Origin of the sequence: Anaeromassilibacillus sp. SJQ-1 (genome assembly GCF_046693725.1) — a bacterium.
Lineage (GTDB): Bacteria > Bacillota > Clostridia > Oscillospirales > Acutalibacteraceae > Anaeromassilibacillus.
In genome coordinates, this window is the sequence record NZ_JBKEIV010000045.1 from 57,672 (window position 1) to 109,897 (window position 52,226).

43 protein-coding genes and 1 pseudogene are annotated in these 52,226 nt (G+C 49.9%); 20 read left to right on the forward strand and 24 right to left on the reverse strand.

Annotated features, from left to right (window positions below; genetic code table 11):
• Positions 1 to 688 precede the first annotated feature (688 nt).
• Positions 689 to 1,696 carry a tryptophan--tRNA ligase gene (trpS, locus tag ACGCCZ_RS13165; RefSeq protein ID WP_085531564.1) on the reverse strand — a complete coding sequence of 336 codons (1,008 nt, stop codon included), beginning with the start codon at positions 1,694 to 1,696 and terminating at the stop codon, positions 689 to 691.
• Between the two features lie 12 nt (positions 1,697 to 1,708).
• Entirely contained in the window at positions 1,709 to 2,899 is a 1,191-nt protein-coding gene (locus tag ACGCCZ_RS13170; RefSeq protein ID WP_054323584.1) for a PLP-dependent aminotransferase family protein, read from the reverse strand.
• A gap of 882 nt (positions 2,900 to 3,781) precedes the next feature.
• On the opposite strand from ACGCCZ_RS13170, the gene ACGCCZ_RS13175 reads away from it, so the two are divergent.
• On the forward strand, positions 3,782 to 6,196 hold the full coding sequence (locus ACGCCZ_RS13175) for a SpoIIE family protein phosphatase (RefSeq protein ID WP_411656263.1): 2,415 nt from the start codon (positions 3,782 to 3,784) through the stop codon (positions 6,194 to 6,196).
• Between the two features lie 99 nt (positions 6,197 to 6,295).
• On the opposite strand, the gene ACGCCZ_RS13180 is transcribed toward ACGCCZ_RS13175, so the two are convergent.
• The 4 genes from ACGCCZ_RS13180 to ACGCCZ_RS13195 form a co-directional block, all read right to left on the reverse strand.
• Positions 6,296 to 6,955: a TatD family nuclease-associated radical SAM protein gene (locus tag ACGCCZ_RS13180; RefSeq protein ID WP_054323496.1), complete on the reverse strand. Its 660-nt coding sequence runs from the start codon at positions 6,953 to 6,955 to the stop codon at positions 6,296 to 6,298.
• Positions 6,952 to 7,740: a TatD family hydrolase gene (locus tag ACGCCZ_RS13185; protein ID WP_085531572.1), complete on the reverse strand. Its 789-nt coding sequence runs from the start codon at positions 7,738 to 7,740 to the stop codon at positions 6,952 to 6,954. Before ACGCCZ_RS13185 ends, ACGCCZ_RS13180 begins: the two co-directional genes overlap by 4 nt.
• Before the next feature lie 9 nt (positions 7,741 to 7,749).
• Positions 7,750 to 9,681, reverse strand: coding sequence for a methionine--tRNA ligase (metG, locus tag ACGCCZ_RS13190; protein WP_411656264.1), 1,932 nt, complete (start codon positions 9,679 to 9,681; stop codon positions 7,750 to 7,752).
• Between the two features lie 268 nt (positions 9,682 to 9,949).
• Complete coding sequence (locus tag ACGCCZ_RS13195) at positions 9,950 to 11,077, reverse strand: LCP family protein (RefSeq protein WP_082402111.1); 1,128 nt, start codon at positions 11,075 to 11,077, stop codon at positions 9,950 to 9,952.
• A 417-nt stretch (positions 11,078 to 11,494) separates the two neighbouring features.
• Between ACGCCZ_RS13195 and ACGCCZ_RS13200 the strand changes: the two genes are divergently transcribed.
• The gene (locus ACGCCZ_RS13200) at positions 11,495 to 11,719 is read left to right on the forward strand and encodes a heavy-metal-associated domain-containing protein (protein WP_054323498.1); all 225 of its coding nucleotides are present in this window, start codon (positions 11,495 to 11,497) and stop codon (positions 11,717 to 11,719) included.
• A 77-nt stretch (positions 11,720 to 11,796) separates the two neighbouring features.
• On the opposite strand, the gene eutH is transcribed toward ACGCCZ_RS13200, so the two are convergent.
• The 3 genes from eutH to ACGCCZ_RS13215 all read right to left on the reverse strand — a co-directional run bounded on the left by eutH (position 11,797) and on the right by ACGCCZ_RS13215 (position 15,201).
• Positions 11,797 to 12,882, reverse strand: a complete 1,086-nt coding sequence (gene eutH / locus ACGCCZ_RS13205; RefSeq protein ID WP_411656267.1) for an ethanolamine utilization protein EutH — start codon at positions 12,880 to 12,882, stop codon at positions 11,797 to 11,799.
• A gap of 4 nt (positions 12,883 to 12,886) precedes the next feature.
• Positions 12,887 to 14,677 (reverse strand): M24 family metallopeptidase, encoded by a 1,791-nt coding sequence (locus tag ACGCCZ_RS13210; RefSeq protein WP_411656269.1) that lies wholly within the window; start codon positions 14,675 to 14,677, stop codon positions 12,887 to 12,889.
• Between the two features lie 185 nt (positions 14,678 to 14,862).
• The gene (locus ACGCCZ_RS13215; RefSeq protein WP_411656270.1) at positions 14,863 to 15,201 is read right to left on the reverse strand and encodes a helix-turn-helix domain-containing protein; all 339 of its coding nucleotides are present in this window, start codon (positions 15,199 to 15,201) and stop codon (positions 14,863 to 14,865) included.
• A gap of 157 nt (positions 15,202 to 15,358) precedes the next feature.
• Between ACGCCZ_RS13215 and ACGCCZ_RS13220 the strand changes: the two genes are divergently transcribed.
• The 3 genes from ACGCCZ_RS13220 (at position 15,359) to ACGCCZ_RS13230 (ending at position 16,991) form a co-directional block, all read left to right on the forward strand.
• Entirely contained in the window at positions 15,359 to 15,562 is a 204-nt protein-coding gene (locus ACGCCZ_RS13220; RefSeq protein WP_054323502.1) for a YlcI/YnfO family protein, read from the forward strand.
• A gap of 89 nt (positions 15,563 to 15,651) precedes the next feature.
• Positions 15,652 to 15,840, forward strand: a complete 189-nt coding sequence (locus ACGCCZ_RS13225) for a YlcI/YnfO family protein (RefSeq protein WP_054323503.1) — start codon at positions 15,652 to 15,654, stop codon at positions 15,838 to 15,840.
• 188 nt (positions 15,841 to 16,028) lie between these two features.
• On the forward strand, positions 16,029 to 16,991 hold the full coding sequence (locus ACGCCZ_RS13230; protein WP_411656272.1) for a hypothetical protein: 963 nt from the start codon (positions 16,029 to 16,031) through the stop codon (positions 16,989 to 16,991).
• A gap of 230 nt (positions 16,992 to 17,221) precedes the next feature.
• Here the strand turns inward: ACGCCZ_RS13230 and ACGCCZ_RS13235 are convergent, their stop codons facing one another.
• Positions 17,222 to 17,455: a hypothetical protein gene (locus tag ACGCCZ_RS13235; protein WP_411656274.1), complete on the reverse strand. Its 234-nt coding sequence runs from the start codon at positions 17,453 to 17,455 to the stop codon at positions 17,222 to 17,224.
• Positions 17,456 to 17,689: 234 nt separating this feature from the next.
• A complete protein-coding gene (locus ACGCCZ_RS13240; protein WP_411656286.1) occupies positions 17,690 to 17,902 on the reverse strand; it encodes an amidase domain-containing protein in 213 nt (70 codons plus the stop codon).
• 486 nt (positions 17,903 to 18,388) lie between these two features.
• Between ACGCCZ_RS13240 and secA the strand changes: the two genes are divergently transcribed.
• The 8 genes from secA to ACGCCZ_RS13280 all read left to right on the forward strand — a co-directional run bounded on the left by secA (position 18,389) and on the right by ACGCCZ_RS13280 (position 28,782).
• Positions 18,389 to 21,142, forward strand: a complete 2,754-nt coding sequence (gene secA / locus ACGCCZ_RS13245) for a preprotein translocase subunit SecA (protein WP_054323506.1) — start codon at positions 18,389 to 18,391, stop codon at positions 21,140 to 21,142.
• A 323-nt stretch (positions 21,143 to 21,465) separates the two neighbouring features.
• A complete protein-coding gene (locus ACGCCZ_RS13250) occupies positions 21,466 to 22,365 on the forward strand; it encodes a phosphate ABC transporter substrate-binding protein (RefSeq protein ID WP_054323507.1) in 900 nt (299 codons plus the stop codon).
• Positions 22,366 to 22,489: 124 nt separating this feature from the next.
• Positions 22,490 to 23,848 (forward strand): phosphate ABC transporter permease subunit PstC, encoded by a 1,359-nt coding sequence (gene pstC / locus ACGCCZ_RS13255; RefSeq protein WP_085531591.1) that lies wholly within the window; start codon positions 22,490 to 22,492, stop codon positions 23,846 to 23,848.
• Positions 23,838 to 24,710, forward strand: a complete 873-nt coding sequence (pstA, locus tag ACGCCZ_RS13260; protein WP_054323508.1) for a phosphate ABC transporter permease PstA — start codon at positions 23,838 to 23,840, stop codon at positions 24,708 to 24,710. The genes pstC and pstA overlap by 11 nt, the downstream gene beginning before the upstream one ends.
• 14 nt (positions 24,711 to 24,724) lie before the next feature.
• A complete protein-coding gene (gene pstB / locus ACGCCZ_RS13265) occupies positions 24,725 to 25,483 on the forward strand; it encodes a phosphate ABC transporter ATP-binding protein PstB (protein ID WP_242967338.1) in 759 nt (252 codons plus the stop codon).
• A 59-nt stretch (positions 25,484 to 25,542) separates the two neighbouring features.
• A complete protein-coding gene (gene phoU, locus ACGCCZ_RS13270; protein WP_054323510.1) occupies positions 25,543 to 26,208 on the forward strand; it encodes a phosphate signaling complex protein PhoU in 666 nt (221 codons plus the stop codon).
• Positions 26,209 to 26,290: 82 nt separating this feature from the next.
• Positions 26,291 to 26,977 carry a winged helix-turn-helix domain-containing protein gene (locus ACGCCZ_RS13275; protein ID WP_054323511.1) on the forward strand — a complete coding sequence of 229 codons (687 nt, stop codon included), beginning with the start codon at positions 26,291 to 26,293 and terminating at the stop codon, positions 26,975 to 26,977.
• A 77-nt stretch (positions 26,978 to 27,054) separates the two neighbouring features.
• Positions 27,055 to 28,782, forward strand: coding sequence for a sensor histidine kinase (locus tag ACGCCZ_RS13280; protein WP_054323512.1), 1,728 nt, complete (start codon positions 27,055 to 27,057; stop codon positions 28,780 to 28,782).
• Positions 28,783 to 28,915: 133 nt separating this feature from the next.
• Here ACGCCZ_RS13280 and ACGCCZ_RS13285 read toward each other — a convergent pair whose 3' ends face one another.
• A complete protein-coding gene (locus tag ACGCCZ_RS13285) occupies positions 28,916 to 29,053 on the reverse strand; it encodes a hypothetical protein (RefSeq protein ID WP_411656275.1) in 138 nt (45 codons plus the stop codon).
• On the opposite strand from ACGCCZ_RS13285, the gene ACGCCZ_RS13290 reads away from it, so the two are divergent.
• From ACGCCZ_RS13290 to ACGCCZ_RS13315, 6 genes are all read left to right on the forward strand, one after another.
• Positions 29,052 to 30,359: a phenylacetate--CoA ligase family protein gene (locus tag ACGCCZ_RS13290; protein WP_411656276.1), complete on the forward strand. Its 1,308-nt coding sequence runs from the start codon at positions 29,052 to 29,054 to the stop codon at positions 30,357 to 30,359. The genes ACGCCZ_RS13285 and ACGCCZ_RS13290 overlap by 2 nt on opposite strands.
• A gap of 63 nt (positions 30,360 to 30,422) precedes the next feature.
• The gene (gene iorA / locus ACGCCZ_RS13295; RefSeq protein WP_054323513.1) at positions 30,423 to 32,165 is read left to right on the forward strand and encodes an indolepyruvate ferredoxin oxidoreductase subunit alpha; all 1,743 of its coding nucleotides are present in this window, start codon (positions 30,423 to 30,425) and stop codon (positions 32,163 to 32,165) included.
• Entirely contained in the window at positions 32,162 to 32,743 is a 582-nt protein-coding gene (locus ACGCCZ_RS13300; protein ID WP_054323514.1) for an indolepyruvate oxidoreductase subunit beta, read from the forward strand. The genes iorA and ACGCCZ_RS13300 overlap by 4 nt, the downstream gene beginning before the upstream one ends.
• Positions 32,744 to 32,885: 142 nt before the next feature.
• Positions 32,886 to 34,193, forward strand: a complete 1,308-nt coding sequence (locus ACGCCZ_RS13305) for a phenylacetate--CoA ligase family protein (RefSeq protein WP_085531602.1) — start codon at positions 32,886 to 32,888, stop codon at positions 34,191 to 34,193.
• 13 nt (positions 34,194 to 34,206) lie between these two features.
• On the forward strand, positions 34,207 to 34,638 hold the full coding sequence (locus tag ACGCCZ_RS13310) for an ACT domain-containing protein (RefSeq protein ID WP_054323515.1): 432 nt from the start codon (positions 34,207 to 34,209) through the stop codon (positions 34,636 to 34,638).
• A gap of 154 nt (positions 34,639 to 34,792) precedes the next feature.
• Positions 34,793 to 35,584 carry a methyltransferase domain-containing protein gene (locus ACGCCZ_RS13315; protein ID WP_411656277.1) on the forward strand — a complete coding sequence of 264 codons (792 nt, stop codon included), beginning with the start codon at positions 34,793 to 34,795 and terminating at the stop codon, positions 35,582 to 35,584.
• 561 nt (positions 35,585 to 36,145) lie between these two features.
• On the opposite strand, the gene ACGCCZ_RS13320 is transcribed toward ACGCCZ_RS13315, so the two are convergent.
• The 4 genes from ACGCCZ_RS13320 to ACGCCZ_RS13335 all read right to left on the reverse strand — a co-directional run bounded on the left by ACGCCZ_RS13320 (position 36,146) and on the right by ACGCCZ_RS13335 (position 41,964).
• Entirely contained in the window at positions 36,146 to 37,681 is a 1,536-nt protein-coding gene (locus ACGCCZ_RS13320; protein WP_411656278.1) for an ABC-F family ATP-binding cassette domain-containing protein, read from the reverse strand.
• A gap of 705 nt (positions 37,682 to 38,386) precedes the next feature.
• A complete protein-coding gene (locus tag ACGCCZ_RS13325) occupies positions 38,387 to 38,941 on the reverse strand; it encodes a flavodoxin domain-containing protein (protein WP_085531606.1) in 555 nt (184 codons plus the stop codon).
• Positions 38,942 to 39,188: 247 nt separating this feature from the next.
• Positions 39,189 to 39,560: a VOC family protein gene (locus tag ACGCCZ_RS13330; protein WP_054323519.1), complete on the reverse strand. Its 372-nt coding sequence runs from the start codon at positions 39,558 to 39,560 to the stop codon at positions 39,189 to 39,191.
• A 784-nt stretch (positions 39,561 to 40,344) separates the two neighbouring features.
• Positions 40,345 to 41,964 carry a peptide ABC transporter substrate-binding protein gene (locus ACGCCZ_RS13335; protein ID WP_411656279.1) on the reverse strand — a complete coding sequence of 540 codons (1,620 nt, stop codon included), beginning with the start codon at positions 41,962 to 41,964 and terminating at the stop codon, positions 40,345 to 40,347.
• 331 nt (positions 41,965 to 42,295) lie between these two features.
• Between ACGCCZ_RS13335 and ACGCCZ_RS13340 the strand changes: the two genes are divergently transcribed.
• The gene (locus ACGCCZ_RS13340; protein ID WP_054323521.1) at positions 42,296 to 42,682 is read left to right on the forward strand and encodes a desulfoferrodoxin family protein; all 387 of its coding nucleotides are present in this window, start codon (positions 42,296 to 42,298) and stop codon (positions 42,680 to 42,682) included.
• A 200-nt stretch (positions 42,683 to 42,882) separates the two neighbouring features.
• Here ACGCCZ_RS13340 and gpmI read toward each other — a convergent pair whose 3' ends face one another.
• From gpmI to ACGCCZ_RS13380, 8 genes and pseudogenes are all read right to left on the reverse strand, one after another.
• Complete coding sequence (gene gpmI / locus ACGCCZ_RS13345; protein WP_085531608.1) at positions 42,883 to 44,403, reverse strand: 2,3-bisphosphoglycerate-independent phosphoglycerate mutase; 1,521 nt, start codon at positions 44,401 to 44,403, stop codon at positions 42,883 to 42,885.
• Positions 44,404 to 44,444: 41 nt separating this feature from the next.
• Positions 44,445 to 45,215: a triose-phosphate isomerase gene (tpiA, locus tag ACGCCZ_RS13350; RefSeq protein WP_054323523.1), complete on the reverse strand. Its 771-nt coding sequence runs from the start codon at positions 45,213 to 45,215 to the stop codon at positions 44,445 to 44,447.
• Positions 45,216 to 45,332: 117 nt separating this feature from the next.
• Positions 45,333 to 46,124, reverse strand: a pseudogene (locus tag ACGCCZ_RS13355) (phosphoglycerate kinase); the annotation flags it as partial.
• Complete coding sequence (locus ACGCCZ_RS13360; RefSeq protein WP_411656280.1) at positions 46,007 to 47,482, reverse strand: hypothetical protein; 1,476 nt, start codon at positions 47,480 to 47,482, stop codon at positions 46,007 to 46,009. The pseudogene ACGCCZ_RS13355 and the gene ACGCCZ_RS13360, both read right to left, overlap by 118 nt.
• Positions 47,479 to 47,856, reverse strand: coding sequence for a hypothetical protein (locus tag ACGCCZ_RS13365; RefSeq protein WP_411656281.1), 378 nt, complete (start codon positions 47,854 to 47,856; stop codon positions 47,479 to 47,481). The genes ACGCCZ_RS13360 and ACGCCZ_RS13365 overlap by 4 nt, the downstream gene beginning before the upstream one ends.
• Complete coding sequence (locus tag ACGCCZ_RS13370; RefSeq protein ID WP_411656282.1) at positions 47,853 to 48,818, reverse strand: hypothetical protein; 966 nt, start codon at positions 48,816 to 48,818, stop codon at positions 47,853 to 47,855. The genes ACGCCZ_RS13365 and ACGCCZ_RS13370 overlap by 4 nt, the downstream gene beginning before the upstream one ends.
• Positions 48,815 to 51,535: a phage tail tape measure protein gene (locus ACGCCZ_RS13375; RefSeq protein ID WP_411656283.1), complete on the reverse strand. Its 2,721-nt coding sequence runs from the start codon at positions 51,533 to 51,535 to the stop codon at positions 48,815 to 48,817. Before ACGCCZ_RS13375 ends, ACGCCZ_RS13370 begins: the two co-directional genes overlap by 4 nt.
• 170 nt (positions 51,536 to 51,705) lie before the next feature.
• A partial coding sequence (locus ACGCCZ_RS13380; RefSeq protein ID WP_411656284.1) for a Gp15 family bacteriophage protein occupies positions 51,706 to 52,226 on the reverse strand: 521 nt, incomplete at its 5' end.

The following is a 52,226-nucleotide window of genomic DNA, read 5'->3' on the forward strand; positions in this document are numbered from 1 at the left end:
GGCTATTACCGGCAAGCGTCCCAGGGAATGCACGGAACTTTATTCCGCTTACGTCACTTGCCTACAGCCCGTAAACGGGCAATCACCGTTCTAACAGCAATTTTCTATCATCGAAAGATTTTTGTTAGCAGCTTGCTTTGCTCGATGCTTGAAGCGAAAGCTTTTACGGGGCGCCTCCACCGCCTCTGCTGAGGCCCTAACCAATCAAAGAGGGTGTCCCAAAACTACGGATCTTTCGATTCATAGGAAAGGGTATCCTCTTTCTGTTTGAAAAAATATCTGCGTTTCTAAAAAAACGAGGGTATCCAAAAGTCATGAAATGACTTTTGGATACCCTCGTTTTCTATTGTGCATCTGAGCAAAGTGCAAACTTGCAGCTCTATTGGGTAAAGTGGGATCGCTTTCGCTTATAAGTAAAGCGGGAAATAAACAGCAACCTATCCACAACACCATCGGCACATAAGGCGCCCGTTTATAGGCTGTGAGACAGCAAATGTAAATCGAAGAAAACCGTACCTCTTGAGAAGGTTTGCCGGTATGAATCTCTTATCAGAATTTATCAAATCCGTGGCTTTGCCGGGAATGCCCCCTAGGAATCCAAAACTCCCGGACATTTCAGAGAGGATTCCCCCTCCCCAATGGAGGAATAGGCAAAAACCGCCTTAAAAAGCCGTATCCGTCCTGGAGATCATAGAATGTAACCGATTTTTTTCATCACCTTACGCAACGTGCGCTGAGAAATGGCCAATGCCTTTTCTGCACTCGCGCGGTAACACTGCTCCAGATAATCCTTGTTTTTGCTGTAGTCAGCATACCGTTCTTGGATGGGGCGCAAATGCTCTACTACGGCTTCTCCAACAGCCGCCTTGAAATCGCCATAACCCTTGCCCTCGAATTCATGCTCAATCTCTTCGAAGGTCCGGCCAGTCACAGCAGAATAAATACCCATCAGATTGTTTACGCCGTCCTTACCTTCTGCGTAACGCACACAGGCGTCGCTGTCTGTAACTGCACGTTTAAATTTGCGCATGATGTCCTCCGGCTTATCCAACAGTGCAATACAACCATTGGCATTCTCGTCAGACTTACTCATCTTCTTGGTTGGGTCCTGTAAGGACATGACCCGTGCACCATTTTTGGGGATGTATGGGTCCGGAACAACAAAGGTAGGGCTGTACAAACCATTAAAGCGTTCTGCAATGTTGCGGGTCAGCTCCAAATGCTGTTTCTGATCGGCCCCAACCGGGACAAGGTCGGCTTGATAAAGAAGAATGTCTGCCGCCATCAGAGCGGGATAGGTGAACAAGCCCGCATTGATGTTGTCCGCATGCTTGGCGGATTTATCCTTGAACTGTGTCATACGCGAGAGTTCGCCGAACTGTGTATAGCAGTTTAGAATCCATGCCAACTCCGCGTGGGTGTGGACATGGCTCTGCATGAAGAACAGACTTTTGCCCACATCAATTCCACAGGCCAGCAGTAGGGCATAGGCCTCCATAATGTTGCGGCGAAACTTTGCAGGCTCCTGCCGTACGGTGATGGTATGCAGGTCGGCTAGGGCAAAGATACAATCAAATTCATCCTGAAGGGCAACCCAATTTTTCAATGCACCCAGATAATTGCCCAATGTGATGGTGCCGCTGGGCTGAATGGCACTGAATATGACTTTTTTGCGCTCAATCGGTTGATTATCCATGGGAATCCCTCCTTACAGGATGTCCTTGGCGAGCTGGCCAAGAATCTCAATCCCCTTGACCAACTGCTCGTTGGTCGGGGTGGAATAATTAATGCGGAAGCTTTGACAAGGTTCGCTCTCATCGGTCAGAAAAGCGTTGCCTGGAACCACACAGACTTTGCGCAACACCGCTTCCTTACAGAACGCAGGCATATCAACCCCGGCCGGCAGGGTGCACCACAGGAACAGGCCGCCTTCGAACGGGTTGTAAGTGATTTTATTCGGAACCAGACATTCGTCCATCTTACGCAGGGCTAATGCAGATTTCACGTCGTAAAGCTCGCGCAGGCGGGCGAGATGTGCCTCATAATCGTACTTGGTCATGAACTCGTGGCAGACGATTTGGCCCCACATAGAGGTATGAACATCTGCACCCTGCTTGCATACCACCAGTTTTTGCAGAAGGGCCTTCGGCGCAATGGCATATCCAACGCGCATACCGGGAGAAATCACCTTGCTGAAGGTACCCGCATAGATCACGATTCCATCCTCATCCATAGATTTGATACATGGAATGGACTCTCCTTTGATGCGGATGTCGCCATAGGGATTGTCCTCCAAAATCAACACCCCGTATTGTTTCGCCAAGGCATAGAGCTGCTTGCGTTTTTCAAAACTCATGGTGATTCCCGAGGGATTCTGGAAATTTGGAATCGTATAGATAAATTTTGCACGAGGTTCTTCTTTGAGGGCGCGTTCCAGCTCGTTCATATCCATGCCGTCGGACTCCATGGGAATACCGCGCAGCCGGGCGTTATAGGAACGGAAGGTATTCAGGGAGCCGATAAAGCTCGGCGCCTCACAGATCACCACATCGCCTTCGTTGCAAAGAGATTTTGTGGTCAGGTCCATCACCTGTTGCGCGCCGGAGGTGATGAGAATATCGTCAAAGTCACGTCCGACTTGATGTTTCTCCTTCATATAAGCGGCCAGATGTTGGCGTAGCGGTAGATACCCTTCGGTCAATCCGTACTGCAAGGCATCCACAGGGTGTTCTGCCATCATGCGGGAAGAAATTTCGGCGATTTCCTTGGCCGGGAAGGCTTCGGGGGCAGGATTGCCAGCGGAGAGGGAAACCACAGTCGGGTCCGCCGCATACTTGAAGATTTCGCGGATCGCAGACGGCTTGAGAGTCTGCACGCGGTCGGAAATTTTGTATTCCATGAAGCAAGTTCCTTTCATTTGATGAATTCCTGTTCAGTTTACCACATTTTACGCATAATGTCCAGCGCAAGCCAAGGCGTTTTCCTCCAAGACCAGTATGTGGGAAAGTATCCGCCGGCTTGACGGAAGGTGACCGACAGGGTATCTGCCTAACGGGAAGGGAAGAACGGAACATGGCAGAAAAATTGACGGATGGGGAGAAGGCGGTTTTGCGGAATACGGAAGGGAGCGAAGCAAGACATGATTCCCACACGATATATTTCTGAATTGAAAAGCATTATCACTGTGAGAAAGGGCTTCTCTAATTTTCATAAAGTCTTTTGCAGGGATGTTTACACATGATTCCGTAAAGGTGACCGACAGGGTAGCCGCCTAACAGGAAGGGAAGAACGGAACATGGTAGAAAAATTGACGGATAGGGGAAGATGGGGATGGTTTTGCAGAATAGGAAAGGAAGCGAAGCAAGACATGATTCCCACACGATATATTTCTGAATCGAAAAGCATTCTCATGGTGAGAAAGGGCTTCTCTAATTTTCATAAGGTCTTTTGCAGGTATGTTTACACACGACTCTGTATAGGGTAGAAAATGAATGCGATCCTACATCAAAAGGCTAGGGACAAAACTCTGGAATCGAGGATTATGCGTCGAAAAACAGAGAAAGCAAAACAAGACGCCGCGCAAAATAACAGATCGTCCGTTTAAAAACTACCTTGGAAGGAAGATACTGCGACGAGAGCTTCCAAAATATTACACTACGTTATGACAAAAGTTTCCATATACTTATTGTATAATGTTCCCGTAAACCCTTTTCGATGGCCTTGATGGATGCCCTCCCCAAAGGGTGGACATGCACAAAATCATAGAAGGAGAGCGATGGGAATGGCAAAGGAAAAAGTGGCAGTACAGGTCCCGGAGGGACAAGCGCCGCCGGTATCCAGTCGGCGTGCAGATCTGGAAAACTGGTTGGCGGCTCTGTTACCAGGTTTCCGAGCTGTTGCGCGGCAGGCGGTGTTCTTTTTGGTTGGGCTGCTCTGTGCGCGCGGTGTTGTATTTGGAAAATATGCGCCCTTTGGAGTGGCCGCCGTGGCGGCCATGCCTTATCACTCTATGTGGAGTACGGTTTTGGGATGCGCAATCGGTTACCTTTTGCCGTCGCAAGTATCGGTGCCTGTCCATTATATCGCTGCGATTCTTGCTGCTGCGGCCATTCGTTGGACGATGAATGATTTAGTTCGTGTGCGGCAGCATCCCGTATTCGCTCCTATGACGGCCTTTTTGCCCATGCTGTGTACAGGGCTGGCGTTGGCATTTGTCAATGGGTCCACCGCCTCTGGCACTGCAATGTATGTGGCGGAATCTTTATTGGCGGGAGGAGCCGCCTATTTTTTAGCACATGCGGGCGCTGCGCTTGGTTCCCGGCGCGGCGTTTCCAGATTAAGCGGACAGGAGATCGCCTGCGTGCTCCTGTCCTTGGGAATTCTCCTGCTGGCTTTTGCCGATCTGACCGTCGGAAGCATATCCATCGGCCACATTGTAGCGGTATTGGGAATCCTCTTTGCAGCACGTTATGGAGGTGTGGCTGGTGGTGGAATCTCTGGAATAGCAGTAGGAACCCTGTTCAGCCTGGCGACGACAGGGCTGAATTATGTATCAGGCGCTTACGCTCTCGGCGGTCTGATGGCAGGAGTCTTTTCTCCAGTCGGACGTTTGGCCTCAGCCGCAGCGTTTGTAGTGGCAAACGGCGTAGCATCCTTACAGGTGGGAAACCAAGCCGCAGTGGTCAGCGGCCTGTATGAAGTGATGGCGGCGTCCATTCTTTATATTGCACTTCCCAAAGAAATCGGCGGCAAATTGGTTGGTTTATTTTCCAGTGGGGACGATCATTCCCGCTCGGATGGTTTACGCCGTTCTGTGATTATGAAGTTAGATTATGCAGCAAAGGCCCTGGGGGGCGTATCCGAATCCGTGGAAGAAGTCAGCCGGAAGCTGGGCGCGGCCTGCGCACCGGACATCAATGGCGTATACAAAAAAGCAATCGACGAAATATGTATGGGTTGTGGTCTGAAGGTCTATTGTTGGGAACGCAACTATGGCGACAGTATGAATGCGTTTAATGATTTGACCTCGCGCCTACGGACACGGGGACGAATCGACCGGTCTGATTTTAGCCCACATTTTGCGACGCACTGTAGCCGCCTGAATGATATGGTGGAATGTGTCAACCGGAACTACGAACAATTTACAGTGCGCCAAGCGGCAGAGGGCCGCGTGGCACAAGTACGGAACATGGTTGCAAATCAATTTACAACGACCAGCCGGATGTTGGAGGATATGGCTAGCGAAATGGAACTTTTTGAACGGTTTGATTTTGCTGCAGCGCAAGGAGTATCCGAGGTTCTGCGCTCCGCTGGCGTTACGCCCATCGAGGTAAGTTGCCGGGTAGATCAGTTCAACCGGATGTCTATTGAGATCGAGGCCATGCAGGTGGAGCGGATGCGCATGAATCGCGGTGCAGTGGTAAAGGAAATTTCCCGCGCATGTGGCCGGTTGTTTGAGACTCCATGTATCAGTACCGCCCAGGGGAAATGCAGAATGCAGATGAGCGAGCGGCCTGTATTCCGCGTACAGACCGGATGCTATCAACATGTATGCGGGGGAGGCCAGTTGTGCGGAGATAGTTATGCATGTTTTAATGACGGAAGCGGACGTCAGGTGGCGTTGATTAGCGACGGCATGGGTTCGGGCGGACGGGCTGCAGTGGATGGCGCGATGGCGAGCGGCATCTTCTCGCAGCTCGTAAAGGCCGGAATCGGGTTCGATACCGCCTTAAAAATTGTCAACTCCGCATTGGTGGTGAAGAGCGGGGACGAATCCCTCGCGACCATTGATGTGGCAGTGTTGGATCTGTTCAGCGGTTGTGTAGAATTGCGCAAAGCAGGGGCGCCGATTACGATTTTACGACAGGGGGGACAAGCCAAACGGATCGACGCGCCCTCGCTTCCCATAGGAATTCTAAACGATGCCCGCTTTGCTAAGATGGATGCCGTACTTGGGGACGGGGACCTGGTGGTTCTGATGAGCGATGGCGCGCTCGCTGCTGGGGATGATTGGCTCTGTGAAGCGGTGGAACAGTGGCAGGGCCTTTCGCCACAGGATTTGGCGGAGGAACTGGTGGCAGAAGCGGTGGCGAGGCGATCCGATGGGCATGACGATGATGTAACCGTTTTGGTACTGCGCATGACCATGCCTCAGCCACTCCCAAAGGAGGAGAAGGAAGAGGAGAAGGCCGGATAAAGGCCCAACAAAAAATGCTGTAGGAGAGTCATACTCCTACAGCATTTTCATGTTTCCAATGAGAAAGGGTCAACCTATGAACCCGACCGATGGTATCTTCTATGAGATTTGTGGGTCTGGTTTTTTGGCCTCTTCTTCATAAGTTGTGATATATCGCCGCACCCGGAAATGAGCGCCGGTCTGTCTACAGAGCGCCTCACAGGCGGAGAGCTCTTCTTTTGGTGTTCCGTTATCCACTACCGTCATATCGACCTCCGGAACGTACTGGACCACTTCCTTTGTGAATTTTAAGATCGCAGGAAGTGCCTCCAGGCCATATTTAGGATGGCAAAGCGCCACATACCCCTCCGGCGTGGACGCGTTTAGGCTGACAGAGATCGTATCCACCAGCCCCTGGAAAGAACTTGCCGTATTCCGGCCGTTGATGAGATCGGACAATCCATTGGTGTTGACCCGGATGGGTATATCCCGCAGGGCACGAACCTTTTTGCAAACCCATAACAGATCGTCCAGGCGGCAAGTGGGTTCGCCATACCCGCAAAAGACCAACTCTCGATATTGGCTCAAGTCATAGTGGGATAACGCAACCATGATTTCCGTCTGCGTAGGCTCCCGGTCCAGCCAAAGATTATCCCCGGAACCGACGCTTTTGCTGTGCGTTCGGATGCAGAAATCACAGGCGCATGGGCAACGATTTGTGATATTCAAATATAGGGTGTGTCCAAGCACATATGCGACATTACGGTCCAGATCGCTCATGTGGATGCCTCCTCCAACGGGATTCCAAATAGCTTTGCGGCGTTGCGCTGGGTTGCCTTTAGAAGTACTTCCACGGGGATTCCACGGATTTCCGCAATGCGTTCTGCAGTTTTTGCAATCATAGAAGAATCACAACGCTTTCCGCGAAAAGGAACGGGCGCCATGTAAGGGGCGTCGGTCTCCAGCAAAAGATGCTCCAACGGAACATCCGCTGCCACCTCCACAGGTACACGTGCGTTTTTAAAGGTAACCGCCCCTCCAAGGCCGATATACATGCCGAGCCGGACAACCTCCCGCGCCATTTCTACACTGCCAGAAAAGCAGTGCACGACCCCTTTCGGGCGGTACTTTTGCAGGAGCTCCATGGTGTCCCCATGCGCATCACGGTCGTGTACAATCACTGGGAGGCCTCTCCGGTTTGCAAGGTCGAGCTGCCGGGCGAACCATTCGCGCTGAATCTCCCGTGGTGCGTTATCTGCAAAGTGGTAATCCAAACCGATCTCTCCTACGGCAACTACTTTTGGGGCATCCAACAGCGCTTCCACTTCGTTAAGTGCCTCCGGAGAGGTATCGTTGATGCATTCGGGATGAATACCCGCAGCTGCATAAATATGGGGATACTGTGCGGCTAACGCGACAGCATCACGGCATCCCTGTAAATCTGCGCCTACGTTGACAATCCGGCAGATACCCTGCGCGGGGAGATTCCGAAGAATCTCCCCGCGGTCTGGATCAAATGCCTCATCATCATAATGCGCGTGCGAATCAAAAATCAAACGGTCCATCGTTCTAAATCAGTGAATCCGGGAACCGGCTGGAATACCATCCACAAAGATTACCCGTACACTGTCCTCCCCATCGTCTGCGGCAAGAATCATGCCTTGGCTTTCTACTCCACAAAGAGTGGCCGGCTTGAGGTTTGCCACCAAAATAACACTGCGGCCGATCAGGTCTTCCGGCTTATACCATGCAGCAATCCCAGAAGCAACCACACGCTCCCCTTCGCCGTCGTCCAGTGTAAGTTTTAAGAGTTTCTTTGCGCGCTTGATCGGCTTACAGGCTTTTACCTTTGCTACACGCAATTCCACCTTATCGAATACATCGATCCCGATCTGCGCGAGACCTTCGATATGCTTCTTTTCCGGTTCGCAGGGATTCGGAAGAAGCTTGTTCAACTCTTCGATCTCCTTGTCCACATCGATGCGCGGGAACAGAGTCTCCCCCTTGGTGACGACCGCGGTCGGAGACAACAGGCCCCACTTGGAAGAAGACTCATAAGTGAGGACCTCTGGAATAGCGCCGATCTGCTGTTGAATCTTCGGGGCAGTCTCCGGCATAAAGGGCGCGATCAAAATGGAGATGATGCGCAACGTTTCACAGAGGTTATACAGAACGCTTGCAAGACGCGCACGCTTTGTGGCATCCTTGCCCAACGCCCACGGCATGGTTTCGTCGATATACTTGTTGGCGCGGGCGACCAGCTTCCAGATCTCCGCCAAAGCGTTGGAGAATTGATACCCATCGATCGCGGCGTCGCATTTGCCGCGCAACATGGAGGCCATGGTAATCAGTTCGCCGTCCGGCGCAGAAGCGCAGCGCTCCGGCGGGATCGCACCGCCGAAATATTTTTCCACCATTGCAGTGGTGCGGGACAGAAGATTTCCAAGATCATTGGCCAGATCGGAATTGATGCGGTTGATGAGCGCCTCATTTGTAAAAACTCCGTCCGCGCCAAAGGGAATTTCCCGCAGAAGGAAGTAACGAATCGCATCCACACCGTACCGGTCACAAAGAATGAGCGGGTCTACGACATTTCCCTTGGACTTGCTCATTTTGGTGCCATCGCCAAAAAGCAACCAGCCGTGTCCGTAAACCTGTTTTGGAAGAGGGAGGTCCAGCGCCATCAACATGGCAGGCCAAATAATGGTGTGGAAACGCACGATTTCCTTCCCCACAAAATGGACGTCAGCCGGCCAAAATTTGCGGTACATCAGATCGTTTCCAGAACCATAGCCAAGTGCTGTGATATAGTTGGTCAACGCATCCAGCCATACATAGACCACATGATCGGGGTCGAAATCCACTGGGATTCCCCAAGAGAAGCTGGTGCGCGTCACACAGAGGTCATCCAGACCCTGCTTAATGAAATTAATCATCTCATTTTTACGGCTCTCCGGCTGGATAAACTCTGGACGTTCTTCATACAGTTTGAGCAGACGGTCGCCATACTCGGAAAGACGGAAGAAATAGGCCTCCTCTTCCGCCCATTTGACCTCGCGCCCGCAGTCCGGGCATTTGCCGTCCTTGAGCTGCGTTTCCGTCCAGAAGGACTCGCAGGGCGTACAATACCATCCTTCATATTTGCCTTTATAGATGGCGCCTTTCTCATACAAAGCGCGGAATATTTTTTGTACAGCGCGCATATGATACGTATCTGTCGTACGGATAAAGCGGTCGTTGCTGATGTTCAAAAGCTTCCAAAGGCTCTGGAACCCTGCAACAATTTTGTCGACATATTCCTTCGGGGTTACCCCCGCTTCCGCCGCTTTGAGTTCGATCTTCTGGCCGTGCTCATCCGTGCCCGTCAGAAACATCACGTCATATCCTTGTAGACGTTTATAGCGTGCAATCGCATCGCTCGCCACGGTGCAATAGCTGTGGCCGATATGCGCCTTGCCGGAGGGATAGTAGATTGGCGTGGTGATATAAAACGTTTTTCTTTCCATGTCATTCGCTCCTACTGTTCAGTCTACACATTTCCCGTGCTATGCCCGGTAACTGTTGAAAAATTGCGCAAAATCGTTTTCCAATTGGTAAACGATTTACACATATAACAATCCTATTATACCATTTTCAATCGGGTTTTCAGTCGCATAAAGAAAAACAGAAAGAATGTGTGCGTTTTTTAACAACAAATATCAATAATAAAAACGCATTGTGAGGAAAAAGAGGTCCCCACAATGCGCATCACGCTTTAAAAGAATTTTTATTGTTCTAAAGATCCAGACTCTCTTGGCCATACAAAAATTCACGCAAAAGCCGGCAATTTTCCGGCAGATCGGGAACCAGCACCATCCCGCTGCCCTGGATTGTCTGATCCTCATAGGTGTCTATATTCGGGACAGCCATGGTTTCCATCTCATAGTTCATGATAGCAGGGGCCATCGCCGCCAAAGCCAACAAATCACCGTCGCTGAGATTGGTTTCTACAAAGGGGAGATAATCGTACATCAATTTGCTGAACTCTACAGGATTGAGTTCCTTCATACGGGAAATCATCGCTTCGACCACCTGTCTCTGGCGGCCGGTACGGCCGAAGTCGCTGTCGGTTGCCCGAATCCGCGCATAATATAGCGCCAAACGACCATCTAAATGATTGACGCCTTCATGCAGATTGCTGCCCATGTTTCGGTTTTCTTCTTCCGCCACTTCTGCGGACATATCGATGTCGATTCCACCCATTTTGTCGATAATGGCTTCAAAATTGTCAAAGTTGACCGAAACATATTTATCGATGTTGACGCGGAAATTGTTTTCGATGGTCTGCATGGTCAATGCAGGCCCTCCGTGCGCATAGGCAGCATTTAACTTGGTTTTTCCCACTGTGGGGATTTCGAGGTAAAGGTCCCGCAAAAACGAAACCAATCGAAGTTTCTTTGTCTCATTGTCGATGGAAACCAACATGGTCGTGTCAGACCGGTGGCTATTTCCATCGTCCCCGTTGTCCGCGCCGATCAGCAGGATATTGGTTACCCCATCCTTGGAGATCACATCCCAAGCAGGAGCAGCTGCGGGCTGCTCAACATATTGGGAGGTATCGACCCCCGGCCGGTTTAAACGATTCATCATTACACCGGCGTATGCAGCGACTCCCAACACCAGTACGAGCATAACGCAAAAGATTGTCGCCAGAATCCGATGTCCACCGCGCTTCTTTTTCCGCCGGCGGCCGGCCTTACGGCTACGTGCGCTTTGTACCGCCGCACGTTTATTGCTGCTGCTGTAAATGTCGCGGTCGACATAATTGTACCGGTCGATTTCTCCTTTATACGTTCGGGGCCCTTTGCTGCTGGAATAAATATCGCGTGAACCGGACCGTGTATTGGTTCTTCGTTTATCCATTTTGTCACTCCTCATCCAATTGAATCTGCTTGTCCCTATTTACAATACAAGGGAAAAGAGCCCTTTCTGACATCCTCGCTTTATTCTATTGCATACAGGGGGGCATGTCAATCATTTATGGACGAGAGGAAGTTCTTTCCTGCGACGGAAATCTGCCTTTTTTGCGCGAATTTTCGCTTAGAATTCAGAATATCGTAACAAATTCAGATGAGTCAATGGGTATAATAGAGAGCCAAGACATTTATTTTTAATAGAGCAGGAGGAAAACGCCATGCGGACAATGGGAAAAAGGGACGTCGTGCCGATATGCGCAAGCTGTTGATCCGGGTTTTGGCCCTGGGGTGTGCGTTATTGATTGCAGGTTCCGCCTTATTGATGGCGTTCCTGTGAGATTGGGGATTGAAAGGAAGGATTGTAATGTCTGGAAAAGGAACAAAGGAAGTCACACTGTCCATTTTGGGAATGCAGTGTGAGCATTGTGCAGCCAATTTGGAGAAGGCGCTTTTGGGGACCGATGGGGTAGAAAAGGCGACTGTGCGTTTTGCAACAAAGTCTGCTCATGTTGCTTATGACGAGTCCAAGATCGATTTATCCGGAATCTCCAACGTGGTGAGCGATGCCGGTTATCAGATAGGCGATTGAGACATGACACACAATAGGATTAGAAAAGTCCCGCCGGGGTTACTCCCGGCGGGACTTTTCTAATCCTATGAGAGGGGCTAAGCAGCGCCATCTGGCGTACATTCTTTCGTGAAACGCATCGCCAACAGGATTGCCAGAACCCCTCCTACAAGCTTACAGATCACATAAGCAGCTACAACTTTTCCCACAGAGACGCTGGATACAAAGGCCAGCTGTCCTCCAAAAACAAAAGCCCCCGTAGCGGCGAAGGCCGCATTCGCAACTTTCCCGCGCGGGTCCATCCGGCTGTATAGTGGGAGCATCGAAAGGCTGGTTGCAAAACTGACCAAAAAACCAGCGACTGCATAGCGGTTCATACCGAAACGGCCAGCAAGGGCATCAACTGCCCGGCCGCAGTGCGCCAGCAACAAACCACAAGCGACGGTGGAACCACATACTACGGCGGTACATTTAAAAACAATGGTCATTGCCTCAAAAAAGAGCTTTTCTGGTACAATGGACCATTCAGGAAGAAATACGCCGGCGGTTACGACACAGAATAGGAGAATCCCCGCTGCCCGTACAAACAACCCCAACCCTGATAAAATCCGGATACAAACGCGCGGAGCGAACCGGAGAGCCAAACACAACAGTAAGCACAGAAAAAGAACTGGCCACAGGTTGGCGAACAACGAAGCAGGGGGTAATCCGAGGAAGAAGCCTCCGGCTGCCAGCGCTGCAGGCATAGCGACAATCCCCCACAGAATCCCCTGCATAAACCCTTCCAGCTCAAAACTTTGCAAGCTTCCCAACGAGGTGGGAAGTACAAAACTGATTAGGCAACCGAGAAGGGAAGACAACAACAGGCCGGAATAGGCAGCCAAATCGGAAGAAGACGCGAGCTGGCTGGCGATGGGGTATCCCCCGAGATCCGGCGCCAGCAGTGCCCCGGCTAAGACGGACGGATCGAAGGGGAGGACCTCCCCCCAAGCAGCAATTCGCTCGGGATGGGAACTCAATGCAGCGACGGCCACACAGTACACTCCGGACATGGAAAGGCAGAGCGGCCCCATTGCCGCAAGGCCGCGGTCGAATTCTCCGGCAATTCCCAGTTTGCCACCGATTATCTTGTCCAGCGCCCCCAGGAACGCAAAGCATAGGAGAATAGCGATCAGGATATTCATACGATTACCGGGAGAGTGGCGCGCAGGCAGCCTTTAGCCATTCCCGTTCATGGTCGTTCAGATGGCTTTCCAGGGATTGATAGACAACCTGATGGAAATTGTTCAACCAGGTGAGTTCGGCGTCGTCCAATAAATCTACTTTCACCGCACGGGTGTCAATGGGGCAATATGTAATCGGTTCAAAGCAGAGGAACCGGCCGTATTCGGTGGTATCCCATACCTTGCAGACCAACTCATTTTCAATGCGAATACCAATTTTGCCTTCTTCGTACACGCCAGGTTCATCCGTGATGGTCATTCCTGGCTGAAAGACGACTTGGTTGGTCGTGCGCAGGTTCTGGGGCCCTTCATGGACGCCGCCGACAAAGCCCACCCCGTGGCCGGTGCCACAGCGATAGTCGATTCCATGTTGCCAAAGAGGGCTGCGCGCAATAATGTCCAGGTTGCCGCCCGTGCACCCCTCCAGAAAAATGACCTTGGCGATGTCAATATGGCATTTGAGTACCCAGGTATAATAGGTCTTTTCCTCTTCGGTCGGCTTACCCAGCGCATAGGTGCGCGTGATGTCGGTGGTGCCATCCAGATATTGTCCGCCAGAATCCACCAGAAGGAATCCGTGAGGCTCCAATTTGGCGCAGGTTTCCGGAACCGCATGGTAGTGCATCATGGCAGCGTTTGCGCCATAGGCCGGGATGGTGTCGAAGCTGTCTCCAAGGGAGAGCGGCTGTTCCCGGCGCAAGGCGGAGAGCATGTCCGCCACATCACATTCGGTCAGTGGATCGCCATTTGCCATCTTATCTTCCAACGCCATCTGGAAGCGAACCATCGCAACGCCGTCTTTTACATGTGCATTTTTGATGTTTTCGATCTCCACATCATTCTTGACGCCTTTTAACAATTGAACCGGCTCTTCCCCAGCGAGCAAGGTAACGCATGGATTGGCCTTCCAAGCGCTGTACAGAGTGTAGTTTAAGCCGTCGGGCTCATAAAGTGCGGTTACCTTCTGGCCGATGGAAGCGATGGCTTTTTCCACATCTCCATATTCAGCGGTCTCAACGCCTTCCTTGTGCAGAGCCTCCTGCGCCTCCTGTGGCAAGCGGCTCCGGTCGATAAACAATGTAGCGCGCTCAGGGAGAACTAGGCAATAAGCCATCGCAACCGGCGTACAAGCGATGTCATCCGCACGCAAGTTCAGCAGCCAGGCAACGCTGTCCAAGCGGGAAAGCAGAATAGCATTTGCTTCTTTTTTTGCAAGCTGTTCCCGCAGAAGCGCCAATTTTTCATGCACAGTTTTCCCAGCATACTTGACGTCCAATAACCAGGCAGGCGTGGCAGGCATCGCCGGGCGGCCTTCCCACAGTTGCGCAACAAAATCAATGTTTCGAATGGATATTTGCTTCTTTGCAAATGCCTTTTGCAGCTTTTCCACTGTGGAAGTGGCGGTCACCATCCCATCCACGCCCATTACGCCGTTTTCCGGTAACATATCGGTCAACCAGGTGGGAATCTCTGGGGTACCCTTTTGTGCAATGCGCATCAGTTCAATACCGCTGCCGGCAAGTTGACGTTCCGCCTGGATAAAATAGCGGCCGTCCACCCAGAGGGCAGCGTCGGTAGCGGTGACGGCCAATGTACCTACGGAGCCGTTGAAACCGGAAAACCAGCTTCGCGCCTGGTAGCAGTCGGGCAGGTATTCACTCATATGGGGGTCTGAGGATGGAATCAAAAAGCCATCGACTCCGGCCTCCTTCATCGCGGCGCGAAGGGCCGCAATGCGTTCTGGAACTGTTTTCATGGGGAATCCCTCTTTTCATATAAAATACAGTGTAATTGGTTCTATCCATTTTCCCTTCCTCATTCTATCCCCTCACCGTGCATTATGCAAGGGGGGAAATCGAATGGAAAGAGACGTTTCCATGTGGGAAAAAGAGGGCAAAAGAAAGCCGCCTGAAGGCGGCTAAGGAGGAATAAACAAATGGATCAGGAAGCTGTGTGCTTTTTACGTTTCCGGCCCCGGCGTGGTTTTGGTGTATCTTTCTCCTCTTGTTCCGATTCGGCGGTGGGTTCCGGGGGTTGTATACAGGCGGGAAGGTATTCGGGCGGTGTTTTTGTAAGGTCCGTTAGGACGAGGCCGTCCAGGGAGACTTCGAAGAACCACGCGAGTTTTAACAATACGGGAAGGGGCGGCATGGTACGGCCGAGCTCATAGTAGGTATAGGAAGAGCGCTCCACGTTTAACCAGAGTGCAACCTGCCGTTGGGAGAAATGAAGGGTCTTGCGCAGGAAACGGAGGTTTTGCGAAAGATAGATGAGGGACATCGTGAAGCGCCTCCAAAGGATAAAGGATTCATGTCATGCTTATTATAACACAGTATAATTTTTGTTGCAATACGATTGTAATACTTTTTGTAATGCATACTTTCCATTACTAACGATACATAATATTTGTATTACAATTGTATTGTGAGGTAATTGTATGAGAAATAAATTCAAAATTCCTCATATTCCAGCAACCCCACCAACGACAACAAAATCCATACGATTTCCAAATGAAATGATTGAAGAAGTTGAGGAAGCGATTCGCGGAAAAGATAGCAATTTTTCTGCTTTTGTAGTGGAGGCAGTGCGTGTAGCTTTATTAGATTTGAAAGAAGAAGAAAACTTCACAAATCATAAATGACAAACTCTGTAATACAAATGTAGTACATACTTTTTTCAAAATTTTCTTCATAATTGTTGTGTTACATTTGTATTGCGTGGTGAAATAGGGTGGAGAAGTTTAAGATTCCACATGTTCCTCAAACAACGTTAAAGTCGATACGTTTTCCAAACGATATGATTGAGGAAATTGAGGATGCTATTCGAGGAAAAGAATGTACGTTTTCTGCATTTGTCATTGAAGCGGTTCGAATTGCTTTGCTAAATTTGAAAGAAGATTCCTCGCAATCTGGAGAATAAAATCCCACGGACGATTAAAAAGTCCGTGGGATTTTTATAGTTTAACTATAATTTTGTGAAAGTTGCTTACCTAGAGTTGACATTGCTTAAATTCTAATTTATAATTAATATTAAAGAAGATTAACAAAATTTAGCGCTGTTTATATAAAATTATAGCGTTATTTTCTAAAAGAAAGGTAGGGAACTTCATGAAAAGAAAAACGTTTGGCATCGTTTTTTCCGTTTTGCTTCTTTTGGGAGGTGCGGTTTCACTTTCTCTCGCATCCAGTATACCACAAGAAAAACATGGTAGGGAAGAAGAAATCAGCGATAAAGAGATTCAGCAACCGTCATGTGAAGTGCCCAGCGACCGAATAAAAATTACGCCAACATCGGAGCCAGTTCTTTTAGGCAAAACAGGAGAAGCTTCCGGAGAGGTGGCGTATTCGTTTTCGGTGCAGCCTTTGGCGGATGGAGTCAAACGGATTTCCTTACTTTCTGGGAACCCAGATGTCAAATTTGTAGAGTATGTCACTTTGCCGAAAGAGGATTATTTAAACAATATAGAAGTGGGTTTTGAGAAAAATCGCGTGCTTCGGCAGAGTATATCTGAGCATCTCTCACCGGATGGGACGACCCCTTGTAATGCGACAAAGTGGTTGGAAACTCCGGTTGAAAAGGAGCTGGCAAAAGGAGAAGAATGGAAAATTGATTTGGAGTTTCCAGTAGAACTTCTCGAGGAAAAAGGCGTCAGGCCGGAAGGCTCGCATGCATGGACAATGGATGGATTTTCCCTTTATGCGTTGTTGACGGATGAAGAGGGACAACAGGCTTTACAGGAGATTTGCTTCGCAAAACAGGACAGCAACGCCTTAGAGGTATCTGTTTTCAGCCGGGACTTGAAAGATCTTGCGGAGATTGAAACATCTTCAGAAATCATCACGAAGGAGCTGCACGACTACCGATATATCTATGCCTCCCCGGAAAAGGTAGAACCGGTCTATCATTGTACCCACATGGACACCGCAACCGGAACGGTTTTGGAAGGCGATTTGACGCTGTCGCATACCACACAAATGGGGGATGCAGTTTATGCGTATTACGATGGGACAGTCATGGGCGTTAAAGAAGGAAATGCGTTTTCAGAGTTTCCATATGGAGAAAGCGTATAATCTCTACTTTATAGAGGCTGCTTTAGAAAGCGTTGTGTAATTGTGTATAAAAAGAGGGTATCCCAAAAGTCATGAAAAGACGGAAGGATACCCTCTTTTTTTAGAAACTCAAATATTTTCCAGACAGAAAGAGGATGCCCTTTTCCTATGAATCCAACAATTCGTAGTTTTGGGACGTCCTCTTTTGAGCTTATAGATGCTAGGCGGTGGTTGTGAGAAACGGGGCAGCCTTAGGGATTTGGAAAACTGTTTTCATAGAAGTCCAAAAAAATGGACACTCGCATACATTCCTCCCGCAAAGTTTCATCCTCTGTGGGAATCTGCGAGCCATAGTTTTTGTATGGTTCCCAATTTGAAGGGGTGAAGGGTTCCAAATCGAATTGTCCCTGAATGGCGGCGATACCCGTCTGAAAATCCATGGCGGCTTCCGCAAAGGCATCGTCCGGGTCTTCAAAGACCGGCATACCTTTGGAATTGATTCCCATTGCGTAGGCAGGTTTTCCCATGAGAAAATCGGGAACTTGCTCTTCAGAAACCGGACCTATCACATTTCCATAGAGATTCTCTATCCGGTTTTGATGAAAAAACCAGGCGAGCACGGCGACGGCCATTATAAAGACACATGTAATAAAAATAGAAGACTTCCGATGTTTTTTCATAGGGATTAGACTATCCTATAATTGCATAAGGGATATATCCTAAATATTCCCACCCGTTATCTGAACTACTGACCCTTCGTTGTAATCGGATGAGTGTTGGGCAACTTTAAAGTCTGTATATCCGCTGCTAGTTTTACTGCCAATAGTCGTTACAAAAGTGCAATGACCCCAACCACTGTCATTATCCGCATCATAGGCAATAAAGTCGCCTTTTCGAACTCTATAAGTAGCTAGGAAAATGGCATTAGATATTTTTTATAGATAACATTATACGTATTAGATTTTCACGAACTACGCTATTCTAGACTTGTACATTGGAAAACATCAACTTTAATTTAAATTATATTGATTGATTAAAAACGCTTTTGGCTCTTACAAGATATATCGGACAATAAAAGTCTATTTAGAATTACTTATTAAAAGAATAATAAAAATATTCATAAATGTCAATAATTAAAATAAAATTGATACATTATTTATAATAAAAGTTTTTATATAAACTATTTAAGTTAAGATTTAAAATTACAGTTTATAAATTCGTCAATATGAAAATAAGTAAATTTTATTAATAATGTACTGAAATCCTTATTTATAGCTTCCCGGGAGGCGTTCCGATTCTTTGGTCACAATTCACGATTTGTTCTTTCTTTTTCCCTGTACATATGGTATAATAACACCCGTATGCTCAACATTGAGATGAATAATTGGTTTTCAGGAACCATTTTGAGGTGAACGTTCATGGGTAATATTCTCAAAGCCTTTTTTGGCAACTACAGCAAGCGCGAGTTAAAGCGCATTCAGCCCCTTTGCGACAAGGTGCTCGCACTTGAAGAAAAATACAAGCAGCTGAGCGACGAGGAATTGCAAGCGCAGACCCCTGCCTTGAAGGAACGCTTGGCCAATGGCGAGACATTGGACGACATTCTGCCCGATGCATTTGCCGTCTGCCGCGAGGCGTCCGCCCGCGTTTTGGAAATGCGCCACTTCCCGGTGCAGATTATCGGCGGTATTGTTCTGCATCAGGGCCGTATCGCAGAAATGAAGACCGGTGAAGGTAAAACCCTTGTGGCAACGCTTCCGGCTTATTTAAATGCCCTGTCGGGCAAGGGCGTCCATGTGGTCACGGTCAACGATTATTTGGCACGCCGTGACTCCGAATGGATGGGCAAGGTATATCGCTTTTTGGGCCTGTCGGTCGGACTGATCGCCCACGATATGGACAATGCAGCTCGTCAGAGAGCTTACAATGCGGATATTACCTATGGTACGAACAATGAGTTCGGGTTCGATTACCTGCGCGACAACATGGTTATCTATAAGGAGAATAAGGTGCAGCGCGGCCATAATTTCGCCATCGTCGATGAGGTTGACTCCATCTTGATCGACGAAGCGCGTACACCGTTGATTATTTCCGGCCAGGGGGACAAGTCCACAGAACTGTACAATATTGCGGATGCATTCGCCCAGACCCTTCAGATGGTGAAGGTTGCGGACTTGGATTCGAAAGAGGACAATGACGAACTCTATAAAGACGCGGATTATATTGTCAATGAAAAGGCCAAGACGGCTACGCTTACACCGTCCGGTGTGCGGAAGGCGGAAGCCTACTTCAATGTAGAAAACCTGACGGATGCGGACAACATTACGCTTCAGCATCATATCAATCAAGCGATTAAGGCGCGCGGCGTTATGACGCGCGACATCGATTACGTGGTCAAAGACGGCGAAGTCATCATTGTCGATGAGTTCACCGGCCGTTTGATGTATGGCCGCCGGTACAACGAGGGCCTGCACCAGGCCATCGAGGCGAAGGAAGGCGTCAAGGTGGCGCGCGAAAGCAAGACCCTTGCGACCATTACCTTCCAGAATTTCTTCCGCCTTTACACAAAGCTTTCCGGTATGACCGGTACGGCGATGACGGAAGAGGATGAATTCCGTGAGATCTATAAGCTGGATGTCATTGAAATTCCAACCAACCGCCCGATGATCCGCCAGGATTTGCCGGACGTCGTATATAAGACAGAAAAGGGCAAATTTAATGCAGTCATCGACGACATCGTGGAGCACCATGAAAAGGGCCAGCCGGTGCTGGTCGGCACAATCTCCATTGAGAAGTCCGAACGGCTCAGCCAGCTGCTCAAGCGCCGCGGGGTCAAGCACGAGGTTTTGAACGCAAAGTACCATGATAAGGAAGCGGAGATCGTTGCGCAGGCCGGTAAGAAGGGCGCCGTTACGATTGCAACCAACATGGCAGGCCGTGGTACGGACATCATGCTGGGCGGTAACGCAGAATATATGGCGAAGGCGGAGATGCGCCGGATGCAGTACAGCGAAGAACTCATCAACGAGGCGGACGCACATTCGGACACCGAGGATGAGGAGATCCTGGAGGCGCGCAAGACCTTCCAGGAGCTTAATAATAAGTATAAAGAGGCAACCAAAGGAGAAGCAGAGGCAGTGCGCGAAGCTGGCGGACTATATATCATCGGTACGGAGCGGCACGAGTCCCGCCGTATTGATAACCAGCTGCGCGGCCGTGCCGGCCGTCAGGGCGACCCCGGTATGAGCCGGTTCTATATCTCCCTGGAGGACGATTTGATGCGCCTGTTCGGTGGCGAACGCATCACACAGATGATGAATACGCTAAAGGTGGACGAGGATACGCCGATTGAAGCGGGGATGTTGACAAAGACCATCGAAGGAGCACAGAAGAAGATTGAAGGCCGCAACTTTGGCATTCGTAAGAATGTTTTGCAGTATGATGACGTGATGAGCCGCCAGCGCGAGATCATCTATGGCCAGCGCGATCAGGTGCTCAACGGGGAAGATCTGCGTGAACAGATTGTCAAGATGATCGAACAGGCGATTGGGGCACAGGTGGACAAATATCTGCCGGCTTCCAACCTGCGCGACGACTGGGATTTGAACGGCCTGCGGGAACATTATATGGGCTGGCTGATTGGCCCGGACGACTTGCAGTACGATGAGAGCGAAATGGAAAAGCTCGATCCGGAATACGTCAAGGAAGAGATCTGCAAAAAAGCGATGGCGCAATACGAAGCGCGCGAGCAGGCCTATGGCGACAAGGTGATGCGCGAATTGGAGCGCGTGGTCCTTTTGAAAAATGTGGACCGCGAATGGATGGATCACATCGATGCGATGGAAGAGCTTCAGAAGGGAATCCGTTTGCGTGCATACGGCCAGCGCGATCCGGTTGTTGAATACCGTTTGGAAGGCTTCGACATGTTCGATGAGATGATTGCGACCATTCGTGAAAATACGGCGCGCATGATGCTCACCGTCCAGTTGCGCACCCAGGAAGAGCCGAAGCGCGAGCAGGTGGCAAAGCCGACCTCTACCAGCGCTGACGGCACGGATACCAACCGCACGGTGCATAAGGGTAAGAAGATCGGCCCGAATGATCCGTGTCCCTGCGGCAGCGGTAAAAAGTTTAAGAAGTGTACTTGCGCGGAGTATCATCCACAAAGCTGAGAGATGTCGGAAAAGCAGTGCAGCGGAACATCTGCCGTTGAATAGCTTGTTTCATAAAAAGGGTTTGTATTTGCCCCTTGCGATACAGAGGATTCTGTGTCGCAAGGGGTTTTTTGTACCCATATGGATAAAAATTGCGTATTCCTATTCGGCCGGCAATCTTCTACTCCATTTGGCGGGAATCCGGGCCGTGAACCAAAGGCGGAAAGCGCATATTTATTTTATTTTTATCTAAACTAAGCTTAACCTGTTTTTAACATTGCACCGATAAAATAAGCTCGTACTTAAAGAAAACATGAAGAAAACGTAAGGAGCAATGAAACATGAAAAAAGTGCTTTCGATCCTAATGGTTTTGGCTATGATGTGCACAAGCATGGCGTTCGTAGGGTGCAGCTCTACGGTAGAAGGCCAATCTGAGACTCCGTCTTCCCAAGGAAACGACGTCTCGGCGGAAAATGCAGGGGATTCTTCTGAAACGGCCAACAAAGAATTGAGCGGCGACCTCACCTTGAATGGTTCCACCTCCATGGCAAAGGTTTGCCAGGCATTGGGCGAAGCTTTTATGGAAAAGTATCCGGATGTAACCGTGACGAAGAGCGGCAATGGCTCTGGCGACGCTCCGAAGGCTGTCACCGCCGGTACCGCGTTGATCGGCGACCTGTCCAGAAATATGAAGGATGAAGAGGACCCGGATCAGTTCGAGATCAATCAAATCGCAATCGACGGCATTGCGATTGCGGTCAATAAGGAAAACCCTGTTACAGAACTGACCAGCGAACAAATCGCTAAGATCTTCACCGGAGAAATTACCAACTGGAAGGACGTCGGTGGAAACGACCAGACGATCACCGTCATTGGCCGTGAGGCAGCTTCTGGAACCAGAGACGGTTTTGAAGCGATTTTTGGTTGCGAAGGAACCTGCAAATATGCTGCAGAAGTCACTTCCACCGGTGAAGTGGTTTCGAAGGTTGGTTCGGACCCGTCTGCAATCGGCTATGTTTCCCTAGATTCTGTCAACGATTCGGTCACCGCTTGTAAAGTGGACGGCGTAGAGGCGACAGAGGAAAACATTATCAACGGCTCTTATAAGGCGCAACGCCCGTTCATTCAGATCTACAAGAAGGGTTCCGACAGCGAATTGGTAAAAGCTTGGTTTGACTTCCTGTACTCCGATGAAGGACAGCAGATTATCTCCGATGTGGGGCTTGTACCGGCACAATAAATGAGCCCCGGGGCGTAATGCTCCGTACAAAATGCTCCGGCACTCGGAACTGGGTGCCGAAGCATTTTGTTGCGCCCGAGGAGAGAGGCCATGTACGGCTTGATATAGAATGGAGGGCCTGCTGATGCAGACATCATTGACCGATGAACGCGCAGAGCAAAAGCGCGCATTTGCCAATCGAATCAAACGGATTGTGGCGATTGTATTAGGCGCCGTAATCCTTATATCGTTCTTTTTTCCTTACATCCAGTTTGTTTTTAAAAATACGGTATATTCTTTGACCGGATTACAGCTTGTTACGGTACGCGGAATGATGGTTCGTGGACCGCAGATGAGCGGACTTGTGACCATTCCTTTGCTCACCCGCATCGCTGTCGCGGCAGGCGTTGTGTTGGCTTTGGCAGGGATCGTGCTGTTGCTTTTGAAAAAACCGGTGTGGGCGGGGGCGGCCTACATCCTCTCAGGAGTAACGCCGTTGGTCTCGCTGATTACAACTTCCAGCATTCAGACGGCGGTCACTTCGCTCAATATCAGCGAGATAGAGGTGCATTATCTCTGGCCGTTCCTTTGTACATTGGCTTTTGGAATCGCCGGTGCGATCCTGGCGCTTTGGACCCAGGGAACCGAGCGTCTGGCCAAGTCGGTTTTTCAGGTCTTTTCCTGTGTATCCGTCGGCTCTGTAGCTGTTATTACAATCTATATCCTTGTCTCCGGTGCTCCCGCCTTGATCGAGATCGGTGTGGGGGATTTTCTGTTCGGCACAAAGTGGGAGGCAAGCGCGGAGGTTTTTGGCATCCTGCCGATGATCCTTTCTTCCATTGCGGGAACTTTGGGCGCGATTGTTATCGGTGTGCCAATCGGCCTGTTGACCGCCATCTTTCTCTCGGAGACCGCCAATCCGATTCTGGCCAAAATTGTACGTCCGGCGGTTGAATTGTTGGCGGGTATCCCATCCGTCATCTACGGTTTTTTTGGCATGCTGGTGATTGTGCCTGCCATCCGCAAGTTCCCGCCCTTTCAGGGACATACCACGGGTGATAGCCTTTTGGCCGCCATTTTAATCCTGGCGATCATGGTTCTTCCGACGATTGTAAATGTCTCTGAAACGGCGCTGCATGCCGTGCCAGTCTCCTATCGGGAAGCCTCCCTGGCATTGGGGGCTACGCAGACGACCACCATTTTTAAAGTGACGGTTCCGGCGGCGAAATCTGGAATCCTTTCGGGGGTAATCCTGGGGGTAGGACGTGCCATTGGCGAAACCATGGCGGTAATTATGGTGGCCGGCAATGTGCCCAATATGCCGAACCTACTCGGCTCTGTGCGTTTCCTGACCACTGGCATTGCCATGGAGATGAGTTACTCCTCTGGATTGCACCGTCAGGCGCTGTTTGCCATCGGATTGGTGCTCTTTGTGTTTATTATGATTGTCAATATCAGTTTCACATATATTTCCAAGAAGGGGGTACAGCTCGATGGAAACTAATTCCCTCTATTGCAAACACAGCCGCCCCAAGGACACGGCGTTGAAGGTTCTTATCAATCTGGCTGCTGGGGTGACCGTTGTGGTCCTGGTTGGAATCATCGGCTATATCCTGGTCAACGGCCTGCCCTATGTCACCTGGCAATTTATTTCCACACCGTATTCGGAAATGAATCCAGATCAAAAAGGCATCCTGCCCATGATTATCAATACCTTGTACATTGTGGTGATCACTCTATTGATTGCGGTGCCAATCGGGCTTTCTTCTGCCATTTACCTGACCCAATATGCCAAGCAGGGGCGGCTGGTTCGTTCCATCCGGTTTACAACGGAGGTCCTTTCTGGTATCCCGTCGATCATTTTCGGCCTATTTGGTTACACAGTGTTCTGCATCCTGTTCCGCTTACAGGTTTCCATCCTTGCGGGCTGCCTGACTATGACGATCTGTATTCTACCGACCATCGTGCGCACAACGGAGGAATCGCTTATGGCGGTTCCAACCAGCTACAAAGAGGGCGCGCTTGCACTTGGCGCTGGAAAGTTGCGTGTGATCCTGGGCATCGTGCTCCCATGTGCTATGCCGGGCGTGTTGACTGCCATCATCCTGGCGGTGGGCCGTATTGTAGGGGAGAGCGCCGCCCTTCTGTTCACTTCAGGAATTGGTTATAGCATGCCGAAGGACTTTTTCCGGCAGATCATGACCAGCGGGCGCACATTGACCCTGCATTTGTACCAGACAGCGCGCGAAGCCTCTACACCGGATGCCATGAATATTGCCTTCGGTACAGCGGCGGTCCTGTTAATTCTGGTATTCCTATTGAATTGTTTGACAAAAGTGGTGACGAAAGCAGTAAAGAAGGGTTGAGAACGGATATGGAAATGGGAAATCAAAAAATTGTATTACAGGATTTGAATCTGTATTATGGAGACTTTCATGCGCTCAAGGGGATCAATATGGAGATTCCCGCCAATAAAGTGACGGCATTTATCGGCCCTTCGGGCTGTGGCAAATCCACTTGCCTGAAAACGTTGAACCGGATGAACGATCTGGTGGACAACTGTAAGATTTCAGGACTTGTCACACTGGATGGCGAGGATATCTACGATCCGCGGACGGATGTGACCCTCCTGCGCCGCCGTGCGGGGATGGTGTTTCAAAAGCCGAACCCTTTCCCAATGTCGGTATATGACAACATCGCCTATGGACCGCGCGTCCATGGGATCAAGAATCGCCAAAAGCTCGATGAGATTGTCGAAAACTCGTTGAAAAGTGCAGCGCTTTGGGACGAAGTAAAGGACCGCTTGAAAAAATCTGCATTAGGCCTTTCCGGAGGCCAACAACAGCGTCTGTGTATTGCCCGCGCATTGGCGGTTGAGCCGGATGTCATTTTGATGGATGAACCGACCAGCGCGTTGGACCCGATCTCTACCTCGAAGATCGAAGATCTGATGGACGACCTGCGCAACCGGTATACTGTGGTGATTGTCACACATAATATGCAGCAAGCAGCCCGTATTGCGGATCGCACGGCGTTTTTCCTCTTGGGCGAATTGGTGGAGTATTCCGATACGCTCTCCATGTTCAACAAACCGCAGGACGAGCGGACAGAACGCTACATCACCGGCCGCTTCGGATGATGATGCATCTTCCCCTGGAACCGGATTTGATGTATAATAAAAAATAGGAGACAAGGATTATGCCAAGAAAACTGTTTGACCGCGAGATCAATGATTTGATTCACCGCATGACCGATTTGGGAAATGACGTGGATGGCCGTATTCAAATGACCATTGACGCCCTGCGTACCTTAGACATTGAAAAGGCGAAAAAGGTTGCGACCAGTGACAATGAGATCGACAGTGAGGAACATAGAATCGAGCAAATATGCATGAACCTGATCGCTTTACAGCAGCCCATCGCCAGCGACCTGCGCACCATTGCGGCCTGTTTGAAGATTTTGACCGATATGGAACGGGAGGCCGACCAGTGCGCGGACATCTGTGACATTCTGACCATCGCAGAACTCGACCGGAGCAGTTTGGCCTTAGCCCACGTGGTACAAATGTTGGAAGCGGCACATGAAATGTTCCGCGGCGCTTTGGATGTGTTCCTGAGCCGCGACGTTGAGGCGGCACGGAAGGTCTGCCAGGCGGATGACAACGTGGATGCGATGTTTTCCAAGATTGTCTTGGAAGTCTGTGGAATCATTACGGAAAACCCGCAGAATGTCATGTGTGATGTCGATCTGATCTTTATCACAAAATATGTGGAGCGTATGGCGGATCATGCGACCAATATTGCGGAGTGGGTCATCTATATGGAGACCGGCGAACATCCGGATCTTAACACGAAAGTCTTTTAAAGATTGACGGGCGGCGGGCGCTCCTGTCCGTCTGTACATAGAATTACCGTGAGGAAAGAGTGCGAGAAAGAGAGGGGCATTTATGCCTTTGGTATATATTGCAGACGACGAACCCAATATTCGCCGTCTGGTGGCGTTTGGCCTGAAGGACAGCGGATTTGAGTCGGCTGAATTCGCAGATGGCGAGACACTTCTTGCTGGTATTAAGGCGCGCAAGCCGGATGCCGTGATCCTGGATTGGATGATGCCGCCGCCGGACGGTCTGGCAGTGTGCCGGACGCTGCGTGCCAGCGCGGATACACGGGACATTCCCATCCTGATGTTGACGGCACGCGGCGAAGAGATTGACAAGGTTCTAGGGTTGGAACTGGGAGCGGATGACTACATTGTGAAGCCTTTTGGAATCAAGGAGCTCTGTGCGCGTGTACGTGCTGTGTTGCGCCGTACCGAGCGGGCGCAGGAGCCGGAGCAGCGGTTGGAGGCGGGTTCCCTACAGGTCGACATTGCACGCCACATGGTTACGAAAAATGATACCAAAATAGAACTGACGGCCAAAGAATTTGATCTGCTTGTGATGTTGATGAAAAACCGTGGAAAAGTGCTCACACGCGACAGTCTGCTTGATAAAGTTTGGGGCGTCGAGTATTTTGGCGATACAAGGACAGTGGATGTACACGTGCGATACTTGCGTCAGAAGGTGGAGGACGATCCCGATCATCCGGCATTGATTCAGACCGTCCGCGGTGTGGGATACCGGTTTACAGAGTAAGTTGTACAGGGCATGCCCTTGCGGGTATGCCGCTTTTTTTACACGTTCCTGGAAAAATACAAGAGAGGGGCAGCCGAATGAGGAAGCGGATGATGTTGTGCAACATCGCTATCATTATAGTGGGGTTTTGTGCCGCCTTTTTGACGGCAACACTTCTGGTGCAGGGACAATATGAAAAGGAGTTTACCAAGCAGTTGGACACGGCCTTGGCGGTGCTGTCCACACAGTCGGAGGCTTTGGAAAATCCGGGAAAGGTGTCCTATGAGCTGGGAGAGGCGCTGAAGGCGGCTGGCCAGCCCATTCGGATCACCATACTGGACGAAGAGGGCCATGTGTTGGGCGATAGCGAGGATAAGGAGATCACCGAAAATCATGCCAACCGTCCGGAAATTGTGGAAGCACGAGAGAAGGGGGTCGGCTACGATACGCGCAGCAGCGCCAGCATGGGAATCCCCTATTATTATGAAGCGCGCCGTGTGGGACAGTATTACCTGCGGGCCGCATTGCCGATGGGAGCGTTACAGGATACCATCCGGCAGATGTGGCTGGATGCAGCACTCGGCATGCTGTTTGGGATTGTCATGGTCTGTGTGGCATCCGGCTTGTTTGTATCGTGGATTGGAGAGCCGGTCCGGCGGATGAGCCTTGCTGCGCGTCGTTTGGCCGCAGGGGAATACTCCAGCCGGGTTGAGGGAACATTCAGCGACGAATTTGCTGAACTGGCACAGGCGTTCAACCAGATGGCAGACAGCACAGAACACGCGGTGAGCCTGCTCCGCACCAAACAGGAACAGTTGGAGGGCGTTTTACAGGGAATGAATGACGGGGTCCTAGCTGTGGATGAGGGGGGCAATGTGCTTTTTCTCAACCAGAGTGCGCGCAGCTTGCTGCACTGCCCCTCCATGCAGGCTGGCGATCATTTGGAGGGAAGTCTGGTGCTAACCAAGATTTCCGCACTGTTGAGAGATGCGATGCAGGCTGGAGAGCCGGTCAACGACGAGCTGACCAATTTGCCTGAGGAGAAACGATATACGGTCTATGCTGCCCCAATGGAGGCCCAACCCACCGGAGCGGCGCTGGCAGTGGTTTCCGATGTGACGCGTATCCGTCGGCTGGAACAGCTGCGCAGTGAGTTTGTCTCCAATGTGACCCATGAATTAAAAACACCGTTGACCTCCATTCGCGGGAGTATCGAGCTTCTCAAAAGCGCAGACCGCGATGAGGAAACGCGCCGGTATTTTTACGATGTATTGGACATTGAAACCGAACGTCTGACCCACCTGATCGATGACCTTTTGGTTCTCTCACAGATTGAAAACGCCAAAGAAGATCCATCTATGCGCCCGTGCAATGTCAAGGAGGCATTGGAACATTGTGTAGAGAGGGCAAAATCGTTGGGGCAGGAGAACCACATTCGCATGCATATTGACGCCGATTCGGAGCTCTTTGTCGCCTGTACGCCAACGCGTCTACAACAGCTCTTTGGCAACCTGATTGACAATGCTGTCAAATACAATGTAAAGGATGGAAGCGTGTTTATCACGGCACAGCGGCAGCGGCAGACCGCCGTGGTGCGAGTCAAGGATACGGGGATTGGGATTGCGAAGGAGCATTTCCCACGTTTATTTGAACGATTTTATCGTGTGGATACCAGCCGTTCTCGTGAGATTGGAGGAACGGGGCTGGGACTTTCGATTGTCAAGCATCTGGTAGCGCTGTATGGTGGAGAAATCGGTGTGGAGAGTGAGCCCGGAAAGGGGACGACGTTTACGGTTTGTCTACCCTTGGCGCCGAAAGAAAAATAAAAAATTGGATTCTTTACCGGCATATGGATGTGCTTTTGTACTATATCACCAAAAAGCGTTAAAGAAACTGCACAGATTGCTCGAATCCGTATGGCTTCCACAAAAAGCAGGTTGCAATTCGACACAAAAAGAGTTAAAATAACAAAAAGACAACCGCACCAGAGCTGGACTTTGGTGCGGTAAATTTTACAGCATCGCCTGAAACAAGCAGGATTGTATTTTCCTGACCGTTTTCTGGAGCGGCTGTGGTGTGGAGGTGTACCCGATCCATGTTCTATCAAAAAGACGTGGAAACTATGCGCCGTGCAGACATTGAGGCGCTACAGCTGCAAAAGCTGAAGAAAATGGTGGATTACTGCTACAACAATATTCCGTTCTATCATGAGCGCTTACAGGCAGCCGGGGTGACCGGCGATAAGATAAAAACCCTTTCGGATATTCAGTATATCCCCTTTACAACAAAGGACGATATCCGCGATAATTACCCCTTTGGCATGATGGCGTGCCCGATGAAAGATGTCGTGCGTATTCATGCGTCGTCAGGGACCACAGGAAAGCCTACAGTCGGCGTGTATACCCAGAAGGATATTGACACTTGGGCAGAGTTGATTGCCCGTATCGGTGCGGCATCCGGTGTGACGAATGAGGATATTATCCAGATTTCGTTTGGGTATGGGCTGTTTACCGGGGCGCTTGGCCTGCACTATGGCTTGGAAAGGTTGGGTGCAACGGTCATTCCGGCCTCTTCTGGAAATACACAGAAACAGCTGATGATGTTCCGTGATTTTGGCGTTACAGGGTTGGTAGCAACTCCTTCTTATGCGCTCTATCTGGGCGAAATGGTGAAGGAGTCCCCATATCCGTCCAGCGCTTACAAGCTTCGCATTGGCTTGTTGGGCTCTGAAGGCTGCACAGAAGAGATGCGTACGCAAATTGAAAAGAATTTACATATGTTTGTGACTGACAACTACGGGATGACAGAGTTGGGAGGTCCGGGCGTATCTGGCGAGTGCGAACTGCGCTGTGGATTGCATTTCGCAGAGGATCACTTCCTGCCGGAGATTATCGATCAGGATACCTTGGAACATAAAGCGCCGGGCGAGGTGGGCGAATTGGTGGTGACCACCCTTTCGCGCGAGGGAATGCCAGTTCTGCGTTACCGTACCAAGGACATCACCCGTATCAATTACGAGCCGTGCGCATGTGGGCGCACACATGCGCGTATGGATAAGGTGATGGGGCGCACAGACGATATGTTGATTATCAAGGGCGTCAATGTGTTCCCTTCCCAGATCGAAAGTGTTTTGGTGGGAATGGAGCATGTAGGCCCGCATTATCAATTAATCGTGCGCAAAAAGAATTTCTTGGACACTCTGGAAGTCAAAGTCGAACTCAACAACGGCGAATTGTTACAGAGCTACGGCGAATTGGAAGCAGTGCAGCATAAGATTCACGACCGCTTAAAGAGTGTCCTTGGACTGGAAACCAAGGTTACCTTAGCGGAACCCAAGAGTTTGGAGCGTTTCCAGGGCAAGGCAAAGCGCATTCTCGACCTGCGCAATGAACCGGAGGAATAACCCCTATCACTGGGAATTCGTCCGCCGACGTGGCGGATAGGTCTGATATATAGGAGAGGTACAATGAAAAAGTTATTGTTGGGAAATGAAGCGGTCGCGCGCGGCCTGTATGAAGCCGGTGTGCGGGTGGTGTCCAGCTATCCTGGCACCCCCAGTACGGAGATTACCGAGACAGCGGCTACATACGATGAAATTTACTGCGAGTGGGCGTCAAATGAAAAGGTTGCGGCAGAGGTGGCAGCGGGCGCAAGTTTTGCCGGGGCGAGATCCTTTTGTGCGCAGAAGCACGTCGGCCTGAATGTCGCCGCAGATCCGCTCTTTACCATGAGCTATATCGGTGTGAACGGCGGCATGGTGTTCGGTGTAGCGGACGATCCCGGCCTGCATTCCTCCCAGAATGAGCAGGATTCCCGCAATTATGCGATTGCAGCCAAACTGCCGATGTTGGAACCCGCCGATTCTGCGGAATGCCGGGATTTTACAAAGCTGGCTTATGAACTTTCGGAGCAGTTTGATACGCCGGTGATTCTGCGGTTGACGACGCGCGTCGCACACAGCCGCAGCCCGGTGGAGTTACATGAACGCGAAGAGCATGAACTCAAGCCCTACGAGAAGAACCCTGCCAAAAATGTCATGCTGCCTGCTTTTGCAAAACCGAAACATTATAAAGTAGAGGAGCGCATGCAGGAGCTAGCCGCATGGGCGGATGAGGCGGACATCAATGTGTTGGAGGACAATCATGCGGAGATTGGTGTGATCGCCTCTGGCGCAGTGTACCAGTATGCGAAAGAAGCGCTGGGAGACACGGTGTCCTATTTGAAGTTGGGCATGGTGCACCCACTGCCTCTGAAGAAGATCCGAGAGCTGGCTGCAAAAGTCAAGAAGCTCTATGTGATCGAAGAGCTCGACGATGTCATCGAGTCATTCTGTAAAAAAAATGGAATCGAAGTGCACGGGAAAGATGTGTTCCCGCGCTGTGATGAGTTCTCTCAGAACGTCATCCGCAAATGTATGTTGGGCAAGGTTCCGGAGAGCAAGAAGGTCGATGTGGAGACGCCGGGACGTCCTCCGGTTATGTGCTGTGGATGTCCGCACAGGGGCTTGTTCTATGCCTTGAAAAAGGCAAAGGTCTATGTCAGTGGCGACATTGGCTGCTATACCCTTGGAGCGTCGGCTCCGCTGAGCGCGATTGATACCTGTGTGTGCATGGGTGCTTCTGTTTCCGCTCTGCACGGTTACAACAAGGCGCGCGGAAAAGAGGCCGAGCAGAAGAGCGTGGCGGTGATCGGCGATTCCACCTTTATTCACTCTGGAATTACAGGATTGATCGATATTGCTTACAACAAGAGCAATTCGGTGGTCATCATCCTTGACAACTCGATCACCGGCATGACGGGCCATCAGCAGAATCCAACTACGGGATATAATATTAAAGGGGACCCCACTACAGCGGTGGATCTGGAAGCGCTCTGTAAGGCTGTCGGCATCAACCGGGTGCGCGTCTGCGACCCGTACGATCTCAAAGAGGTGCAGGCGGTTCTCAAAGAGGAGCTTGCAGTAGAGGAGCCCTCTGTCATTATCAGCCGCCGTCCATGTGCGTTGTTGAAATACGTAAAGCACAAGCCGTCGCTGGTTGTGGATACCGAAAAGTGTATCGGGTGTAAGGCGTGCTTGGGCATTGGCTGTCCGGCTATCAGTGTGCACGGCGGCAAAGCTGCAATTGACCGCACGCAATGTGTGGGGTGCGGCGTATGTACCACTCTGTGCCCGAAGAGTGCGATCACAGAACAGGAGGTACAGGCATGAGCAACGTAAAAAGTGTCATGATTGTCGGTGTGGGCGGACAGGGAACGCTCTTGGCGAGCCGTGTTTTGGGCAGCGCCATGTTGAGTCAAGGAGTTGACGTAAAAGTTTCGGAGGTACACGGAATGAGCCAGCGCGGTGGGTCTGTAGTGACTTACGTGCGCTATGGCGACAAGGTGTATTCACCGATTATCGCACAGGGCGAAGCGGATGTCCTGCTTGCTTTCGAAGCCCTGGAGGCAGCGCGTTATTTGCCGTGGCTGAAGCCCGATGGTACTGTGATTGTGAATACCCAGCAGATGGACCCAATGCCCGTCGTCACAGGTGTGGCCGAATATCCCAAGGATATTTTGGGAAAGGTGCAGGAGCAAGGCGTCAAGATGGTTGCTCTGGACGCGCTGGGAATGGCGGAGCAGGCGGGATCGGCCAAGGCGGTCAATGTGGTTTTGATCGGGGCCATGGCGAAAAAGCTGGATCTGCCCAAGGAGGTCTGGATTGACACAATTCAGGAGACCGTCCCGCCTAAATTCATCGATATGAACCTCAAGGCGTTCGAGTTGGGGTATAACGCGGACATATAAACGCAAGAAATGGTGTTGTCCTCGGGACAGAATAAACATATTGGGGAACTGATTGGCTCAGGATAAATGTGTAGATATTGCTATGGATTTACACAAAAAGGAAGAGCAATGAAATGAGTTGCAATGGAAAGGGGATAGACAAATGCAGGGGAATTACTTCGAGCCGGAGATCGAGTGTGCTTCGCGGGAAGTCATGCATTACATCCAGTCCAAAAAATTGGTGAAAATGGTTGAGCATGCCTATAACCATGTGCCGTTGTACAAGAAGCGCTTCGATGAAATCGGGCTGCTGCCGGGGGACATCCAATCGATTGAGGATGTCAAAAAGCTTCCGTTTACCTACAAGGACGATCTGCGCGATCATTATCCCTTTGGTATGTTTGCCGTGCCAAAGGAGCAGTTGGTTCGTATTCATGCGTCGTCCGGAACAACGGGCAAACAGACTGTCGTAGGTTATACGAAACACGACATTGATGTATGGGCGCGTAGTGCAGCCCGCAGCATTGTTGCGGTGGGAGGAACGCGTTCAGACTATGTTCATGTCTCCTATGGATACGGTCTGTTTACCGGCGGCATGGGCCTGCATTATGGAGCGGAAAAATTGGGAGCGACCGCCATTCCTGTTTCGACGGGCAATACAAAGCGCCAGGTTCAAATTATGCAGGACTATGGTTCGGATATTTTGTGCTGTACGCCCTCATATGCCATGTATATCGGCGAGACCGTACGCGATATGGGGATTGACCCCAAAACGCTTAAGCTTCGTGCGGGTATTTTTGGGGCAGAACCCTGGACGGAAGAGATGCGCCGCGAGATCGAGCGCTTGCTTGCGATCCGCGCATATGACATTTATGGCCTTTCTGAGATTGCCGGTCCCGGCGTGTCCTGTGAATGCCAAATGCAGGCGGGGATGCATGTGAATGAAGACATGTTCTATCCAGAGATCATCGATCCGGAGACGGGGGCGCAATTGCCCGATGGAGAGTACGGCGAGCTTGTGTTCACCTGCATCGGCAAGGAAGCACTGCCGCTGATCCGTTATCGGACAAGGGACATCTGTACGTTGAACCACGAGGTGTGCGCCTGCGGACGTACGCTGGTTCGGATGGGCAAGCCGCGCGGCCGTACGGACGACATGCTGATTATCCGTGGAATCAATGTATTCCCATCCCAGGTGGAGAGCGTACTCTTGGAGCTGGGAATGGCGCCCAGCTATCAGATTGTTGTGGACCGGATCAACAACCTGGATACCATGGAGGTACAGGTCGAGATGACTCCCGACATGTTTGGAGATACGGTTCGCAGTTTGGAAGGCGTCGAACACAAGATTGCCAACGCCCTGCAATCTACCCTGAACATCGCAGCGAAGGTCCGCTTGCTTGAACCCAAATCGATCCCGCGTACAGAAGGAAAAGCCAAGCGTGTGATCGACAATCGGACCAAATTATAAAGGAGGAATCGGTATGCAGATCCAGCAGATTTCAATTTTTGTGGAAAATAAGTCCGGCCGCCTTGCGGAGATCACAGAGGCGCTTGCCGCAGCAAAGGTGGATATTCGCGCCGTTTCCATTGCGGATACCAGCGATTTCGGCATTTTGCGCTTGATCGTTGATAAGCCGAAAGAGGCAGTGGAGGCTCTAAAGGCAGCAGGTCTGACGGCTTCCCTCACCAGTGTCATTGCGATGGGAATCGACGACCAGCCAGGCGAGTTTGCCAAGGCGCTGCGCGTATTGGCGGACAATAAAATTGGCGTGGAATATATGTATGCCTTTATCAGCCGTGAGCACGGTAAAGCGTTTGTCATTCTCCGTGTAGATGACAGTGAACGCGCAGTTGCAGTGCTCAAGGAGCATCAAATCACCATCCTGAGCGCGGAAGAAATCTACGGAATGTAATGTAGAACGATTTTATACAAATTGGAGCGGACGGGAAGGCCTTTCCCGTCCGTTTTTGTTTCATAAGAAGGTAGAAGATTTGGGAACAAAATGGGAATATTATCAGAGAAATCTTCGGCCAAGTGGACATGTTTGTTTTTAAGGGAGGATCATGATGTATTGGAATCCAGAGCAGTATTTACAGTTTGAAAAAGAACGCACCCAGCCTGCCATCGATTTAGCCAACCGAATCCCACAAAAAGCCGTGGATCGGGTTTTGGATGTGGGATGCGGTCCAGGAAATAGTACAAAAGTGCTCGCGGAACGGCTTCCCGGCGCACGTGTTTTAGGGATTGATCGTTCTTTGGAGATGATTGAGGTGGCAAAAGAGCAGCACCCTGCATTGCAATTTATACAGTGGGATGCATCCCAGGACTTGGAAGGCTTGGGACCCTCATTCGATGTGATTTTTTCCAATGCCTGTATTCAGTGGATTCCCGATCATCCAGCCTTGTTGGGGCGGTTTATGGACAGGTTAAATCCTGGTGGAATATTGGCAGTACAGGTTCCGATGAACAACCGAGAGCCGATTCATCAGATTATACAGGAATGTATATCCAGCCCACGATGGAAATCCTTTTTCCCGGAGACGCGCGTCTTTTTCCAGCTGCAACCGGAGGAGTATGCGGCTATACTGGCCGGTTGGACAGACCAATATACCCTGTGGGAGACTGTATATTATCACCGCATGCCCTCACACCGTTCCATTTTGGAATGGTATCGTGGAACCGGGTTGCGGCCATACCTACAGGTTTTGCCCGCCCGTGAGGCTGAACAGTTGGAATTGGAAATTTTGGCCCGGCTGGAAGAATGCTATCCCAAACAAAAAAACGGGGAGATTTTGTTTCGTTTTCCAAGGCTCTTCTTCCTAGCACAGAAACCGCATATAAGTTCTCATGAAGAATAATTGTCTTTATAGATGGCATGGCACTTGCTCCATACTGTAATCGACTAAAAGAGTGATAAAATTTTTATTGGTATGCAAAACATCAAACAATTTTTCCGATTGAAACCATGATAGAATGGAGGGAGCGGCCCAGATACCGCTCCCTCCATTTTCTATGATAAGCTGTCGCAAAAGGGGAATCTCTCGGCGGCAGGAGGGGGATAAGTGAGCTTTCGATCGAGAACGAAGAGGGAAATGGACAACGATCTACTTACCCCAGAGTGCTTCTGTTGGCGCATGAAATGCCCCTTTGCAGGTTGTGGGGCAAGTTGAAGAAGATTTCGTGCCATTTTTGAAAAAGGTATATTGGCATGAGGTCCTTACAGGGTTTGTGAAATCTTCATATGGGAGAATTCCAAGAGGCTGTAACGTTCTTTTTCGTATGGAAGATCGATTTTTTAGGAGAAACACTCGCAATGTTTTTGAAAAGTACGGCTTGTGCCGGAGAATGAGATTACAATTTTACTATGTAATAGTATTTTGCGTGTTGCTTATAGAAGCATTTTAAAATTCTATGAGAAGTTATGTCCCGATAGAGATGATCTTTTGCACCCAATCTCTGTAAAAGGCTTCCTCATGTGATACCAGCAACACTGTCCCTGAAAATTCACAAAGCGCCTTTTTTAGCGATTCTTTTGCCTGTATATCCAAATGATTCGTAGGTTCGTCCAGTATTAAAAAATTACACGGCTTTAGGGTGAGTAAACATATTTTTACTTTTGCCTGTTCACCGCCGCTGAGCGTACGGATCGCCTGCATTGCATGTTTACTGGAGATACCACAGCAGGCCAAATGTTTGCGGACCTCTTTTGTTGCCATTTGAGGGTAAGCTTCTGAAACGATTTGTAGTGGAGTCTCATCCCCATCGCGCCATATAAGATCCTGCTCAAAGTAGCCGGTTGTGACTTGTTCAGAAAATTTATAGGTTCCTCCCATTGCGGGAATTTGGCCGGTTAGAGTTTTCAGCAAGGTGGATTTTCCGATACCATTAAATCCAGTCAGAACGACTTTTTGCCCCCCGCCGATGCGAAAATCGACCTTGGATAAAACAGGAAAATGATAACCGACGGATAATTGTTTTACCAGTAGATGTTCTGTATTTGTCAAAGGGAGTTCAGAGAAACGAAAGAATGGTTTGATTTCTTTCAGGCGGCAATCCTCCAACCGCTCCAATCGATCGAGCTGTTTTTGCCGGCCTCTTGCCATTTTTGCTTTTCTGCCAGCGATATTTTTGCGGATAAATTCCTCGGTCTTTTGAATCTCCTTTTGCTGAGCAGAATACTGACGGATGTAATCCTCTCTTATAAGCGCTTTCTTTCGGAAAAACTCGGAATAGGTCCCATAGTATTTGACGAAACGCTTATGGTCGATATCGCAGATTCTATTTGCAACTTTGTCCAGAAAATTATAGTCGTGCGATACAACGAAAAAGGCAGTTTCTAAATTGGATAACAAAGTAGAAAGCCACTCCACATGCTCTTTGTCCAAAAAGTTGGTAGGTTCGTCAAGCAGTAGGACGTCTGGTTTTTCAAGCAAAAGTTTTGCCAGAATAACCTTTGCCCGTTGCCCTCCACTGATTTTATCGATTGGCCGGTCGAGACCAATTGTCAGAAGCCCTAAACCACTTGCAACCTGTTCGATCTGTGTATCAATCTGATAAAACACACTGTTTTCAAGCTGTTCCTGATACTCTGCAGCTTGGTTCAAGAGTTGCATGTCGGAATGACCATTCTCGAACGATTCGTATATCTGCATCATTTTACGTTCGACCGCATAAAGGTTTGAAAATGCCGACTTTAAAAATGTTCGTATGGTCAAATGGCGGTCGATGTCTGCGTATTGGTCAAGATAACCTACAGATACGTGAGGCTGCCAGATCACTTGCCCCTTGTCGGGAATGATCTGTTCTGTCAGAATCTTTATTAAGGTGCTTTTGCCGCTGCCGTTTTGACCGACAATTCCGATATGCTCGCCTTTATTTAGGGATAGGCTAGAATCCTGATATAAGAGATTCTCTCCAAAAGAGTGTGTTAATCCTTTTATTTCTAGTAAACCCATGGTTTATCAAAATCCTTTCCAGTGATAATAAAAAAGGCAGAAAGCGATACGCAAGGTATCGACCTTCTGCCTTTCAGCCACATTTGGCGATAAATGACAAAAGGCTATGGACAAAACATTGTCCATAGCCTGAAAGCCCAAGATTCGCTAAAGAGTACAAGAAAACAAAGCAACCCTTGTTTTTCTGCGAAATCCTGTCGGGGTTACCTTATTTTCCGATGAAATCTAAAAGCGTGTTATATGCTGGACTCTGTACAATGTTTCATCGGCTTTGATTGTACAGAGTTGATTCGCCTACGTGGTTGATCTGTCAAATAAATGTGCATCTTCATTCTTCCTTTGGGATTTTTCACTTTTATTGTATTCTATTGAAAGGGACTTGTCAATCCTTGCTGTGTTCGGAAATATAAGCGGTAGAATCGAAAGGAAATTGAGCGCTTTAAGCCTTTTACCAGAAACCACTTGTTCATAGAAGAACCACATGGTCGCCATTTTCAGTATATAGGGCGCTCCATGTTGATTGATCGAAATTCATCGTCCTTGAGAACCGCTTACTCCTTGTTTGTATCATACAATGGAACTTGCCATGCCAAAGATTCTCATACAGCGATTCCGTTTTTTCGCTTCGTACAGGTTGGCATTTCTCTACTACTAAAGCTTCTATGACCGTTTCGTAGACAATGAGAAGATTCTATATCACAGAAATCATTTAGCATTTATACCATCCTGAACAAAAGAAAGGATCGGTTGAATGGTGCTGCGGTCGATGAAATTTACATCGTTTCCGTAGGTGTCCAAAAGCTGTTGATCCTCTACGCGCAGGGTGGCCGGGTCCTTTTTTGCAAGCATATGTTGAAGCATAGCCATCATCGCGCGATGTATAACGCTCAATTTTCGATAATTCAGTCTGCCGCGCAAATGAAAAAAGGCGGTTTTTGCCTCTAAATCGGGCGGAAAAATCTTTTTTAATGAATTGCGGATGTGCTGAACATTGGCAGGGTCGTTAGGATCGGCAATCCCACAGGTAAAAAGGATGAAGGTTTTCGGAAGAATAGAGGCATACTTCTTTAAAAAAGTGGAAAGTCCCTTTACACCGCCTGCATAAAGTCCACCTCCGTAGAGAATACAGTCATAGCGAGACAGTGTTTTGGAAGAAAGCGCTTTGACTGCATAAAGATCTGCATGTAACGCCTCTGCAATCCAGCGCGCATAGGTCTCTGTAGAACCATACTTTGATGCGTAAACGACAATTGTCTTCATGTAGCCTCCCAGCTGTTTGGATAGAAATTTTTGAGGGTATTTTTCCTAATATCGAGAAGCCCCTATGTACAATGGAATGTTGGGCCATTCCGTTTGCGTATAAAAATGATCCGCATTTACCACATAGTGGCGTAATACCCCTTGCTTTAGCTTCGGGGGTATAAGCCACACATTTTTTGGTTCATCTGTTCTATTTGAAGGAAACGGTCGTTGAGCCGAGAATCCCCGGCTTTAGACTAGGGGAGTGTCAAGGAAGGGAAATCCCTTCGATCTTTTGAAATTCCACAGTATAACCATTTGGGTCCTCCAAAAAGAAGGAATAGACCGGCTGGCTGGGGTGCTGGGCAGGGATACTCTGTGGCTGAACACCGAGCGCTAAGATACGGCGGTACTCGGCGTCTACATCGGCCCGGTTTGTACAATTGAGCGATAAACAGAGATGGCGGTGGGGAATTTCACCGTCCCCATAGGCGACAAAACCGAAGGATCCGCCATTGGCGTAAAAGATTCGCACTGTATCGGAGGCAAACACGGTGCGCAGACCGATCACTTGCGTATAAAATGCTTCGGTTGCGGATAGGTCTAGGCAAGGATAAAATGCTATACAGGAGGTTATCATGGATGGAATCCTCCTTCCCATGTACTTATGTTTTATTTTGAACGTTTACTCAAGGAAAAAGCAAAAAGAGCTTATGCAGAGCAACTTCTTGTGGGTTTATCGATCCGGAAAGGCCGCTTTTAGAAAGACACAATAAAGGAAAGCATTGGAACCGAAATGAAAACCGCAGGAGGTCCCTCAGATAAAGGGGCACAATTGATATGTGAAACAATTGTGCCAATGCCGTTGAACACAAAATGAGCGTATAAAGCCGAATCAAAAATTGCAATGCATTTCTTTTGGAATTGGATGCCCTGTTCTTAAAAGGTAGGTTTTATACAGGCCAGCTACCTAAATATATCTATAGAGAAAACCATTCAAAGGAAACCGCAAGAAAGGATGCTTTTGTACGATATGAGCAATAGGACGTTACAATAGCCATCTGATCATGACGGGCCCCTTACAGCGATTTACGACTCCATAGGCGATAGGACTCGTCGATCGTTCTGTGGTTGTGATTTGATTCCGGTTATCTTTGCTATAACGGTTTTTTGCTTATTTGTGATGGCTATATAAACGAACAACTATCAACAACTTATAGGTAGGGTATCTCCATTATCATATTAGTTAGCCGTATTTGCCTATCAGATATAGGCAAATACATGTCATAATGGTCTTGATAGTCTGTCTTACTTGCCTGTATAGGAAAATTCAGCTAACAACCATGATACTTTCGCTTAATTTAGTAGAGATCTAAAATCACTACCGTCTACAAATAGTAGACTCTACTGATCTCGAACACACTTTAACTTTCCTTTCCTGCATGGATGAAGTCAACACCGCCGCCATAGGGGTGATAAACAATACCGGTCACCCCAGGAGCAGAAGCAAAATAGTGGTTCTCATAGAAAAGAGGATAAAAGATGCACTGTTCGTTGAGATAGCGCTCCATCGCTGCACAGGTGGCGGCCGCTTCCGCTCCACTTTGATTTTCCGCCTTGGATAGATTTTCATCGTAACCTGTAGAGTGCAGGCCAGCCGGGTTGTTTGGATTGTCGCTGCGGAAGAGATCGAGGACAGCCAGAGGGCCGGAGGATTCCGGAGTAATGGAACAGATTGCAATCTGATAACTTCCCGCTGCGATGCGGGAAGCCAGCTCTTTATCGCTGAGAGGTTCCATGTTGAAATAGTTGTCGAATAAATCATTCCATTCCGTCAGCATCTCATTGGCCATCAGCTTGACTTCCGGGTCATCCGAACAGAGGATGGTCACACTCGGCAGTGCTTCTAAGCCTAACTCCTGTAGGCCGGCCAGCAAAAGCTGGGCTACTGTTGAATCTTGTTGGGGATAGAACGTTTCATTTCCCACCTGTTGGCGATAATCCCGGCCGAATAGTTTGGTTTCCGGCGGAATGATATAATCCGCAACGGTTGTTCCTTTAGGGAGATGTGTGAGTACCTTTTCACGGGTAAAGGCTTGTGTAAAGGCCTTACGGATATTGAGATTACACATAACTTCATTTTGTGTATTGAAGCACAATCCCCAGGTTGTATCTTCGAAGCCGACCACTGTGCAGCCCGCATCTTCAGCCTCTTCCACAAGTTCTGAAGGCATGGCGATTGCATCTACAGTGCCATTCGTAAGGGCGGCCACAGGATCAGAAACATCCACCTTCTTGTTTCCGATACTAAATTTAATATCGGAGGGCAAAGGTTTGCTGTCGCCAGAGTAACTGGAAGAACGGCGCAGGTTGATATAGGAACCGTGCTCCCAGCCATAAGCGCCGTCGATCGCAAATGGTCCGTTGCACAACATCGTGGAACGCTCCAAACCATAGCGTCCACCGGTTGTAAGGAAGAATTCCTCATGGCACGGCATAAATACTGCCGATGCTGCTCGAACGGGAAAATCCTCGCACGAGTATTCCAATTGCACAGAGAGGGTACGGGCATCTACCGCGGAAACGCCCAGCTGCTCCACCGGCAGTTCGCCGGACCGGATGGCGCGTGCATTTTGGATACAGAACATAGGGCTACATGTGGATGAATTGGTTGCAGGATCGAGTGCACGCTGAAACGCATAAACAAAATCATCCGCGGTTACAGGGGTGTTGTCGTCATCGTTCCAAACAGCATCCTCCCGTAGATAAAACGTAAATTGAGTAAAATCTGTGTTGGATGACCATTTTTCTGCTACACCGGGAACTGCATTGCCATCTGCATCCAGGCGAGTCAACCCTTCGAAGAGTGCCTGAATCAATATAATGCCGGATTCATCTTCCGCGATTTGAGGGTCGAGCGTCTTTGGTTCCGAAGCCAAGTGATATTGGAAGGACTTGTTCGCATTGCTGGGTTCGCTGTCCTCGCATGCTGCCAGAGAGAGCAGCAGGACCACACATAAGATAATTGCCGCAAACCGTCTCATTCCGTCACTCCTTCCGGTTTTTTCATTTATTCTAGCATCTTTTCAGGGGCAATGCAATGTGGATACAGAAATGTCATAGAATCGTAAGTTTCCTGTTATGGACTGGGATGTACGGGAGGGAATCTTGCCGGAATAGAAAAGAACCTCCGCAATCGCATGAAACGCCAATCATTCGACTTTAAAGAATTTAAAAAAATCCCATGAAAAATATGGAAACCCGCCTATACAACCCCCGTTTCATAGGGTATAATAAATATGTAGGAAACATGCATCCCGCGAGAAATTTTTATTACAATGGAAGAAATCCAAAACTTGAATGGAGGTTAAACAGATGAGCCAGAGAGTAAAATTTTATATTTGTAAGCATTGTGGGAATATCGTAGGATTGATTAACAATGCTGGTGTGCCGCTGGTTTGCTGTGGGGAGAAGATGAGCGAATTGGTTCCCAATACCACAGAGGGCGCAACAGAGAAGCACCTGCCGGTTGTTGAAGTGGATGGAAATATTGTAAATGTCCATGTAGGAAGCGTAGAGCATCCGTCTACAGAAGAGCATTACATCGCTTGGGTATATCTGGAGACCGCGCATGGTGGACAGCGCAAGGTCATTAAGCCGGGCGAGAAGCCGTCGGTGTCGTTTGCCTTGCAGGACGATGAGCTGATTGCTGTCTACGCATATTGCAATCTGCACGGCCTATGGAAGACCGAGATGAAATAATTCGTCCGAGATCCATACATATATAGAAAAAGGCGTTTCCCTGCTGGGAAACGCCTTTTTTCATTTGGAGGACGGATTATTGAATATATTGCGGAGATTCAATGCCAGAAAACACCCGGCATGCTTGCTTCTCCGCAAGTTTGGAACGGGAGCCTGTTTCCTCCCGTTCCCTCTAACGCTATAAACGGGAACAGCCGTGTTTATTCCTCGATAAGAGAACGGCCGTCCATCTCCGCAGGCTGGGGTAAACCCAGAATCTGCAGCATAGTGGGAGCAATGTCGGCAAGGCGCCCGCCTTGGCGCAGCTTCTTGCAGGGATAGCCGACTACGCAGAACGGAACAGGGTTGGTAGTATGCGCAGTGAACGGGGAGCCATCTTCCTCGTACATCTTGTCCGCATTGCCATGGTCCGCTGTAATCAGCGCCACACCGTTCATTTTTGCAATCGCGTCAAGGACGCGGCCCACACAGGTATCGACTGCCTCGACAGCGGCCTTAGCGGCGTCAAAAACGCCGGTATGGCCGACCATATCGCAGTTTGCATAATTCAAAATAATCACATCATATTTGCCGGATTCGATGCGCTCAATCAGTTTATCAGTGACCTCATAAGCGCTCATTTCTGGCTGTAAATCATATGTGGCCACCTTCGGAGAGTTGACCAATACGCGATCTTCATTCGGGTATTGCTTTTCAACGCCCCCATTGAAGAAAAAGGTCACATGGGCATATTTCTCTGTCTCTGCAATACGCAGCTGTGTCAAACCCTTGTCGGAGATGTATTCGCCGAAAGTATTCGTCAAACTCTGCGGCTTAAAGGCCACAAGAACGTTTGGCATGGTTGCATCGTACTGCGTCATGCAGACATACTTAACCGGGAAGAAGCCCTTTTTGCGTTCAAAGCCTGTAAACTCCGGATCGACAAACGTACGGGTAATCTCTCTCGCGCGATCCGGACGGAAATTGAAGAAGATAATGGAATCTTCTGCACCAATTTCTGCGCCCTGTGCACAAACAGTTGGTACTACAAACTCATCGGTGACATTTTCCTTATAGGAATCCTCCACCGCCTGAACCGGATCGGGGCACTGGATGCCCTCTCCATATACCATCGCGGCATAGGCTTTTTCAACACGTTCCCAACGGTTGTCGCGGTCCATTGCGTAGTAACGGCCCATCACAGTGGCAATCTCACCGACACCGATCTCTTTGAGCTTTGCGGCACAATCGGCCACATAATCCTTACCAGAGGAAGGCGGCACATCGCGGCCGTCAAGCAGAGCATGGATATAGACCTTTTTCAGGCCACGGCGCTTAGCGAGTTCCACCAATGCATACAAATGGGAATTGTGGCTGTGCACACCGCCGTCGGACAACAACCCAATCAAATGCAGAGCGGTCTTTTTCGCAATGGCATTGTCCACCGCAGAAATAAAAGCGGAATTTTCAAAGAAATTGCCATCTTGAATGGACTTGGTGATGCGGGTCAGCTCCTGATAAACAATACGGCCGGCGCCAATGTTGGTGTGCCCGACTTCGGAGTTCCCCATCTGTCCATCCGGCAGGCCGACGTCCATTCCGGATGCTCCGATCTGTGTAATCGGATTGCTGCCAAAGATACGGTCCAGATTAGGCTTATTGGCTGCTTTGATTGCGTTGCCGTAATCGCCAGCAATACCAAAGCCATCCAAAATCATTAAAATCAGAGGTTTTTTACTCATGAGTTATTCGATCTCCTACTCTTTTCAAAACTGCAAGGGAATTAGCCCAAGGTAGCAGCCTTGACAATCTCCGCGAAATCTGCGGGTTTCAGGGAAGCGCCGCCGATCAGGCCGCCGTCCACATCGGGCTGTGCCAAAAGCTCGGCTGCATTCTTGGCGTTCATGGACCCACCGTACTGAATGGTCATGCCGTTTGCAGCTGCCTCGTCGTAGAGGCCCTTCACGGTTTCACGGATGATCGCGCAGACCTCGTTGGCCTGTTCTGCGGTTGCAGTTTTGCCGGTTCCGATTGCCCAGACCGGTTCATATGCAATAATCACGCGGGAGAGCTCGTCCTTGCTCACACCTTGCAGAGCGATTTTGGTCTGCATTGCAACCAACTCTGCAGTGATGCCCTGCTCGCGCTGTTCCAAGTACTCGCCGACACAGAGAATCACGGTCAAACCATTGTCCAAAGCGGCGCGTACGCGCTTATTAACGGTGACATCCGTCTCGCCAAAATAAGTACGGCGCTCGCTGTGACCGATGATGACATATTTCACACCCATTGCGGTCAACATATTTGCAGAAATTTCTCCCGTATAAGCGCCGGAAGCTTCCCAGTGGCAGTTTTCTGCGCCTACACCGATGTTGGTGCCAGCGGTTGCCTCCAAAGCGGCGGCAAGATCCACATACGGAACGCAAACGACCACATCGCAACCTGCATCAGCGACCAGAGGTTTGATAGCTTCGATCAGCTCTTTTGCCTCAGCAGGGGTCTTGTTCATCTTCCAGTTGCCGGCGATGACGGCTTTTCTCAGTGCTTTGTTCATGGATGTCTATCTCCTTTTATATGATAGTCAAAAAAGAAACCTCCGGAGGGGGCCGCACAGCCGGAACATAGCGTCCCGGGCAGGCGGGAATCCCCGCCGAAGGCGCGGATGCTCAAATTAGTCCTTATCGTTCAAGCAGGCAATGCCCGGGAGAACCTTGCCCTCCAGGAACTCGAGGGAAGCGCCGCCGCCTGTGGAGATATGGGTCATCTTATCCGCGAAGCCGAGCTTCTCGACTGCAGCAGCAGAATCGCCGCCACCAATGATGGAAATCGCGCCACTCTCTGCAACGGCTCTTGCAACAGCGATTGTGCCCTCAGCAAAAGCTTCCCATTCGGAAACACCCATCGGGCCATTCCATACCACCGTGCCAGCTCCCTTGACAGCCTCTGTGAACAGCTCGCGTGTCTTGGGGCCAATGTCCAGGCCCATCCAGCCGTCCGGAATGCGATCGGAATCGACAAGCTTGTGCTCGGTGTCGGGTTTATATTCCAAGCCGACAATATTGTCCACCGGAATCAGGAACTTGACGCCCTTTTCCTTGGCCTTCGCCATCGTATCCTTCGCGAGTTCGACCTTGTCGCTCTCACAGATGGAAGTGCCGATGGAATAACCCAGAGCATTCATGAAGGTGTAGGCCATGCCGCCACCGATGATGAGGGTGTCCACCTTGTCCAGCAGGTTGGTGATTACGCCGATCTTATCGGAAACCTTCGCGCCGCCCAGAATAGCGACAAACGGGCGCTTCGGCTCGGTGAGCGCGCCGCCCATGATGGTGATTTCCTTCTGAATCAGATAGCCGCAGACAGCCGGCAGATAGTCGGCAACGCCAGCGGTCGAAGCATGCGCACGGTGCGCTGTGCCGAATGCGTCATTGACATAAATTTCCGCCAAGGAAGCAAGATCCTTTTGCCAGTGAGCGTAACTGTGCCAGCCTCAGAGACCGTAAGACGTGCCCAATTGACGCTCTTATCAGCGATGATTGCTCCTGTACAAGAGAGCTCAGCAGCAGGGGATGAAAACTTGACCAGACGATCACCCACTTGGCACTCCTCTACAAACAGCTCGCTGCTCTCATCAGAGAGGCTGTAATGATGTACATATACCTCTACCCCAGTCACCAGCTCCCGTTGCGTGAGGCTATGTCCCACCACTTTGTCGTCCGGGCTGATCGTATCCGACACATCAGTCGATGGCTTAAAAATACGGATCATATTACTGCGCGCACATGACACCAAAGCACCTGCAGCAAACGCTACTTGCTGCAGCGCCGCCCGATGCGTACAGATGGGGAGATACCCTTTGAGGGTGATCCTGGCGATATCCGCATCTAGCTCATACAGATCCGAGACTCCGGCAGATGCCATAATATCGGACACCAAGTCCCCGACCGTAATGCCGTCCAGCCACAAACCTCCCATGTACTCTGTGCCATCAATCACGCCTAATAGATCGGTACAGGTGACATCTGTGACATTGCCGTCAGTTGCAGCCTCTTGCAGATAATAGGTCCCCATGTCCATGGGATCACCATCAATCCACTCTGTAACAGCCATATCCTGCCTCAACTGGAAAGCACGATATGCACCGCTGGGATCAAGTATGTCAAACTCTCCGGACGGCGAGTAAAACTGATAATAGAGCATGTTGATGCGCAACTCGTCGGAGAGTAAATCAACCTCCTCTATCACATTGGCGCTGATAAGATCGTTGCCTCCAAATACCTTAAGCACGCCGTACCGTAGCCCGGATAATTTGAGATAATGGTATGGCTTGTTGGTTGCCAAAAATGTGATGACAATCTTATAATATCCCTCCACCAGCGGACCATAAGAGGCGTTGGCGGAAACCGGAGCAAAATCCTCCTCGTGTATCACATTGCCGCTCTGTCCATACCAAACGATATGCATATCATGGATCCAGTCTCCGGTTGACTCGCTAAATACCAAGGTAAGTCCTACAGAGGTGTGAGGCTCCGTAAATGTGATTGTCAATGTGGGAGGGACTGCAAACACTCCATCTGATCCAGAGAGTGTGTTTGACCAAACTCCCATAAACTCTTGGACAGGATCATCCGGAAAAAGTAACCGGCTCCCATCAAGCGGGATACCATCCCCCTCTAACGTTGCCCATGGATCCAGCGTCTGGGTCTCATCATGGATCTGATAGAGATCGGACCAAGGCTTGTAATTTGTGGCGGATAGGGTGGCGTCGTCAACCGCTGTAACATCCATCAGCCTAAAAGAGATCTCGCATCTGGTACTCATTGGCCATCCTCCAAAGGCTCTACTCCGGTGATATTGAGCGTAAGGCCATCCCAGCGCCGTGTGCCATCCAGCTCTAAAAACATTAGAGAGTCGTTACCGATCTCTACACGGGCGTCCAGCGTAACATCATCTTGACCGTCCGGCAAAGTAATGGACACATACTCGTCCGATGTAGCCAATGCCTCGCGCAGCGAGTCATAAGCGGCCTGGTCAAGGCTGCCCAAAGTGACTGTATACGTGCGATACCGGGCACGCAGCTCACTGCGTTTCCGGCCGCTCTCCGCAATCAGATCATACTTATACTCACGTATCTCTCCGCGCTTAAGGTCGGTTATCTCTGCACCGGGATACTTTTGGCCGTTGATCTCGATCATGTTGTTGTGCCTCCCTTGACCATCTTATCGCCTCGTCGTTTGCGCTCGACCTCGATGTACGGATACATGTGCCGGGCAAGAGCCGCCATATCGCCCTTAAGATTGATCGTAGGCGTCGTCTCTATGTACTCATGATAGTAGGTGGATTGCGTGGCCGCTGGAGCGTATTGGGCTGCATGTGCATTTGTTCGGTCAGTGGCCACAGCGGACAAACTCCCGACCTCGCTGGTTACCGCGCCGCGCATTTGAGCGAGGACATCTGGCAATGCCCGGTCAAACCCAACACCTACGCCCTGTGCGAGAGGCTCGCCAACCAGATCCCGTGTTTTGCCGGATGGGGAGTGGATGTCCGCCTCATCTCTCATGGCATTGATGGCTTGACGCACAATATCGGCGGCAGCGGTAGACAGGGCTCCAGACTTGGAGTACATGCCATCAATCATCCCTTGGATGCTGTTTTGTCCAATACTGCTCAGCGTTGATGGGACCGAGGCCAAAGCCGCATCTAGCTTGGCCGTAAAGCTTTTGTTGAGCGTATCGAGCTGACTCTTATAAAATTGATCGGCAATCCCTTTGGCCAAATCCTGCTGCTTTTGCCAAGCAGCCATGTAGCTGCCAAATTCTTCCGCAGGCAAATTAACCAGCGCCTGCGCAAATTTGGTGGCCTCCTCGACTCCGAGAGCCGTTACCTGATCAATAAATCCATCCGGCAACTTGCGCATCTGGAGCTGTGACAGAGCCTTGTCGTATGCACGCAGGGCCTCAATATGCGCGTCCAAATTGACAAGGGATAGGTCACCAGTCTCATCATCAATCACAAATAGGTCTCCAAAGCCAGCCAGTTTGGATTGCATGTCCTCTTGCTGCGCAAGGATATCATCGTTCGCGCCTTGGAACTCATCGGTGATCTCTGTAATCCGGTCCTTGGTGATCTGCAATGCCTCATCGTAGCCGTCCGTCAAGGCATCCTTATATGCGTCAGTGACCTCTTTGCCTGCATCCTCATATGCTTTTTTTGAGCGTCGGCGCTCTCCTCGATAGCGTCGATCTCCCTTTGGATGGCCTCTTTTTGGGTTTTACCGACCTTGTCCATTTGACGCTCTTTGGCGGCAACCATGGACTCTGTCGTTGAGTCAACCTTATGGTTATATGCCTCCACATTTGCCTCGACCCATTGCTCCATCGCAGCCACAGACGCATCTACACCTGTGTCGATGGCATAGGTCAAATTATCTATGTAAGACTCCCCAATCTCCGTGTAAGAGTCGGCACTCGCTTTAGCTGCCTTAATCGCTGCATTGGATACGGAGGTAATCGCTCCTGTAACATCCTTGGTCTTGTCCTTGATACCGAGGGCGATGCCCATAGAAATCATCTTACCAACCTGGTCACGCATCACGCGAGACGGGGAGTGGATGTCCAAGGCTCCCTTGATGCCGCCGAGGATGCTGTTGGCAAACTCAGTGACCTTGCCCTTGATCCACTCGCCTGCTCCTGTGATGCCCTGCCAGATGCCCTCGACGATATTTTGTCCGACATCCTGGATCTTGGACATCAGACCCAAAAACGCATCTACAAGCGCCTGGACGATCTGTGGGACTGCCTTGATAATCCCCGCAATAATGGCTGGCAAATCCTGGACGAGTGCCACAAATAGGGTAATACCTGCCTCGATGATCTTGTCAATATTAGACGTTAATGCAGTAACGATCCCCTCAATGATCCTGGGCATAGACTCTGCAAGCGTTGTAATGATCTGTGGGAGTGCATCTATCAAAGCCAAAAATAGCGTAACGCCCGCATCAATAATCGCTGGCAGATTATCCATCAGCGCCGTGATAATCCCGTCAATTAAGTCCGGCAATGCGTCGACGATCGTCTGGATAATCATCGGGAGATCCTCGACCAGAGCGGTCAACAGGTCGATCCCGGCCTGCACGATGAGATCGATATTATCAAGCAATGCTGTGAGAATCCCGTCTATGATCTCTGGGATTGCCTCCACAATGGCCGCAATAATATCTGGGAGTGCGTCTACCAATGCCGTAAGCAGCTGTATCCCCGCATCGATTAGCCGAGGAATCGATGCAAGCAATACATCGACCAGGTTGGTCACAATATTGGGGATAGCAGCAATTAAGATGGGTAATCCATCCAGCAGTCCCTGCACAAGTCCTTGGATTAACTGGATGGCCGCATCAACCAGTAGAGGTATATTGTCGATCAATGTCTGGACAATGGCAACAACAACCTCGATAATTTTAGGCACCAGTTGAGGGAGGGCCTGACTGATCCCATTGGCCAGAGCCATGATGATCTCAATGGCGCCCTCTAAGAGTAATGGTAACGCCTCAATCAATCCCTGCAACAGCGTGGTGATCATGCCCACAGCAGCTGTACTGATCTGAGGCAAACATGCAGCGAGTCCGTCAACCAATCCCATAACGATCTCGCTCGCAACATCCGCTATTTGCGGTAGGATTGTTGCAACTCCATCGCTCAATCCGGAGAGCGCCTCTCCAAATGCCTCCGCCATCTCAGAGACATCACCGTTGGCAGAGGCAGCCCCTGCGGATACCTCGTTGACAAAATCGGAGAATATGGGCAGAGCTTGATCACCGATCGGCAAAACAAAATTGGTCTGCAGTACCCGTCCGAGTCCTGCAATCGCAGAGTCAAAGTCGTCATATTTGACCGCATTGATTGCTCCAAGCGCATCGGTTGTAGTACTGATCCCGCCGTTGAGATCAGCTAAGGCTTTGACGCCGTCAGCACCTAAATCCTCCCACATTGTGCCAAACAAGGCGACACCTGCGGTATTTTGTGCCAGAGGGTCATCCATCGCAAATAGGGCGTCGGTAACATCCGCAAATGCTTGTGATGCACGCTCGCCTCCAGCGGCAAATGCCGCTGCCGTCTCGTTGGCGTCAAGGCCGATGGAGGCAAATGCCTCCATCGTAGTGTCGCTCCCGTCTTTTACCCGTATGCCAAACTCTTTGACTGCATCTCCAAGCTTGTCAACGGAAAATGTACCAGCCGCGGCACCATTGGCAAAGCTGTTAAACATGTCCTCAGCATCCAGGCCGAGCTGCGCAAAATGCACGGAGTACTCATTGATGCTATCGAGGAGATCCCCATTTTTGTCCAGTCCGCCTTGTGCGCCTTGAGCAATCAAACTAAATGCCTCTGTGCCAGATACGCCAAATTGATCCATCATCATGCTCACAGCACGTATCTGTTCTTGGATGTCAAATCCAAACGCGTCCTGGAGCATCAGGGCATTTTGGGTAAGACCTCCAATGTTGTCCGGGTCAATCTCTCCGGATATCTGCGCTACGGTGGCCATCGCTGCAGATATATCCTCCAGGCTATCGCCAAAGTTGTTGTTGTATATCTGCATCATAGCGTCTGCAAATCCATTTGCAGACGCCTCTGCGATACCCGTCGCAGCCTCAAAGCTATTAATGGCTTTCTGTGCATCGTTGGCAAAATCTACGGCATAACCTGTAGCACCGACAAGTGCCGTGCTGACTCCAGCAATTGCAACAGCGGACCCTTTAAGCGCTGCGGTGGTAGCACTCCCAAAACTGCTGATCTGGCCGTTGACATCTTTTAGCTCGCCCTCAAATCCGCTGCTGTCGCCGTCGATCTGGATGATTACAGAGCCATCTGCTGCCATGATCCCACCTCCTGGGAGACCATCGGCAGCTCAGGCTCTACTTGGTCTTATCACTAATTTTGATCTCAAATATTCGTTTGCAGTTGCGTCCTTTGCAGCGCACAAATACACCCTTGCAGGATGCATCTCTGCTTACCTGCAAGGGCATTACATATCCACAGTATGGGCATCTAACCTTGTCCAAGCTGATGCTGCACCTCCTCAAACCTCCGGGAGACATAGCTGCGCATCCGGCGGTTGCGCTCCTCCAGAGAGATACGATCCTCTGCACTGCCGCGCTTAAGAGCATACAGCTTGCGCATCCGCTCATAGTATTTTTTCTGATTTTTGGGTAGTCCTTTAAGGTCTGCTGTCCGATAATGGACGCGGCGCATAAATCCGCTATCCTCTGGCAGGCCAAACATCAGCCGCCGGAATGTCCACCAATGGAGATATATGGATGTGAGATCAATCCCATACGCCTGCCAAAACGACGAGAGCAGGATGTCTGCATCCTGATCAAAATCGTATGCGCGCTCTTGTCTGCGGATAATGGGATCGTGACCGCTCTCCTCCGTCAATGCAGGCCGTCCCAAACGATAAAATTGAAGAGATGCATCAACTGCAGCATTGACGTTATGAGGGATATGCGGATACCAGATCTGCAGCAACTGCAATACATCTGTATCTCCATTGAGTAGAGCTAACTCAA

Bases quoted from the DNA above. Each gene is read 5' to 3' on its own strand.
- trpS (WP_085531564.1), bottom strand. From the start codon at position 1,696: ATGGATAATCAACCGATTGAGCGCAAAAAAGTCATATTCAGTGCCATT.
- ACGCCZ_RS13170 (WP_054323584.1), bottom strand. From the start codon at position 2,899: ATGGAATACAAAATTTCCGACCGCGTGCAGACTCTCAAGCCGTCTGCG.
- ACGCCZ_RS13175 (WP_411656263.1), top strand. From the start codon at position 3,782: ATGGCAAAGGAAAAAGTGGCAGTACAGGTCCCGGAGGGACAAGCGCCG.
- ACGCCZ_RS13180 (WP_054323496.1), bottom strand. From the start codon at position 6,955: ATGAGCGATCTGGACCGTAATGTCGCATATGTGCTTGGACACACCCTA.
- ACGCCZ_RS13185 (WP_085531572.1), bottom strand. From the start codon at position 7,740: ATGGACCGTTTGATTTTTGATTCGCACGCGCATTATGATGATGAGGCA.
- metG (WP_411656264.1), bottom strand. From the start codon at position 9,681: ATGGAAAGAAAAACGTTTTATATCACCACGCCAATCTACTATCCCTCC.
- ACGCCZ_RS13195 (WP_082402111.1), bottom strand. From the start codon at position 11,077: ATGGATAAACGAAGAACCAATACACGGTCCGGTTCACGCGATATTTAT.
- ACGCCZ_RS13200 (WP_054323498.1), top strand. From the start codon at position 11,495: ATGTCTGGAAAAGGAACAAAGGAAGTCACACTGTCCATTTTGGGAATG.
- eutH (WP_411656267.1), bottom strand. From the start codon at position 12,882: ATGAATATCCTGATCGCTATTCTCCTATGCTTTGCGTTCCTGGGGGCG.
- ACGCCZ_RS13210 (WP_411656269.1), bottom strand. From the start codon at position 14,677: ATGAAAACAGTTCCAGAACGCATTGCGGCCCTTCGCGCCGCGATGAAG.
- ACGCCZ_RS13215 (WP_411656270.1), bottom strand. From the start codon at position 15,201: ATGTCCCTCATCTATCTTTCGCAAAACCTCCGTTTCCTGCGCAAGACC.
- ACGCCZ_RS13220 (WP_054323502.1), top strand. From the start codon at position 15,359: ATGAGAAATAAATTCAAAATTCCTCATATTCCAGCAACCCCACCAACG.
- ACGCCZ_RS13230 (WP_411656272.1), top strand. From the start codon at position 16,029: ATGAAAAGAAAAACGTTTGGCATCGTTTTTTCCGTTTTGCTTCTTTTG.
- ACGCCZ_RS13235 (WP_411656274.1), bottom strand. From the start codon at position 17,455: ATGCCGGTCTTTGAAGACCCGGACGATGCCTTTGCGGAAGCCGCCATG.
- secA (WP_054323506.1), top strand. From the start codon at position 18,389: ATGGGTAATATTCTCAAAGCCTTTTTTGGCAACTACAGCAAGCGCGAG.
- ACGCCZ_RS13250 (WP_054323507.1), top strand. From the start codon at position 21,466: ATGAAAAAAGTGCTTTCGATCCTAATGGTTTTGGCTATGATGTGCACA.
- pstC (WP_085531591.1), top strand. From the start codon at position 22,490: ATGCAGACATCATTGACCGATGAACGCGCAGAGCAAAAGCGCGCATTT.
- pstA (WP_054323508.1), top strand. From the start codon at position 23,838: ATGGAAACTAATTCCCTCTATTGCAAACACAGCCGCCCCAAGGACACG.
- pstB (WP_242967338.1), top strand. From the start codon at position 24,725: ATGGGAAATCAAAAAATTGTATTACAGGATTTGAATCTGTATTATGGA.
- phoU (WP_054323510.1), top strand. From the start codon at position 25,543: ATGCCAAGAAAACTGTTTGACCGCGAGATCAATGATTTGATTCACCGC.
- ACGCCZ_RS13275 (WP_054323511.1), top strand. From the start codon at position 26,291: ATGCCTTTGGTATATATTGCAGACGACGAACCCAATATTCGCCGTCTG.
- ACGCCZ_RS13280 (WP_054323512.1), top strand. From the start codon at position 27,055: ATGAGGAAGCGGATGATGTTGTGCAACATCGCTATCATTATAGTGGGG.
- ACGCCZ_RS13290 (WP_411656276.1), top strand. From the start codon at position 29,052: ATGTTCTATCAAAAAGACGTGGAAACTATGCGCCGTGCAGACATTGAG.
- ACGCCZ_RS13285 (WP_411656275.1), bottom strand. From the start codon at position 29,053: ATGGATCGGGTACACCTCCACACCACAGCCGCTCCAGAAAACGGTCAG.
- iorA (WP_054323513.1), top strand. From the start codon at position 30,423: ATGAAAAAGTTATTGTTGGGAAATGAAGCGGTCGCGCGCGGCCTGTAT.
- ACGCCZ_RS13300 (WP_054323514.1), top strand. From the start codon at position 32,162: ATGAGCAACGTAAAAAGTGTCATGATTGTCGGTGTGGGCGGACAGGGA.
- ACGCCZ_RS13305 (WP_085531602.1), top strand. From the start codon at position 32,886: ATGCAGGGGAATTACTTCGAGCCGGAGATCGAGTGTGCTTCGCGGGAA.
- ACGCCZ_RS13310 (WP_054323515.1), top strand. From the start codon at position 34,207: ATGCAGATCCAGCAGATTTCAATTTTTGTGGAAAATAAGTCCGGCCGC.
- ACGCCZ_RS13315 (WP_411656277.1), top strand. From the start codon at position 34,793: ATGTATTGGAATCCAGAGCAGTATTTACAGTTTGAAAAAGAACGCACC.
- ACGCCZ_RS13320 (WP_411656278.1), bottom strand. From the start codon at position 37,681: ATGGGTTTACTAGAAATAAAAGGATTAACACACTCTTTTGGAGAGAAT.
- ACGCCZ_RS13325 (WP_085531606.1), bottom strand. From the start codon at position 38,941: ATGAAGACAATTGTCGTTTACGCATCAAAGTATGGTTCTACAGAGACC.
- ACGCCZ_RS13330 (WP_054323519.1), bottom strand. From the start codon at position 39,560: ATGATAACCTCCTGTATAGCATTTTATCCTTGCCTAGACCTATCCGCA.
- ACGCCZ_RS13335 (WP_411656279.1), bottom strand. From the start codon at position 41,964: ATGAGACGGTTTGCGGCAATTATCTTATGTGTGGTCCTGCTGCTCTCT.
- ACGCCZ_RS13340 (WP_054323521.1), top strand. From the start codon at position 42,296: ATGAGCCAGAGAGTAAAATTTTATATTTGTAAGCATTGTGGGAATATC.
- gpmI (WP_085531608.1), bottom strand. From the start codon at position 44,403: ATGAGTAAAAAACCTCTGATTTTAATGATTTTGGATGGCTTTGGTATT.
- tpiA (WP_054323523.1), bottom strand. From the start codon at position 45,215: ATGAACAAAGCACTGAGAAAAGCCGTCATCGCCGGCAACTGGAAGATG.
- ACGCCZ_RS13360 (WP_411656280.1), bottom strand. From the start codon at position 47,482: ATGAGTACCAGATGCGAGATCTCTTTTAGGCTGATGGATGTTACAGCG.
- ACGCCZ_RS13365 (WP_411656281.1), bottom strand. From the start codon at position 47,856: ATGATCGAGATCAACGGCCAAAAGTATCCCGGTGCAGAGATAACCGAC.
- ACGCCZ_RS13375 (WP_411656283.1), bottom strand. From the start codon at position 51,535: ATGGCAGCAGATGGCTCTGTAATCATCCAGATCGACGGCGACAGCAGC.